General features: G+C 37.8%; 59 protein-coding genes (2 of these 59 running past the window's edge). 44 read left to right on the forward strand and 15 right to left on the reverse strand.

All coding sequences use genetic code 11. The features are described from left to right. Together J7Q84_RS05800 and J7Q84_RS05805 are read left to right on the forward strand one after the other, a co-directional pair. On the forward strand, positions 1-2,634 hold the 3' portion of the coding sequence (locus J7Q84_RS05800) for a S8 family serine peptidase (protein ID WP_209093534.1). Its footprint begins 1,503 nt before the window's first position; 2,634 of the gene's 4,137 nt are visible here — the last part of the coding sequence; the start codon falls outside the window, past its left edge; it ends in the stop codon at positions 2,632-2,634. Between the two features lie 300 nt (positions 2,635-2,934). Further along, positions 2,935-3,783 carry a dockerin type I domain-containing protein gene (locus J7Q84_RS05805; RefSeq protein ID WP_209093536.1) on the forward strand — a complete coding sequence of 283 codons (849 nt, stop codon included), beginning with the start codon at positions 2,935-2,937 and terminating at the stop codon, positions 3,781-3,783. A 188-nt stretch (positions 3,784-3,971) separates the two neighbouring features. Here J7Q84_RS05805 and J7Q84_RS05810 read toward each other — a convergent pair whose 3' ends face one another. Next, a complete protein-coding gene (locus J7Q84_RS05810; protein ID WP_209093537.1) occupies positions 3,972-4,217 on the reverse strand; it encodes a DNA alkylation repair protein in 246 nt (81 codons plus the stop codon). Between the two features lie 133 nt (positions 4,218-4,350). Between J7Q84_RS05810 and J7Q84_RS05815 the strand changes: the two genes are divergently transcribed. After that, positions 4,351-4,560 carry a hypothetical protein gene (locus J7Q84_RS05815; protein ID WP_209093539.1) on the forward strand — a complete coding sequence of 70 codons (210 nt, stop codon included), beginning with the start codon at positions 4,351-4,353 and terminating at the stop codon, positions 4,558-4,560. A gap of 416 nt (positions 4,561-4,976) precedes the next feature. Next, on the forward strand, positions 4,977-6,911 hold the full coding sequence (locus tag J7Q84_RS05820) for an endonuclease MutS2 (protein WP_209093541.1): 1,935 nt from the start codon (positions 4,977-4,979) through the stop codon (positions 6,909-6,911). A 45-nt stretch (positions 6,912-6,956) separates the two neighbouring features. Here J7Q84_RS05820 and J7Q84_RS05825 read toward each other — a convergent pair whose 3' ends face one another. Then, a complete protein-coding gene (locus J7Q84_RS05825) occupies positions 6,957-7,277 on the reverse strand; it encodes a hypothetical protein (protein WP_209093543.1) in 321 nt (106 codons plus the stop codon). A 178-nt stretch (positions 7,278-7,455) separates the two neighbouring features. Between J7Q84_RS05825 and J7Q84_RS05830 the strand changes: the two genes are divergently transcribed. The 3 genes from J7Q84_RS05830 to J7Q84_RS05840 all read left to right on the forward strand — a co-directional run bounded on the left by J7Q84_RS05830 (position 7,456) and on the right by J7Q84_RS05840 (position 9,646). Continuing rightward, positions 7,456-8,088, forward strand: a complete 633-nt coding sequence (locus tag J7Q84_RS05830; RefSeq protein WP_209093544.1) for a peptidoglycan recognition protein family protein — start codon at positions 7,456-7,458, stop codon at positions 8,086-8,088. Between the two features lie 32 nt (positions 8,089-8,120). Further along, positions 8,121-8,684, forward strand: a complete 564-nt coding sequence (locus J7Q84_RS05835) for a mismatch-specific DNA-glycosylase (RefSeq protein WP_209093546.1) — start codon at positions 8,121-8,123, stop codon at positions 8,682-8,684. Positions 8,685-8,776: 92 nt separating this feature from the next. Further along, on the forward strand, positions 8,777-9,646 hold the full coding sequence (locus J7Q84_RS05840; protein WP_209093548.1) for a DegV family protein: 870 nt from the start codon (positions 8,777-8,779) through the stop codon (positions 9,644-9,646). Positions 9,647-9,687: 41 nt separating this feature from the next. Here J7Q84_RS05840 and J7Q84_RS05845 read toward each other — a convergent pair whose 3' ends face one another. Then, positions 9,688-9,888, reverse strand: coding sequence for a hypothetical protein (locus tag J7Q84_RS05845; RefSeq protein ID WP_209093550.1), 201 nt, complete (start codon positions 9,886-9,888; stop codon positions 9,688-9,690). Positions 9,889-10,001: 113 nt separating this feature from the next. Then, positions 10,002-10,142: a hypothetical protein gene (locus J7Q84_RS05850; protein ID WP_209093551.1), complete on the reverse strand. Its 141-nt coding sequence runs from the start codon at positions 10,140-10,142 to the stop codon at positions 10,002-10,004. Between the two features lie 101 nt (positions 10,143-10,243). Here J7Q84_RS05850 and J7Q84_RS05855 point away from each other — a divergent pair, with 101 nt between their 5' ends. Both J7Q84_RS05855 and J7Q84_RS05860 read left to right on the forward strand, forming a co-directional pair. Beyond that, on the forward strand, positions 10,244-10,606 hold the full coding sequence (locus J7Q84_RS05855) for a carboxymuconolactone decarboxylase family protein (RefSeq protein ID WP_209093553.1): 363 nt from the start codon (positions 10,244-10,246) through the stop codon (positions 10,604-10,606). A gap of 199 nt (positions 10,607-10,805) precedes the next feature. Continuing rightward, entirely contained in the window at positions 10,806-13,589 is a 2,784-nt protein-coding gene (locus J7Q84_RS05860; RefSeq protein WP_209093555.1) for a GTPase domain-containing protein, read from the forward strand. Positions 13,590-13,623: 34 nt separating this feature from the next. Here the strand turns inward: J7Q84_RS05860 and J7Q84_RS05865 are convergent, their stop codons facing one another. Continuing rightward, complete coding sequence (locus tag J7Q84_RS05865) at positions 13,624-14,463, reverse strand: oxidoreductase (RefSeq protein ID WP_209093557.1); 840 nt, start codon at positions 14,461-14,463, stop codon at positions 13,624-13,626. Between the two features lie 150 nt (positions 14,464-14,613). Between J7Q84_RS05865 and J7Q84_RS05870 the strand changes: the two genes are divergently transcribed. Both J7Q84_RS05870 and clpP read left to right on the forward strand, forming a co-directional pair. Beyond that, complete coding sequence (locus tag J7Q84_RS05870) at positions 14,614-15,276, forward strand: sigma factor (protein WP_209093559.1); 663 nt, start codon at positions 14,614-14,616, stop codon at positions 15,274-15,276. Between the two features lie 18 nt (positions 15,277-15,294). After that, positions 15,295-15,873, forward strand: a complete 579-nt coding sequence (gene clpP, locus J7Q84_RS05875) for an ATP-dependent Clp endopeptidase proteolytic subunit ClpP (protein ID WP_209093561.1) — start codon at positions 15,295-15,297, stop codon at positions 15,871-15,873. 42 nt (positions 15,874-15,915) lie between these two features. Here the strand turns inward: clpP and J7Q84_RS05880 are convergent, their stop codons facing one another. Continuing rightward, positions 15,916-16,632 (reverse strand): hypothetical protein, encoded by a 717-nt coding sequence (locus J7Q84_RS05880; RefSeq protein ID WP_247739110.1) that lies wholly within the window; start codon positions 16,630-16,632, stop codon positions 15,916-15,918. A 470-nt stretch (positions 16,633-17,102) separates the two neighbouring features. On the opposite strand from J7Q84_RS05880, the gene J7Q84_RS05885 reads away from it, so the two are divergent. The 13 genes from J7Q84_RS05885 to J7Q84_RS05945 all read left to right on the forward strand — a co-directional run bounded on the left by J7Q84_RS05885 (position 17,103) and on the right by J7Q84_RS05945 (position 27,367). After that, the gene (locus tag J7Q84_RS05885) at positions 17,103-18,221 is read left to right on the forward strand and encodes a CapA family protein (protein WP_209093569.1); all 1,119 of its coding nucleotides are present in this window, start codon (positions 17,103-17,105) and stop codon (positions 18,219-18,221) included. Positions 18,222-18,421: 200 nt separating this feature from the next. Beyond that, positions 18,422-19,357: a serine hydrolase domain-containing protein gene (locus tag J7Q84_RS05890; protein ID WP_209093571.1), complete on the forward strand. Its 936-nt coding sequence runs from the start codon at positions 18,422-18,424 to the stop codon at positions 19,355-19,357. Positions 19,358-19,488: 131 nt separating this feature from the next. Then, positions 19,489-19,827, forward strand: a complete 339-nt coding sequence (locus J7Q84_RS05895) for a DUF3889 domain-containing protein (protein WP_209093573.1) — start codon at positions 19,489-19,491, stop codon at positions 19,825-19,827. Between the two features lie 122 nt (positions 19,828-19,949). Beyond that, positions 19,950-20,711, forward strand: coding sequence for a spore cortex-lytic enzyme (gene sleB, locus J7Q84_RS05900; RefSeq protein ID WP_209093575.1), 762 nt, complete (start codon positions 19,950-19,952; stop codon positions 20,709-20,711). A gap of 17 nt (positions 20,712-20,728) precedes the next feature. Then, positions 20,729-22,033 (forward strand): germination protein YpeB, encoded by a 1,305-nt coding sequence (ypeB, locus tag J7Q84_RS05905; protein ID WP_209093576.1) that lies wholly within the window; start codon positions 20,729-20,731, stop codon positions 22,031-22,033. Positions 22,034-22,058: 25 nt separating this feature from the next. Beyond that, complete coding sequence (locus J7Q84_RS05910) at positions 22,059-22,652, forward strand: YhcN/YlaJ family sporulation lipoprotein (RefSeq protein WP_209093578.1); 594 nt, start codon at positions 22,059-22,061, stop codon at positions 22,650-22,652. A gap of 190 nt (positions 22,653-22,842) precedes the next feature. Further along, a complete protein-coding gene (locus J7Q84_RS05915) occupies positions 22,843-23,649 on the forward strand; it encodes a cobalamin-binding protein (protein WP_209093902.1) in 807 nt (268 codons plus the stop codon). Between the two features lie 154 nt (positions 23,650-23,803). Next, on the forward strand, positions 23,804-24,076 hold the full coding sequence (locus J7Q84_RS05920) for a hypothetical protein (protein WP_209093579.1): 273 nt from the start codon (positions 23,804-23,806) through the stop codon (positions 24,074-24,076). A gap of 635 nt (positions 24,077-24,711) precedes the next feature. Next, positions 24,712-25,152, forward strand: coding sequence for a hypothetical protein (locus J7Q84_RS05925; protein ID WP_209093581.1), 441 nt, complete (start codon positions 24,712-24,714; stop codon positions 25,150-25,152). 121 nt (positions 25,153-25,273) lie between these two features. Then, on the forward strand, positions 25,274-25,894 hold the full coding sequence (locus J7Q84_RS05930; RefSeq protein ID WP_209093583.1) for an NUDIX hydrolase: 621 nt from the start codon (positions 25,274-25,276) through the stop codon (positions 25,892-25,894). Between the two features lie 193 nt (positions 25,895-26,087). Continuing rightward, entirely contained in the window at positions 26,088-26,228 is a 141-nt protein-coding gene (locus tag J7Q84_RS05935; protein WP_209093585.1) for a hypothetical protein, read from the forward strand. 128 nt (positions 26,229-26,356) lie between these two features. After that, complete coding sequence (locus J7Q84_RS05940; RefSeq protein WP_209093587.1) at positions 26,357-26,560, forward strand: IDEAL domain-containing protein; 204 nt, start codon at positions 26,357-26,359, stop codon at positions 26,558-26,560. A 105-nt stretch (positions 26,561-26,665) separates the two neighbouring features. Continuing rightward, positions 26,666-27,367, forward strand: coding sequence for a YwaF family protein (locus tag J7Q84_RS05945; RefSeq protein ID WP_209093588.1), 702 nt, complete (start codon positions 26,666-26,668; stop codon positions 27,365-27,367). Here the strand turns inward: J7Q84_RS05945 and J7Q84_RS05950 are convergent. Next, positions 27,359-28,201, reverse strand: a complete 843-nt coding sequence (locus J7Q84_RS05950; RefSeq protein WP_209093590.1) for an exonuclease — start codon at positions 28,199-28,201, stop codon at positions 27,359-27,361. The two genes, J7Q84_RS05945 and J7Q84_RS05950, sit on opposite strands and share 9 nt — an antisense overlap. Before the next feature lie 257 nt (positions 28,202-28,458). Here J7Q84_RS05950 and J7Q84_RS05955 point away from each other — a divergent pair, with 257 nt between their 5' ends. The 3 genes from J7Q84_RS05955 to J7Q84_RS05965 all read left to right on the forward strand — a co-directional run bounded on the left by J7Q84_RS05955 (position 28,459) and on the right by J7Q84_RS05965 (position 31,458). After that, complete coding sequence (locus tag J7Q84_RS05955; RefSeq protein WP_209093592.1) at positions 28,459-29,133, forward strand: hypothetical protein; 675 nt, start codon at positions 28,459-28,461, stop codon at positions 29,131-29,133. A gap of 190 nt (positions 29,134-29,323) precedes the next feature. After that, positions 29,324-31,114, forward strand: coding sequence for an oligoendopeptidase F (gene pepF, locus J7Q84_RS05960; protein ID WP_209093600.1), 1,791 nt, complete (start codon positions 29,324-29,326; stop codon positions 31,112-31,114). A gap of 26 nt (positions 31,115-31,140) precedes the next feature. After that, on the forward strand, positions 31,141-31,458 hold the full coding sequence (locus J7Q84_RS05965; protein ID WP_209093601.1) for an MGMT family protein: 318 nt from the start codon (positions 31,141-31,143) through the stop codon (positions 31,456-31,458). Positions 31,459-31,485: 27 nt separating this feature from the next. Here the strand turns inward: J7Q84_RS05965 and J7Q84_RS05970 are convergent, their stop codons facing one another. Then, complete coding sequence (locus J7Q84_RS05970; RefSeq protein WP_209093603.1) at positions 31,486-31,629, reverse strand: hypothetical protein; 144 nt, start codon at positions 31,627-31,629, stop codon at positions 31,486-31,488. A 154-nt stretch (positions 31,630-31,783) separates the two neighbouring features. Between J7Q84_RS05970 and J7Q84_RS05975 the strand changes: the two genes are divergently transcribed. Further along, positions 31,784-32,425 carry a peptidylprolyl isomerase gene (locus J7Q84_RS05975; protein WP_209093605.1) on the forward strand — a complete coding sequence of 214 codons (642 nt, stop codon included), beginning with the start codon at positions 31,784-31,786 and terminating at the stop codon, positions 32,423-32,425. A gap of 80 nt (positions 32,426-32,505) precedes the next feature. On the opposite strand, the gene J7Q84_RS05980 is transcribed toward J7Q84_RS05975, so the two are convergent. Together J7Q84_RS05980 and J7Q84_RS05985 are read right to left on the reverse strand one after the other, a co-directional pair. After that, entirely contained in the window at positions 32,506-33,171 is a 666-nt protein-coding gene (locus J7Q84_RS05980) for a TerC family protein (protein WP_209093606.1), read from the reverse strand. Positions 33,172-33,305: 134 nt separating this feature from the next. Beyond that, positions 33,306-33,758 (reverse strand): OsmC family protein, encoded by a 453-nt coding sequence (locus tag J7Q84_RS05985; protein WP_209093608.1) that lies wholly within the window; start codon positions 33,756-33,758, stop codon positions 33,306-33,308. A gap of 217 nt (positions 33,759-33,975) precedes the next feature. Here J7Q84_RS05985 and J7Q84_RS05990 point away from each other — a divergent pair, with 217 nt between their 5' ends. Beyond that, the gene (locus J7Q84_RS05990) at positions 33,976-35,043 is read left to right on the forward strand and encodes a DmpA family aminopeptidase (protein ID WP_209093609.1); all 1,068 of its coding nucleotides are present in this window, start codon (positions 33,976-33,978) and stop codon (positions 35,041-35,043) included. Between the two features lie 44 nt (positions 35,044-35,087). Here the strand turns inward: J7Q84_RS05990 and J7Q84_RS05995 are convergent, their stop codons facing one another. Further along, positions 35,088-35,237 carry a hypothetical protein gene (locus tag J7Q84_RS05995; RefSeq protein WP_209093612.1) on the reverse strand — a complete coding sequence of 50 codons (150 nt, stop codon included), beginning with the start codon at positions 35,235-35,237 and terminating at the stop codon, positions 35,088-35,090. Positions 35,238-35,586: 349 nt separating this feature from the next. On the opposite strand from J7Q84_RS05995, the gene speD reads away from it, so the two are divergent. Beyond that, positions 35,587-36,423: an adenosylmethionine decarboxylase gene (gene speD / locus J7Q84_RS06000; RefSeq protein WP_209093614.1), complete on the forward strand. Its 837-nt coding sequence runs from the start codon at positions 35,587-35,589 to the stop codon at positions 36,421-36,423. 65 nt (positions 36,424-36,488) lie between these two features. Here the strand turns inward: speD and J7Q84_RS06005 are convergent, their stop codons facing one another. Both J7Q84_RS06005 and pepT read right to left on the reverse strand, forming a co-directional pair. Further along, positions 36,489-37,490 carry a hypothetical protein gene (locus J7Q84_RS06005; protein ID WP_209093615.1) on the reverse strand — a complete coding sequence of 334 codons (1,002 nt, stop codon included), beginning with the start codon at positions 37,488-37,490 and terminating at the stop codon, positions 36,489-36,491. Between the two features lie 166 nt (positions 37,491-37,656). Next, complete coding sequence (gene pepT / locus J7Q84_RS06010) at positions 37,657-38,889, reverse strand: peptidase T (RefSeq protein WP_209093617.1); 1,233 nt, start codon at positions 38,887-38,889, stop codon at positions 37,657-37,659. A 405-nt stretch (positions 38,890-39,294) separates the two neighbouring features. Between pepT and J7Q84_RS06015 the strand changes: the two genes are divergently transcribed. The 13 genes from J7Q84_RS06015 to J7Q84_RS06070 all read left to right on the forward strand — a co-directional run bounded on the left by J7Q84_RS06015 (position 39,295) and on the right by J7Q84_RS06070 (position 55,559). Beyond that, on the forward strand, positions 39,295-40,059 hold the full coding sequence (locus tag J7Q84_RS06015; RefSeq protein ID WP_209093619.1) for an exodeoxyribonuclease III: 765 nt from the start codon (positions 39,295-39,297) through the stop codon (positions 40,057-40,059). Between the two features lie 18 nt (positions 40,060-40,077). Beyond that, a complete protein-coding gene (locus J7Q84_RS06020) occupies positions 40,078-40,611 on the forward strand; it encodes a GNAT family N-acetyltransferase (protein WP_209093621.1) in 534 nt (177 codons plus the stop codon). A gap of 39 nt (positions 40,612-40,650) precedes the next feature. After that, positions 40,651-42,114: an aminoacyl-histidine dipeptidase gene (locus J7Q84_RS06025; protein ID WP_209093623.1), complete on the forward strand. Its 1,464-nt coding sequence runs from the start codon at positions 40,651-40,653 to the stop codon at positions 42,112-42,114. A 133-nt stretch (positions 42,115-42,247) separates the two neighbouring features. Then, positions 42,248-42,376, forward strand: a complete 129-nt coding sequence (locus J7Q84_RS18545; protein ID WP_280635564.1) for a hypothetical protein — start codon at positions 42,248-42,250, stop codon at positions 42,374-42,376. 270 nt (positions 42,377-42,646) lie between these two features. Beyond that, positions 42,647-43,393, forward strand: a complete 747-nt coding sequence (locus J7Q84_RS06030) for a DUF3959 family protein (protein WP_209093625.1) — start codon at positions 42,647-42,649, stop codon at positions 43,391-43,393. Between the two features lie 181 nt (positions 43,394-43,574). Further along, on the forward strand, positions 43,575-46,106 hold the full coding sequence (locus J7Q84_RS06035) for a helicase-related protein (protein WP_209093627.1): 2,532 nt from the start codon (positions 43,575-43,577) through the stop codon (positions 46,104-46,106). Positions 46,107-46,184: 78 nt separating this feature from the next. After that, positions 46,185-46,907: a DsbA family oxidoreductase gene (locus J7Q84_RS06040; RefSeq protein ID WP_209093628.1), complete on the forward strand. Its 723-nt coding sequence runs from the start codon at positions 46,185-46,187 to the stop codon at positions 46,905-46,907. 437 nt (positions 46,908-47,344) lie between these two features. After that, positions 47,345-48,769, forward strand: a complete 1,425-nt coding sequence (gene pucL, locus J7Q84_RS06045) for a factor-independent urate hydroxylase (RefSeq protein WP_209093630.1) — start codon at positions 47,345-47,347, stop codon at positions 48,767-48,769. Then, a complete protein-coding gene (gene uraH, locus J7Q84_RS06050) occupies positions 48,769-49,125 on the forward strand; it encodes a hydroxyisourate hydrolase (protein WP_209093632.1) in 357 nt (118 codons plus the stop codon). The genes pucL and uraH overlap by 1 nt, the downstream gene beginning before the upstream one ends. Before the next feature lie 32 nt (positions 49,126-49,157). Further along, positions 49,158-50,396 (forward strand): allantoate amidohydrolase, encoded by a 1,239-nt coding sequence (locus tag J7Q84_RS06055; RefSeq protein WP_209093633.1) that lies wholly within the window; start codon positions 49,158-49,160, stop codon positions 50,394-50,396. 24 nt (positions 50,397-50,420) lie between these two features. Next, positions 50,421-51,662 (forward strand): ArgE/DapE family deacylase, encoded by a 1,242-nt coding sequence (locus J7Q84_RS06060; RefSeq protein ID WP_209093634.1) that lies wholly within the window; start codon positions 50,421-50,423, stop codon positions 51,660-51,662. Positions 51,663-51,685: 23 nt separating this feature from the next. Further along, positions 51,686-53,053: an allantoinase gene (locus tag J7Q84_RS06065; protein ID WP_209093635.1), complete on the forward strand. Its 1,368-nt coding sequence runs from the start codon at positions 51,686-51,688 to the stop codon at positions 53,051-53,053. 199 nt (positions 53,054-53,252) lie between these two features. Then, positions 53,253-55,559 (forward strand): glycoside hydrolase family 31 protein, encoded by a 2,307-nt coding sequence (locus J7Q84_RS06070; protein ID WP_209093636.1) that lies wholly within the window; start codon positions 53,253-53,255, stop codon positions 55,557-55,559. A 128-nt stretch (positions 55,560-55,687) separates the two neighbouring features. Here the strand turns inward: J7Q84_RS06070 and J7Q84_RS06075 are convergent, their stop codons facing one another. Both J7Q84_RS06075 and J7Q84_RS06080 read right to left on the reverse strand, forming a co-directional pair. Then, on the reverse strand, positions 55,688-56,092 hold the full coding sequence (locus J7Q84_RS06075) for a VOC family protein (RefSeq protein WP_209093637.1): 405 nt from the start codon (positions 56,090-56,092) through the stop codon (positions 55,688-55,690). Positions 56,093-56,214: 122 nt separating this feature from the next. Next, positions 56,215-56,832 carry a TetR/AcrR family transcriptional regulator gene (locus tag J7Q84_RS06080; protein ID WP_209093638.1) on the reverse strand — a complete coding sequence of 206 codons (618 nt, stop codon included), beginning with the start codon at positions 56,830-56,832 and terminating at the stop codon, positions 56,215-56,217. 189 nt (positions 56,833-57,021) lie between these two features. Between J7Q84_RS06080 and J7Q84_RS06085 the strand changes: the two genes are divergently transcribed. Continuing rightward, positions 57,022-57,671, forward strand: partial view of a Glu/Leu/Phe/Val dehydrogenase dimerization domain-containing protein gene (locus J7Q84_RS06085; protein ID WP_209093639.1) — the 5' portion only. The gene runs 487 nt beyond the window's last position; only the first 650 of its 1,137 coding nucleotides appear in the window; the start codon lies at positions 57,022-57,024; its stop codon lies off the right edge, out of view.

Consider the following 57,671-nt stretch of genomic DNA (forward strand, 5'->3'; position numbering starts at 1 on the left):
GAAGAAGGGTTTATTCCATATTATCTTGGAGAAGGTACAACCTTTATCCCGACCTTTTCATTATCTAATGCAGAAGGAGTAGCCTTGTTAGAAAAAGTACAAGCAGGAAATGTCACCTTCACCTTTACAGAAATGGACAAAGCGAGCACAGAAGGAGACGCATTAGCAGACTTCAGCTCCCGCGGCCCTTCCCGTGTTAATTATGATATTAAGCCTGAGATTGTGGCACCTGGTGTGTCCATTATGTCAACGGTACCGTCTTATATAAACAATAAAGTGGATCAAAGCAACTATCAATATGCTTATCAAAGACTGTCTGGTACATCTATGGCATCTCCATACGCAGCGGGCGTTGCGGCATTACTCTTGGAAGCAAATCCAGACTTGCAGCCAGAAGATGTAAAGTCCATCCTCATGAATACAGCTGATCCATTGAAGCAGCCGTACAGTGTATTTGAAGTGGGTGCAGGTCGGATTGATCCGTATGAAGCAATTCACTCTGAGATGAAAATTCAAGTTATTGATGAAACGCCAATAATAACCAACGGTGAAGAAACAACAATAAAAGAAAAAACGGGCGCTATCAGCTTCGGTTCTTTTGGAGTTACAGGAAAAGATATTTTAGAGAGCCGTAAGGTTGTTCTTTCTAATATCGGACAAGAAGATAAAACATTCGATGTAGCCGTAGAATTTCAAACGGGGATGAGAGGCTCAAAGGATGCGAAGCAAAACGGCGTTCGCGTGATGACGGATTCCCAGATTAAGATCAAAGGAAACAAGCAAAAGCAAACGCAAGTATCTATCTTTGTTCCAAGCAAGGCTGAAAAAGGAACATATGAAGGCTATGTTGTGTATACAAATAAATCCAACCCGAATGAAACCTATCAGGTTCCTTTTGCGATACGAGTAGTAGAAGAGGGAATGGGAGATTTGTTTTTTGCCAATCCTTCCATGTCGACCAACCCAAATGACGGAAATCCAATATTTTCACCATACTTGTATTTTGGTTTCAGCGTAAAGTCTCATATGAAAACTATTGATGCGGTGTTGGTGGATGGAAAAACGGGGGAGGAACTTGGGTATATTGGCTGGATTGATGGTATGGCAGTCAATGAAAATGTTGCCTATGGCTGGCTAAACTATTCTGGATCGTACTTACCATTTACAGGGAATAAAAATCAGCCAATCTCAGATAAAGTTGTGTTTGCGCAGCAAGGGCATTACAAATTAAAATTAATCGGCACAAATGACAGCGGAAAAACATTCACCATTGAACAGGATTTCTTTGTGGATAACACAAAACCGGAGTTCGAAACTAATGTGGATGGAAAAACAGTAATCGAATACCCTGCGGATCAAACATCCTATCCAATTACAGCTACGGTTATCGATAACGAAGTGGCAGAAATGCAAGCTCTTGGTGCCGATGTGGATCAATCCATAAATACAGTTGCGTTCACTTATTCAGGATTTAGTGGTTACCCTGACACTATCAAGCAAGTAGATAAGAATGGTCATTTGGAGTGGAATCTTCCGCTCGACAATCGTAAAGAGGTAATTACTGCACATATTGATGGTCTTGATGGAGCGACAAACAGGAAGAAACGTACAACTGTATACTTCCTGAAAGAGGGTACATCTTATATAACGGGAGAAATGGACAAAGAAGCAGTGAGACCAGGGGAAACGATGAAGTATTCCTTAACTGCCCAAAACCTGAAGGATCTGAAGGAAGCAAAATTTACAATGAAAATTGACCCTAAACAAGTGGAGATTGTAGATGTGAAGGTGCGTTCTGAAATCTCTGCGTACGGCTCAGTAAATATGCAACATGTTTCAAAGCCGGTAGGCTCTTATTTCGATGAAACGTATACATTAACTATGGATGGAACGAAAGAAGTAACGGGTGACATTCCGATGATTGATGTATATGTAAAAGTAAAAGGTGAAACATGGATGGAGCAAGCAGGCTTCCTGACATTTAATACACTCCTCACAGATACAGCAGGGAAGTGGAAATTTGCACAGCCTTTCTTCAATAAAATTAAGGTTTATCCAACTACATCTAACGTAGATGGGTACGTTGTTTCCCAAGGTCTGCTTACTGAAACAAATGCATGGAATTCCGCATTGGACTATTCCACAGTTGGAGCGAAAGTGAAGCTGACAAATGCACAAGGAACGATACTTGAACAAAATTTAGATCGCTACAGCAAGTACAGGTTTACAAATGTACCGCTAACAGAAAAACAATACACAGTATCCATTGATGTGCCAGGACACTTCACTTACTATGATACAGTCGATGCAGCAACAAAAGTAGGCGATATGTTAAGCGGTAAATATGCATTATTGAGAGACGCTTATCTTATTGCTGGAGATGTAAACAAAGATAATGTCATTGATGTGATGGACGCACTGGCTATTCAAGAGAAGTGGGGAACGAGTGACCGTGCGGCAGATATCAATTTCGATGGTATCGTAAATGGGAAGGATATTAGATTTGTACAAACAAACTACTTGAAGGAAAATTCAACGTTAGAGTTTTTACAACCAGGTGTTTCTCCAGAGGCAAAGAAAAAGTATAAAGGACATACCTTGGAATCCATTTTACGTGAGTTAGGCGTGGAATAAGGGATATAGGTATATTTAGACTAGCTGAACGGGTGCTAAAAAGCACTTGTTCAGCTAGTCTTTTTTACACACCGTATGCGTCTTGGTGAATTGGATAATTTGCGAATAGAGATACAGGTAGATACTATCGTCTGTTATATAAGTTGTACTTATATTTGTATAAATAATGTCTATTTTTCGTTTTGTAAATTTAATTATATAATTAATTTATTTTATTCTAAATATATATATAATTTTTAAAAAATATCAAATGGAACAAGATAGCTTTCCTTACGGTAGGTTAATTTCTCTGAACATGGAATGCTTTCTTATAACCTAAAAGAAGCTGCGATTACTGAAGGAGCGACTAAGAACACAGTAAAAGTAGGAGCATCTCTTGAGGGAAGTAACTTTGCAGGAATGGACGGAGATATGCCGTTCTTGGATGTATCCTTTAAGTTAATAGGAGATGAATTTTACGACGGTGCTGCAGCCATAACAGGTGTTACGTTCTCTTATATGCAGGCAGGACAAGAAAAGCCAGTCAGCATTCCATATTTCTTTGTTGGTAAAACATTTAAGTTGATTTCCACTCACTCAAAGATAACAGGAAACATTAAACCACAAGGCTTTTTGAAAGAAAACGGAGCTATAAATACGAAGATTGATTTTTCTGCTATTGGTGCCAAAATATATGCAAAGGCGGCAGATGGCAAGGTTCACAAAGGTACAATTAGCGCAAACGGCTCGTACAACATTATGGGAGTTCCTGCTTCCGGCGAAGCGTATACATTGTATGTGAAAGTGCCAGGTCATTTAACAAGCGCAATCACAGCTAACCTCGGTAAACAAATAGGTGGCGAATGGTATGGACAATCTTACAATTTTAGCTTCAGTACTGTTTATGCAGGTGATGTGAACAAGGATAAAGTAATCGATATCCGAGATGTGCAATTGATCGCAGAGGCATACGGAACAAGCTCTGAAACTATAGTACAAGAAGACATCAACCGAGACGGCACGGTATATGAAGCGGACATCCGTTTTGTAGAGAAGAACTTCTTGCGCGTTGGCCCTGATGCGAAGAGCACAAAACAGCCTAAAGAAACAATCAATAACAAAGGTTTAGCTGCCTTCTTACATGAGTTAGGACTAGAACCTAAAAATTAAGTTTTTTAAAAGTGAGTCCTTAGAATGAAATATTCTAAGGACTCACTTTCTGTTTAAGATTGTTGGGGGGCATGCAGTTTCTATAATGTATTATAGATTGGAAACACATGAGAAAAACAGCGATAATTACCTTATCCTATACTTGCAAGCAGGAAAGCAGGAGGTCTCCACCTTCTGCTTTCCTAATTTTATAGAGAGTGATGCTGTGCATGCTTCACAAATGTTTCTTGATTTTCGATTAATCCGCATGCGGCACACTGCACTCTATAAGCAGGGCCTTGATATGCCATATGAAACGGTCCAGCATTTTCCTCTGCAAACTCCTCGACAACACTGCCAGTTTGTGGATTTAATTTTACTGCTTTTACTTTTTGTTCAATCATATTAAATCGCGTGCGGTTTGTTTTGCAGCTCGGACAAAGCATTGGCTCCATCTTTAACACCTCCAGTATTTAGCATGAATATTTTTCGCCGCAGTTATGCATATAGATATGTAAAATCTAGGTGTCTTCTTGTATTTACATGTGTATAATATAGAGAATACCATTGATAATAGGAGGAATTTCTATGGCGAGCAAAGCAAAGCGACACCGGAAAAAACTTGAACGGGAAGGCAAACTGAATCCAAAGTGTAACAGAGGGGATTGGAACGGGATTAAGCCTGTAACTAGAACAACTCCAACAAAAGCCGAAGCAACACGAAAACAAGTACGCAAACATAAGCCGAATTTCTCAAAGTATAACGGAGGAGATTCGGCTTATTTTATTGCTGGATAGTTTTAAACTTCAGTTGACAAAATGAGGAAAAAAGTTTAGTTTAAAAATGTAACCTTTTTCATAGTAAGAAATATTACTGTTAGTAATGTATTGTAAAGGAGAAAATGTCTATGTTAGGTGTCGTTCTTAACTAATCCGTAATTGCATACGGTCGATTCGAAGGCTGCTGTTCTCAAAAAAGGAATAGTGAGAAAGCTTATTTAAGTATGCCTTATGCAATCGAATGTTAAGAACCATATGATCATAGCATACAGAAGATTTGTACCTACCTAAGCTATGCTCTGTTGCACGGCTTTTTTGCGTTTCTGTGATACATGGAGCCGCAGCTGGGCACAAGTATAGATATTTTCTCATCTTCGACCGCAATGAACTTATGTTCATTGCGGTTTTTTATTTATTAAAAGGAGGCATTACCATTGAATTCTCAAACCTTTACCGTACTTGATTTTACACGTATTAAAGAGGAGTTAGCTCAATATGCATTGACAGATGCTGGGAAAGAACAGGTCAAAGCAATAGCGCCATTGACTTATAAAAAACAAATTCAGTCCTTGCTCGATGAAGTAACAGAAGCTAAACACATTTTAGTAAAAAGCTCGAGCGTTCCAATCCATGGCTTGCACGGCATGACGCAGCTGTTAGGTCATCTGAATAAAGCAGTCATTTTGCAGCCGGATCAGCTTGCCGGACTGTATGATTTTTTAGAGTGTTGCCGTAAATTAAAACGATATATGGCTGACAAAGAGTTTTTGGCTCCACGTGTCTCGTCGTATGTGCATGTCATTGAAGATCTCCCTCAGCTAGGAGAGGAAATTTACCGCTGTATTCGAAACGGTGTAGTGGATGATTACGCCAGCAAAGCTTTAGCAAAGGTGCGAAAGCAAATCACGATACAGGAAGAACGGTTGAAAGAAAAAATTACGCAAATGATTAAAGCAAATAAATATAAATCATTTTTACAAGAAGCAATTGTCAGTCAACGTGATGGCCGATATGTGATTCCAATAAAGAAGGAGCATAAAGGAAAAATAAAAGGAGCAATCTTAGACATATCCTCTTCCGGGTCAACTCTGTACCTAGAACCGGAAGAGATTGCGCGGGCACAGGAACAGGTAATTATGCTTCGCGTAGAAGAAGAGATGGAAGTGCAGCGTGTGTTAACCTATCTTACAGGATTAGTAGAGGCTCATGAAGCACAAATTCGAATGGCAGTAGAAACCATGGTGCATTACGATGTGCTGTTTGCAAAAGCAAAATACAGCCTTGCTATCGGCGGACGCAGTGTAGAAGTAAATGAAAATCACTTTATTTCATTAATAGAAGCTCGCCACCCTTTATTAGGAGCGAAAGCCGTTCCGCTTACCGTTGAGCTTGGTGATGGCTATCATGCTTTAGTTATTACTGGTCCGAATACAGGGGGAAAGACAGTGACAATTAAGACAGTGGGACTTCTTACTCTTATGGCGCAGTCCGGCTTGCATGTCCCTGTTGCGGAAAACAGCCATATCAGCATTTTTCAGCATATTTTAGTCGATATCGGGGATGGGCAAAGTATCGAACAAAATCTAAGCACGTTTAGCTCCAGGATTACTAATGTTATTGAAATTTTAAAAGAAACAAATGACCGCTCTCTTGTGTTGCTGGATGAACTGGGCTCTGGCACAGATCCGGGAGAGGGGATGGGATTAGCCACAGCAATTTTACAAGAGCTGTATAACAAAGGAGCTACGCTCTTGGCTACAACTCACTACAGTGAAATTAAAGATTTTTCAGATCGGCAGGAAGGTTTTATAAATGGGTCTATGGAGTTCGATGTCACAACATTAAAACCAACATACCGGTTGTTAATTGGAAAAGGAGGAGAAAGTCAAGCATTCGCTATTGCACTTCGTCTCGGCATGCACCCAGCCATTATCCAAAGGGCACATGCAATCACATATAAAGAACAAAAAGCCTATCCGCTAGAAGCGTGTGATGGATTTTCAAAACGGGAATTGGAAAAACAACTTGCCACTAATAAATATGTCAACCGAAACCGCAAAGCAGAAAAAGAACGGATAGAAAAAACAGCTCATTTTTCTCAAGGAGATAATGTACAAATTATAAATACCGGTGAATTTGGCATTGTTTACAAAGGACCGGATTCGCTCGGAACCTATATAGTTCAAGTCAAAGATGAAAAAGTTTCATATAATCATAAACGTTTAAAATTGTATATCTCTGCCGCAGAATTGTATCCAGAAGACTATGATTTTAATATTATTTTTGATTCGAAAGAAAATCGGAAGAAAAGCCGAGTGATGGAAAAAAAGCATGTGGATGGAGTAATGATAGAGAGAGAAGAGGAATAGGGAGAAAACAGGGTTAGGGCATATATGCCCTAACCCTGTTTAATGCTAGTCTTCAATAATCTCATACTCATCATCAGCTAATAACAAGATTTGCTTTCTTTTTCCTTTATTAATCACTTCAATGATATCGTAAGGACCTAAGTTTCTAATCTTGTTACTAGATGCATTAACCATACCTTCTACAGAATCGATTAAAATATCTTCTTCTGTAAATGCGTCAGGAATTTCCATATCCTCTGTAGCTAACACTGAGATATATAAGGTTTGGATTTGTTCAGTTGACGGATTTTGCTCTTCTGCGTCAATAATCTGCTTCACTTCTTCTACATGCTCTTCTTTTGGTTGATATACACGAATTTTCGCCATTTTTACTGCTCCTTTATGTATGCTATCTTTATTATAACGATTCTGCTGATGAACACAAACAGTCAGTCTTGGATTTGGTAAAAAAGGGGATTTTTTTTCGGTTTTTATTCCCTTATACACCAACATGATAGTGGGAAAAATAGCAAACGATAAGAAAAAATGTGAAAGTGAGGATAACATGAAGAAAATCATGATTTTTTCGGTCATATTGGCTCTTCTGTTTCCAAACGTGTCGCATGCCATGTTTTCGTTTGACATGAAATATCCGGTTATAAAACGGCACTTTACATCACCGAGTGAAAGGAGACCCGGTATCCCAATGAAAAAGGTTATATTTATCGTAGCGCATGATACCGGTAATGATCTTGGAGCGAGACACAATGCTTGGTATCAACAACGAACTGTCAACCGAGTCAAAGCCTCGGCTCATATTTTTGTAGATGATACAGACATTGTAGAATGCATACCATCGATAGTAGAAAACCCGGAGATTGCCTGGCAGGTCAGAGAAAATCAGCCGTACGATAATAACATATATGGCGAAGATGCCAATTATTCTGCGATTGGAGTGGAATTAAGCATTAAACCAAACGGAAATGATGAAGAAGCATACAAACGTTATGTATGGACACTGGCTTATTTATGTTATCGGTATCATTTAGATCCTCATGTTTCTATTGTGGGACACCATATATTAGATTCAGGACGAAAAATTGATCCGAAAAACGGTTTGCGAAAGATAGGGAAAAGCTACAATCAGCTGCTTCATGATGTGGTCCAAGAATACGATAACTGCCTTCGTCTATTTTAGATAATTACTTATTACAGAAGGGAGGAGGAAGCATGGAGGACTTTGAAAGAAAGTGGTTACCTACTTATATTAAGCATGGGCTTGTCATTTTGTTTTGCGGCATTAATCCCGGAAGAATATCTGCTTCAAAAGGATATCACTACGCCAATCCAGCTAATTTATTTTGGCGCGGATTGCATGAAGGAGGTCTTACACCCTATCAGTTAAAGCCGGAGGAAACAGACTTGCTTTTGAAATTTGGATATGGCATTACAGATTTAGTAGCACGTCCAACACGTTCGTCTAGTGATTTATCAAAAGCAGATTTTATAAACGGAGCGAAGGACTTTGAACGGCTAGTGCAAACCTATCGGCCGAAGCTCGTCTGTTTTAATGGAGTTACGGCGTTTCGGTATGCTGTTAATCAATTAAAAGAAACGGTAACACCTGGATTACAGCCTGGCTATTATTTTGGAACTGAATCTTGGGAAGGCTGCTTTGTCTTTGTTATTCCTTCTACAAGCGGGGCCAATGCACATTTTACAAGAGAAGAACGTATTGGCTTGTTCAACACGCTTGCTGAGTTTATAAAAGAAAAAGGATGGCTTTTACCATAAGCTCCTTATTTGCTTTCACAACATAGTTTTTTTATGATGTAAAATACAGCTATGATGAGCGTACAGGATTTTATAATAAGGAGTGAAAGGCAATGAAGGTAAAAATAATTACAGATAGTGCAGCAGATTTACCGAAAGATTTGCTGCAAAAATATGATATTGATGTGATTCCTCTCTGTGTATACGATACAGCAACAGAGGAAGAGTATTTGGATGGAGTCACCTTACAACCTGATGAACTGTTTCGTCATATGCAAGAGGGAACGGTATATAAAACCTCTCTACCTGCCTATGAATCGATACATACTACATTGGCTGCTTATGCACAAAAACAAATCCCTTGCATGTACTTAGCGTTTTCTTCCGAATTATCAGGAACGTATCAATCTGCGGTTTTAATTACCGACGAGATAAAAGAAGTGTATCCAGAAGCAGATATCGATGTAGTTAATACAAAGTGTGCGTCTATTGGCCAAGGTTTGGTGGTGCTGAAGGCAGCAGAAATGGCGGGAAAAGGCATTTCGAAAAAAGAAATTATGAACGATACAGTTTTGTATGCTAACCAAATGGAGCACATTTTTACAGTAGGTGATTTACAATATCTTGTTCGAGGAGGCAGAGTCAGCAAAGTAGCTGGGTTTATAGGTGGCTTATTGAACATAAAACCAATTTTACATGTAGAAGATGGGAAGCTAATACCGATTGAAAAACTTCGAGGCCGCAAAAAAGTGCTGCAGAGGATGGTGGCATTAATGGGGGAACGAAGCGAGGACTTAGAAAATCAAACAATCGGCATTTCGCATGGAAATGATCTAGAAAGTGCCTATGCATTAAAAGAAATGATTACAGAGACATTTGGTTGTCAAACATTTGTGATCAACTCCATTGGAGCCGCAGTGGGGGCACATGCAGGGCCGGGAACATTGGCAATGTTTTTTCAAAATGACACAAAAAATCTGTAATTATGAAATTGGGTAGATATTGTATCTGCCCAATTGTGCATTTACAACATCTCCCCGTCTGTTAGCATAAACCATTGTGCTAAATCATCTTCATCTTGTAGACCGCTACTTATGTTTTGTTCTGCTTTATTAGTGTCTTTGAGCCATCTTGGCATAATTTGGAGCATACTGTTCAATTCCTGTTTGCTTACGTTTTGTTTGAGCATATATTCATATAATGCCTCTAATTGCTGTTCTTCCATTGCTCCGTCTCCTTTACATTTATTTGTATTTAGTATTTCCTAAAAAATTTAATACATCCTCGTTTTCAAAGCAAAGAGCACATCAGTTGTTACAATGTACTCTTTGTTGCACGTTATTTCAGATCTGTTTGGGGGCTGTTTTCTTCTGGTCGTTTCAATTTGGAGTATGGATTGACCAAATTTTCCTCGTAAGATTCTGGTCCGCTTTTATAGGCATCTGTGATTGCATTTGAAACCCAATCTTCATTGTTCATGTAGTTCACCTCCATATATTTTTATTAATTTCAAAAGAATACAATTTTCATTCAAAAGCAAACTAAACAGTGAAAAAATTTAAAGGAATGGAGTGAATGATATGCAACAATCGCAAAACTCTACCGAACAATCCTTGTATTTATACAAAGAGGGATTAGGAAAATTTACTCAAAAAATGCCGCAAATTGCAGAGGCGTATAACACCTTTACACAAGTTTGTTTTCAAGCAGGTGCTTTAACACAAAGAGAAAAACAATTAATTGCACTAGGAATCAGTTTAGCTACACAAGATGAATATTGTACAATTTATCATACGAAAGGTTGTCTAGACCAAGGATGTTCAGAAACAGAAGTGCTAGAAGCCTGTGGAGTGGCAGCAGCGTTTGCAGGAGGAGCAGCGATGAGCCAAGCTGTGACTCTTGTGCAAGAATGTATGCATGAAATACAGCAGTATAAGCATTGACAGATGTTATCCATTTGCGCGGCAACAATATCCTTGTTGCCGCAGCAGTCAGTGATATAAAAATGTTGTTTTACCATTTTATTTCAATTCACTCATTAAATCATCAATCATATTAAAATATGATTACATAACTATTGCTTATAGCATTTACTTGATAGAATAGAGAGGTACAAAATTAGTGAAATAGTGAGTGATGATGATGAAAGAACAACAATTAGTAGATAAATCCTATTATCAAGTGTTTATTCAAGAGGATGAAGTGAGTCATCCATTTGAGGTGCTTAACGAAATTTTCTATATAGAAAAGGAAAATGGGACTGAAGACCTATCTTTTATACGATTTGCACAAGGGGAAATTTACTATCATTATAAGGATTATGAAACTGCCATTTTTAAATGGGAAAAAGTAAAAACTGACTTGTTGCCTTGGGCTCAGAAGAATATTGCAGATTGTTATTATGAATTAGGAATGCTTTCGGCTGCGGAAGATATATATAAATCAATCGCAACAGAATCAGACACTTTAGCAACGGAGATTTCTCTAAAGTTATTTTCTCTATACGCTATTCAAAACAAAGAAGATTTAGCTTTTCAAACAATTGGCGAGACGGTGTCTTTGAATCCTGATTATCCGAATGTCACAGCTCTGGCGCGAGCGTTTTATGAAGAACAAAGCAAGTGGGATCCTGCTGTTGAATTAGCAATTAATGAAATTATACGAACAGAGTCTGTCCCTTGGATTGAGACTCTTAAACGTTACATAGAAGAAGGATATACCGCACATATTTCTCCTTCTTCATTCTTTCAAGTCCTGCTGACTGTATATAAAGTAGATATGATTCACTTTCGGGAGCTTACGGCTTCATTATGGAACTGTTATAAACAGACGGAATATTATTTACCTTGGGTCCAGTTAATTAATGATATCTTCTTAAATGTGCCGCTGGATTCGTATACACCGTGGAATGAAATTGCTGAACTATATGAAAAAACCTATATGGAATTAATTCAAAATGGATATTTCCTAAAAGAACTGCACCCTATTGTTCCGAACCATATTACAAACTGGTTAAAAGTAACTGCTGCATCTCATTCCTTATATGCAGCTACAGCAGCTGTAGCGTGGAACGAAATTTTCCCTGCGAGTGTGGATTCAGCTGTTGTAAGTGAAGCGAAACAACTGATTCACAGACATAACCGATTTGATTTAGTGTATGAGGACAGTGTAAAACTATATGAGGCTATTGTGGAATGGAGCAAGCAATCTAATTTCGAACCAAGCGATCATTTACAATGGTGGGGAGAATATTTTGCGGATTTCAAAAAGCAAAGGGTGATACTAGCAGGTTTACAAGACAGTGGTAAGTCCTCATTTGTCAATTCATTACTCGGTGAAGATGTGGTAGATGTGAACGCTATGCATGTACCATCACCTGTAATTATACTGAATAATGGTACTACCACAGAGTTGAATATTGTTACAGAGACAAAAATCAATACAAATCCGAATGCAGAGGAGATTGATCAACTTACGCATACGAATCCACATGCTGCTTATATCGAATGTAAGATTCCATGCCGATTTTTAAACAAAAATGCGATAACATTAATTGATACACCAGGGTTTCCTGGTGAAATGGACGAGCAGCATGTTTTATTCGAAGCAATGAACTTAGCTGACGGCGTTCTATTTATGTTAGATGCAACAGCGCCGTTTACAGAATACGAACGCGAAACAGTACAAGCCATACAAGAGCATACTCCAAATATGCCAATTCATTTCTTGTTGACTAAAATTGATTCTATTCATTCTGAAGAAAAAGTAGAAAGAATCCTGCGAGATACAATAAGTAAAGTAAGACAATATTTTCCGGCAGCAAAGGTATTTCCATATTCTTCTAAAATGTCAAATGTACAGCAGCTGAGTGAATTAGCTGAGTTTATAAAGCAGCATTATCAAACAGTAGCAATATTTGAAAATCGAACTGTAAAGCTGTTGCCTTGGATTCGAAAAGTATTGCGAGCTGTAGCAGAAAAGCCAATTGAACAAGAGACTTATTTAAGTGAAACCATTCAATGGAATGAAGATATGCAAATGAAGTTGAATGGATTAATCAATAGCATGACTGCTCTAGAAAAAGAGAAAATACAGCAAGTAAAGTCTCATTACCTTACTATAAAAGAGGAGCTTTCAAAGGATATACTAGAGGAAGTACCTATCTTACTACGAGGCTGCTCCACTCTGCTTGATGAAGAGGTAGATTACCGCAATATTCATGAGCAAATCAATAAAGAAATGAACCGTGTGATTCAAAACTATATTGAAACAGCAGTTTCTAAGTTTTCTGTTTCTGTTCACAATTGGATAACTGAAACAAAACAAGACTTTACAGTAATTGATTCCGATTCTAAAGAGACAAGCAGCACATTCAACAGTCTCTATAAAGAAGATAAAATGAAATTAGAGTATGATTTTAAAATCTTTGATGATTGGCGTCGCGACATGGATCGCTTAATTGGAAGAGCGCGGATAGAAAATGTAAACGTATTTCGTCGGATGAGCCCTAGTCAATTATTATTAAAAGGAATCGGAAAACTGTTCGGCAAATTACAGCAAAGCAATGCTATGCTTCATAGTCAATATAAGAAATATTTTGATAATGAGGAATTCCAGGAAGAAGCTTCCCTTGTAGTAGATATGTTTTTCTCTCAATTTGAACCGTTTGAGCATTCATTAGAGCAGGATATTATATTATTTTTCCGAAATCCATTTAGTGTACTGCGAAAACTAGAGGAGCAAACACATTTAGAAATACAAAAGAATCGTGTACAGCTAAACGAATTAAAATCTAAGCCTGAACGCTATAAAGATCCGATTACTCTCTTTGAAGTGAGATTACATCAAGCAGAATGGCTCACATATATTGAGCAGGAACACGAAGAGAATTCTTCGAAACAAGCATCACATAGTGTTAGGGAATAAAAACAATCACCTCTTTGTGAACAAAGAGGTGATTTTATTGTAATCGTGAAAGAAAAAGACGCTCCCATCTTTTCCAGGGAATAAGATGCTTAAGAAAGAGAGTTGTACGAATTCCTTTTCCTATAGGATATCGTAGAGTTGGACGTTTTTGTTTTGCTATATCGGCAACCTTTCTTGCAACTTCTATCGGGTCTCCAAATGAAGATTGACCGCTTTCTAGATAAGATTCTATCCTTTTCATAGAGTGAAAATAGGGTGAGTCCTGCCGCAAAGACTTTTCTGCAATGTGTTTACCGGTTGACCAAATATTGGTGTGAAAAGAACCTGGTTCAACCAGAACAACATCAATGCCAAATGGTTTCACCTCTAATCTGAGGCATTCACTCCAGCCTTCAAGAGCATGTTTGGAAGCTACATAAGGAGCAAGTCCTGGAAATCCGATTTGTCCACTAATACTGCTAATGTTAATGATTTTTCCTTTTCTTTGTGTTCTCATAAAAGGGAGAACGGATTGGGTAACAGCAATCACACCAAATACATTGGTATCGAATTGTCGTCGATATTCTTCTATTGGGATTTCTTCTGCAAAGCCGCCGCTTGCATAACCCGCATTATTTACCAGCACATCTATCCGGTTTAATTCTAATAGATTCTGCTGTAAAGCTTGAATTGACTTTGAACATGTTACATCGAGTTGCTGAATCAATATATTGTCTTTAATCCCTATTTGCTCTGCTTCATATAATAATTGTGACTGATTTTCTGTATTTCTCATTGTCGCTATAACACAAAACCCGTGTTTTGCTAATTGCAATGATGTTAGCAATCCAAATCCGCTTGACGCACCCGTTACGATTGCAACCTCTTTTTTCATATATATCTACTCTCCTTTGTTTACTTAGTAGACTATACTTATATATACGCATGCTAGTCCGTCAATCCTGTATAAAAAATAAAATTGACCCGTAACTTTTCAGTTTGTATTTTCGTTATTTATTATAGAAGCACATAAGGAGTGATTGCTTTGAAAGGTGAGTACGGTAGGGATATTTTGTTCAGTAGTCATTCGTCAGAACAAGTTACAGCATGTATGCTGGAAAATTACAGACATTTAGTAAGATTCTGTACGTATTTAACGAAAAATCGTTGGGATGGCGAGGATTTAGCGCAAGAAACTATGTGTAAAGCAGTAAAGAGCTACGGAAAAGAGGAAATACGTTCTATCCAACTGCCATTGCTGTTTACAATTGCCCGCAACCAATGGATTGATACGTTACGAGCAAAAAACCGAGAGCAGGAGCTAAAGCAGGAGCCATGGTATGAACCGATAGAAAATCTTCACAATTTATACTCAATATTTGAAACAATGGTACTGCAGTTTACTCTCAATCAAATTGTTACGTTTCTATTCAAAGAAGTTTTTCAGTTTAGTATAGCTGATATTGCAACTATGCTTTGCAGCTCAGAAGGGGCAATTAAATCCTCTTTATTTCGCATGCGAAACAGATTGCATGCGATACAAAAGGAGCCTTTACGAGACAGACATGAAGAAGATGAAGGTACTGTGCATATGCTTGTGCAGTCCATACAAGAACAAAAGCCAATGCTTTTACTCCAACTGATTCCTGAACTTTCTCGTAACAAAATAACGAATAAATCTTCAACCAACATGATACTCGCAGCTTAAAATATGGAGGGATGATAAATGAATGTAATTCCATATGTGGTGGAACAAAGTAAGTTAGGAGAACGATCTTACGACATATATTCTCGGTTGTTAAAGGATCGGATTATTATGATTGGTCAAGAAATTGATGGTTCGTTAGCAAATAGTGTGGTAGCACAATTGTTGTTTTTGGCGGCTGAAGATCCAGATAAAGATATTTCCATCTATATTAATAGTCCAGGGGGCTCTACATCAGCAGGTTTTGCTATTTTAGATACTATGAATTTTATTAAACCGGATATCCGAACTACCTGCATTGGATTAGCTGCTTCATTTGGCGCATTGCTTCTTATGGGAGGTACAAAGGGGAAACGGTTTGCTTTGCCAAACAGTGAGGTAATGATTCATCAACCGCTCGGCGGAGCGAGAGGGCAAGCAACTGAGATAGAAATTTCTGCGAAGCGTATTTTAAAGCTAAAAGAAAATATAAACCAATTGATAGCTGAGCGAACGGGACAGCCGATTGAAAAGGTAGCCTATGATACAGAACGCGATTATTTTATGACTGCTGAAGAAGCGAAAGCATACGGAGTCATCGACGCGATAATTACAAAATAAGAACTAAAAAGGCTGGGCAGCCTAGCGCAGCCTTTTTTATGATTATAAAGATTGAACTGTTTTTCGTATTACAATTCGGTCAGTATCATCTTCTGATTCTGCCTCATAAAATCCGCGCTCTTTTAAATATTCAGTAAAATACAGAACTGCTTCTGCCTGTTCATCATAGGGCTTACGTGATAATACAAATCCTAGTTTATTTTGATCTTCAAGTTCAACACCAGAAATGTAGGCAGGCACTCCATGACGCAAAAACAATTCTTTTACAGGAATGATCATATTTTTTATAAGCTTTGAAAGAATTTTTAACTCCGATCCAAATGTAAAGCGCTCCATCCCAGAAAGGTCGGCAAAAGCAGCTCCAATAAACCCTGTGCTGAAAATTTCCTGGTATTCTTTTTCTTCACCGGTATAAAAATTTTTCTCTATTAAGTAATTCGTAAAGTAGGAGATGCCTTCTGCTTTTTCAAATGGTTTAACAGAAAGAACATATCCGATTTTTTTCTGAGTATGTAAATATACGCAGGATAGATAAGCTGAGATAGCATGTTCAGTAAAGAGAGCATTCATAGCTTGTGCCAGTCCGTCAAGTACATGATGAGTCAGCTGTAATTTTTTACGAGAAAAGTAATAGTGTCTTTTTTGCAATTCCAATGTATCAATAAATACAGAGCCAATAAACCCTGTATTAGAAATAATATGGGGTTGTTTAGTACTGCCTTTTCTCTTTGTCCGTTTCACAATAATCCATCCTTCCATACATCAATCGATAGATGATAGAACAAGTGTTCTTATTTATATAATACTATAAATAAAACGGAAAAGAAAGCCATTCCAATAAAAAAGATGCCGTTTGAAAGGCATCTTTTTTATTCAATCAATATTATGATACAGCATTCTCGTTATCGTCTAATTCTATATAGCAATCCATTGTCCGAACCTCTTGATCTTCGTGACTTCCGAAATAAATGGTAATATTCATGTCTATCGCTCCTTTATTTTAGGAATACCTAAAACAATCATCTAGCTTCATTATATATCACCCAGTAGACAAGAACAATATAGAGATCAAAAGGATGCAGGAAAATAAAGAATAATATTTTAATTCTGAATAAATTGGAAAATAGAGAATTTTTATATTAAATTGTAGTAATTAATAATTCGTTAGGTTAAAATACAATTGATTCTATTACAGGGGTACATACAATATAAAGGGGAATTATAGGGATATGAATTGGAAAGCAATTACTCTGTGTGTCATAATGATGATTTTAACAGCGTGTAACACCATGAAAGATACAAAACCTAATGAGGAAGAATCAAAGAACGAGGCAAGTGCTCAATCTAAAACTAATCCAAAAGCACAACTGCCTAAACCGGCTCCAAAGCCTGTAGAAAAAACAACTATTCAAATCAGCGCGGCAGGTGACTTTACAATTGGAACAGATGAAAGCTTTGGATATACTGGTACATTCAATTATGAAGCAGAGAAAAATGGATTAGAGTATTTCACAAAAAATATTCAAAATCTTTTTAAGAACGATGATTTTACTACAGTAAATTTAGAAACAACGTTAACGACCGCAACTAAAAAAGCCTCGAAAACGTTTCGCTTTAAAGGAGATCCATCATATGCAGAAATCTTTCCTCTTAGCGGAATTGAGGCTGTTAATTTAGCAAATAATCATAGCCATGATTATTTGCAGCAAGGATTTACTGATACAATCAGCAACCTTGAGAAATATAAAGTAGGATATTTCGGATACGAACATAAATATATTACAACTGTAAAAGGCATAAAGGTGGGAGCTCTTGGCTACGAAGGATGGCAGGATACGACCGAATTGCGTAACCAAGTTTCTCAAGATATCGCCTCGTTACGGGACCAAGGCGCGAAAATTATTCTTGTCCATTACCATTGGGGACAGGAAAGAATGTATGTTCCTAATGAAAGTCAAAAATCGTTGGCTCATTTCACAATCGACAGTGGTGCAGATTTAGTCCTTGGTCATCATCCACACGTTATACAAGGAATTGAGGAGTATAATGGGAAATTTATTGTTTACAGTCTGGGGAATTTTATGTTTGGGGGAAACAAAAACCCAAGTGATAAAGATACCCTTGTGTTCCAACAAACGTTTTACTTAGAAAACGGAGAATTAACAGCTCAAAAAGAAATTCAAGTGATACCATTTCGAATCTCGTCTGTTACCAATCAAAATAATTACCAGCCTACACCATTGGAGGGAGCAGAAGCAGAACGAGTCAAAAATAAAATTTTAAACCTATCTGCTAAAATTAGGGAAGCAAACTGGACAGTATATCAACCGAAAGTACAAAATAACTAGGCATAAAGAACGGCAGTTTGAGAACTGTCGTTTTTTGTGTTCGTATTATTGCTTATGTTGAAAAATAATTCATTCTTTGTCATAATCTGCGCTTACCGGGGAAATAAACTATGCTTTATCTCTATTTCCTTTGAACGAGAAGGGATAGAACAAGTAAGAGAAGTAAAGGATAAGACGCATCAAGCCCTCTAGGAGGCATCATGTTCAATTTTGAAGCAATAATAAAAGAATTCAAAACAAAAAACGTCTATACTTTTTTCGTGTATCAGCGTGCTGCTTTTCTTATACATTATTGTAAATCCGGTGAATATATAAAGTATCCTCGCAAAATTAACTCTATTACAAAAAGTATTTTGGCTACGCTCATAGGAATTGCTTTAGATAGAGGCTATATTGAACATATTCATGTTCCTATCAAGAAATATTTCCCCCGGCTACCTTCTGCGAAAGAGAGCTTGACTCTCTATCATCTTTTAACTATGAGTACGGGAGAAGAATGGGATGAATTTGGAAATGGGGTTCGTTTTCCTTCGAATTTCGTTAGGTCTAAACATTGGGTCAACTATGTGCTGAAGCGTCCTATAGTGGAAGCACCAGGAACAGCTATGAACTACAATACAGGCTCTTCACACCTATTAAGTGCAATCTTACAACAAGTGACGGGAGTGTCTGCTTCCCAATTTGCAAAACAGGTGCTATTCGAACCGCTTTCCATTACAGAATATGAATGGGAGCAAGATCCGCAAGGTATTACCGTCGGTGGATTCGGCATGAAAATGAAACCGCTGGATTTGCTGAAAATTGGTCTTTTATACTTGCATAATGGAGTATGGCAAGGGAACCAAATTATTTCTCATGATTGGATTCAACAATCTACACGGCCGATGTTTACAACATATAAGCATATTGGATCTTACGGATTCCACTGGTGGGTGCTTGATAAAAAAGTATTTCTAATACCGTTCGATGTATATTTTGCAATGGGATATGCCGGACAATATATTATCGTTATTCCAGAAGCAGAGCTTGTAGCAGTCATAACAGCAAACATGCCGAAACAAGGATTGGTCCCGCTGCATATATTTATAGACCACCTTTCTTCGAATAACTGGAGGCCTAATGTGCACACTAAATAAAGTTAGGCTATTACCGCTCGCAGATAGAATGTACATCATGCAGAATGGCAGTTACGTTTCTCGCTTTTTTCCTACCCTTGAAGAAAAGAACCATGTTAAAGCAAGATAATTAAACATAGAAAGGGGCACCTATGAAACATTTATTTATAGGAATAGTCGTATGTGTATTATCCTTCGCTGCTGTTCCATCTACACACACTTATGCGTATTACGTGCAAGGAGAAGAAGCTCCTGCATACGCTAAATGGGGCCGATTGGCTGTTTTGCAAACAAAATCAAGATATCCGCAAGCAGATATTATCGATTATTTACATATAGGGAGAGAAAGAAAAAACCCTATCATTACTGTAGAAAAGTTTAAGCTATGGTTACGAGAAAACGGGCGGGAATTTGGTGTGTTTATTAATATTGAATTTGAAACAAGAACTGAGAAACTCGTATCAATTACATTCATCGAGACTGAAAGATAGGAAAGCGCAGGCGAACCTGCGTTTTTTTTATGCTATTTAAAATATTTAGATGCCAAATACATAAAACTGCCTTCTTTACAAAATATAGACATAACACCATGAAATCACTGGGAGGGTTAGTTATGTTTGGAAAAGCTTTTTTTAAAGTACCTCTGATTGTACTAGGATGCTGTGTTCTCCTGTTAGGAAGCAGCGGTGGTTACATACAAGAGGTCAAGGCTTTCTCTAATCAAGTTATCCAAAGAGGAGCTACAGGTGAAGATGTAATTGAATTACAATCTCGTTTACAGTATATCGGTTATTATAAAAGCAAAATAGACGGGATATTTGGATGGAATACCTATTGGGCTCTTCGTAATTTTCAAGAGCAGTTCGGTATGAAAGTAGATGGAATTGCTGGTTCACAGACAAAAGAAAAGCTAGTAAAAGTAACAAAATATAATAAACCAAGTGGAAACCAGGACAATTCATCAGGAAATAATTCATCAGGAGGTAATTCAAAACCGGCAACTAATGTTCCGAACGGGTATTCACAAAACGATATACAATTGATGGCAAATGCTGTTTATGGAGAATCACGCGGGGAGCCTTATATCGGTCAGGTAGCTGTTGCAGCCGTTATTTTAAATCGAGTTACAAGTCCTTCTTTCCCTAAAACTGTTTCAGGGGTTATTTTTGAACCACGTGCGTTTACGGCAGTGGCGGATGGTCAAATTTATTTGACTCCGAATGAAACAGCAAAAAAAGCTGTATTGGACGCAATCAATGGATGGGATCCGACTGACGGCTGTATTTATTATTTTAATCCCGATACTGCAACAAGTGCATGGATTTGGAGCAGACCGCAAGTGAAAAAAATCGGACGTCATATTTTCTGTAAGTAAGAAAGGATGAGTACAGTATGCTACGAGCGATTTTAATCGGTATTTTGTCTATTGGTGTCGTAAGTGTAGGGTTTTGGGGCTATAAAGAGCATCAAGAAAAAAACGCAATATTAATAAATGCGGAAAACAGTTATCAGCGTGCATTTCATGACTTAGCGTATGAAATGGATTTGCTGCATGACAAAATTGGAACTACCTTGGCAATGAATTCAAGGTCCTCTCTTTCACCTGCACTGGCAGAGGTATGGCGTATCACTTCACAAGCTCGTTCAGATGTGGGGCAATTGCCATTAACGTTACTACCGTTTAATAAAACTGAGGATTTTTTAGCAAAAATAGGGGAATTCAGTTATCGGACTGCGATTCGTGATTTAGAAAAAACACCTTTAAACGACAAAGAATACAATACGCTTAAACAGCTATATTCAAATGCTGCAGACATCCAAGATGAGCTTCGAAAAGTACAAGGTCTCGTGCTAAAAAACAACTTACGTTGGATGGATGTGGAACTGGCACTGGCTACAGATGAGAAACCAAATGACAATACGATAATCGACGGCTTCAAAACTGTTGAAAAAAATGTTGAGAATGATTTCGGCCCGACTTTTGCAAGCTTAGAAACAAAAGAAAAAGGAACAGTGAAAGTACTAGGGAAGAATATTTCAAAGAAAAAGGCTGAGGAAATTGCAAGAGACTTTCTTGGGTTGAAAGAGTCTGCCAGCATTAAAACAGAAGAAACTGGAAAAAAATCTGATGTTCATATATACAGTTTAACTATTAAACAACCCCAATCGAAAAGTGACATAAACATGGACATAACAAAAAAGGGCGGCTATCCGCTGTGGGTAATGAACAATCGTGAAATTAACAAGCAAAAAATTAGCTTGAACGAAGCATCTACTAAAGGGCTAAAGTTTTTGAAAGACCATAAGTTTGCCAATATGGAACTGTATGAGAGCACACAATATGACAATATTGGTGTATTCACTTACGTAACAAACATCGACAATGTGCGCATTTATCCAGAGTCCATTAAGATGAAAATTGCTCTGGATGACGGATCAATTGTTGGATTTTCAGCAAAAGACTATCTAGCAACTAATAAGGAACGGAGTATTCCGAGCCCAGCTTTATCCGTTGCAGACGCCCGTAAAAAAATTAATCCTGGTGTGAAAATACAGGAAGAACGTCAAGCTATGATAGTGAATGATTTGCATAAAGAAGTACTTTGCTATGAGTTCATTGGAACAATGGGTAAGGATACGTACCAAATTTTCATTAATGCCGATAGTGGCATCGAAGAAATGGTGAAAAAGTTATAAGCACCTTGAAATAGGAGTGAAGGCCTTGAGAATAATCATTTCTTTACTTGTCAGTCTTGTTGTATTAACAAGTTGTGGAGTAACTAAAGATAAGAACACTGCAGAGAGTAATACAAATCGCATGGTAAAAGTGAAAAATACAGCTCAGACACAAAAAAAATACAAATCAAATCAAAAAGTGGCTGATCATTTAAAAGATTTGGCTAAAAGTGTACCCAACGTCAAAAATGCAGCAGCTGTGGTGATTGGACCATATGCAGTTGTCGGTATTGATGTAAACGCCAAACTTGAGCGTTCAAGAGTTGAGACAATCAAGTATACTGTTGCGGAAAGCTTAAAGCATGATCCTAATGGAGCAAGTGCAATCGTAGTTGCAGATCCTGATTTATACCAACGGCTGCAGGATATGAGAACACAACTCCGCAAAGGGAACTCGAACGGCATTATGGAGGAGTTAGCAGCTATTGTAGGACGTGTTATGCCACAAATTCCAAATGATTTGATAGAGAACAAAAATGTTGAGCCAACCAAAGAAAATGATAAGGAATTACAAGGAAATGAACAAGAAGAATTAAAGAAAAAGCAGGAAGAACAGTCAAATCAACATATGAAACGATAGGAAAACCGAGTGTTAGAGATAATAATCTAACGCTCGGTTTTTTGCTTATACAGTAAAACTAAATCTATTTACTAAAAATATAATGAAAGAAACAGGAGTATTGCATGTTGTGATAGAAGGAGAGAAAGAAGCAGCATTTTAAAATCATAATTGATAATCTGTAATAACATGTAAACTGAAGGTGAGTATGATGAGAATTGTATCGATTTGTCCAAGCAACACCGAACTCATAGCATATTTAGGCTGTATCGATCAACTAGTCGGGGTAGATGACTATTCAGACTGGCCAGAAGAAATAAACCGTCTGCCTCGTCTGGGTCCCGATTTATCGATTAATATGGATCTTGTCGAGCAACTCCATCCAGACTTGGTTGTTGCCTCTTTAAGCGTACCTGGAATGGAAAAAAATATTGCTGAGCTAGAAAAACGTAGGCTTCCCTACATTGTGCTCAACCCGAATTCTTTGCAAGACATTGCTGATGATTTAGTGACATTAAGCAAAGCCTTGAAAAGGGAGAAGAAAGGAAAAGAGGTGGCAAAGCAATATTCTGCATTTATTGAGCAGTATAAAACGATTGCTAGGAGCATTTCAACGAAACCTACCTTGTACTGGGAATGGTGGCCTAAGCCCGTGTTTGCACCTGGAAAGTTGAATTGGCTTACTGAAATAAGCAGATTGGCAGGCGGGAGAAATATATTTTCCGATATAGAAACGGCGAATGTACAAAGTAATTGGGAGGAAGTAAAACAACGAAATCCTGAACATATTTGCTTAGCATGGGTAGGGGTTCAAACAAAAAAAGTCAATCCAGCTACGCTAGTAAAACGACCAGACTGGCCGGATATGCATGCTATAAAGACCAACCAAATATATGTATTAGAAGAATGGCTCTATTGTCGTCCTTCACCTAGATTGCTGGTCGGATTGAAAAAGGTGGCTGCGCTTATCCACCCTGACCATTACCCTGCATATGATGGAAAAGATCCGTTGTTATAAAAAAAGAGAGCTGCAATCGTAGCCCTCTTTTTTTATATTCAAAGAAAATTAGCTATTATGATTGACTATTATTAAGTTTTTGTTAAGATAATGTAAATATAGTTAGAATTTTCTGTTAAAATTTTATTACAATGATATAACAGGAGGGATATAAATGAACGTTGGAATGTATTGTGGAGAATTTGAGTTTGCAAAATTACAATTTACTTTTAGTCTACTTGATGAAATTCGACTGAAAATTCAGCAGGGGATTTTATTTTACGAAACTCAACTATTTGAGTATGCTCAAAAACGGTTAAATCATTTTTTTCATAGGCTTTCTATGTCACCAGCACTGCACCATGTTTGTAAAAATGAAATGTGGCACACTATTACAGTGAAGCTAAAAGGTATTATTGAAGAAAAACGGCTGCTTCGATGTGTGTGAAGGGTGATAGTTCATGAAAACCTCCCCTTTGATTTATTGCACCTCTTCAATCATTCTAAACAGCGCCCGCAACATTGAAACAATATATAAAACTAGAAACAACGTATTGTAATAATGGTTTGTTTCTAGTTTTTGCATGTTGATTTAGTATATACTTTGCGAGAAACTCTACTATATTTATTGCATAAATGTTGAGGTCTCTTTCGTATAGTAATAATAAAAACGAGAGAGGTTGTTATATATGTTTATCCGTCGATTTTTTATGATGTATTTTACTATATCAGTGCTTTATATACTATTTCGGGTGTGGGTTGTTTCTCTGCATATTATCTCTCCTGAATTTTCTTATCCGTATGAATGGGTAGTATCTCCTTTACTCTATTTCTTGTATGTTCTATTTTCATTTGCTTTAGGGTATGCATGCTTTCAAAAATGGAGAGCAGCGATTGCAGCCGCTAGTGTTTCCTATATTTGTGTATCTCCTGTTCTTTGGATGTATATCTATCTTCATATGTTCGTATGAAAGCTAAAAACAAATGACAGGAATACAGGCAATTTTAGAAGGATTTCTAACCTGAACTTGTATGAAACAATGGAAAGATGGATAAAACTTTCAATGAAAAGGAGGTTTTATCATGAAAAGAAAGTATGTTTGGATACCCGCTATGGTGATGGGGGCTCTTTTTATTACAAATGGCTGCAGCTTATTAGAAAAGCCTGAATTGGGGCAAGTCCAGTCACAGGAAGAGGCAAAGCCAGTAAATATAACTACACAAACAGAACTGCAAAAGGAAATTACTGAAGTGATCCAGCAAATTAAGAAACTGAATGAACAGCTGAAAGCGTCTCCAAACCAAAGTGCAATCAATCAAGCTGGAAAGGACTTGGCTGAAAAGTGGGATTCTTTTGAAGACAGAGTGGAGGATAAGTATCCAGAGCAATATGAAAAAATCGAAGAGAACTTATATCCTCTAATTGGAGAAACAGGAAAGCAAAAGCTGGATATACAAAAAATGCAAATGCTAATACGCAATGTACTAAAGGACTTGGCTGCCTTTTTACAACAATTAAAGTAGCTTTGAAACAAGACATAGTCTTACACTATGTCTTCCTTAGTTTAATGTCCTTTAGTGGTTGTTAATTGTCAAACAATGCAATACACTAGTAATAATATTATGATAGATTTGGGATGAGAAGATGAATATTGAAAACATAACGAAAAAATTCCATAATCGAGTTCCTGCTGTATTAGGCAGTGAGAAATTCTCTACATACGCGGTATTGCTGCCAATTGTAAAAGTAGGGGAGGACCTGCACATATTGTTTGAAGTAAGGGCACATCACTTGCGAAGACAGCCGGGTGAGATCTGTTTTCCAGGTGGCCGCATAGATGCTAAGGATACTGGCCCGAAGCATGCCGCTATTCGAGAAACAACAGAAGAACTAAATATTAACACAAATGAAATTAGTAATGTGCTTCCATTAGATTATATGGTTTCTCCCTTTGGTACAATCATTTATCCCTTTGTTGGAATAATCACAACCTCGGAACCCTTTACCCCTAACCCATCTGAAGTAGCTGAAGTGTTTACTGTACCTCTTTCTACTTTACAGCAAGCAAAGCCGGACGTATATACGATACGATTTAATATGGAGCCAGAACAAAATTTCCCATTCCATTTGATTGCTGGTGGGGAGAACTATAACTGGCAAGCTAGAGGGATGGAAGAATACTTTTATTATTATGAGGGGAGAGTCATATGGGGATTAACAGCACGGATATTGCATCATTTTTTATCTGTTTTAGACCAAGGATGAAGCAGTAATCTATAAGTTAAGTAGTTTTATTCAAAATCGGGAAGAAAGCAAGGTTGTATTAATCATAGGCAATAATTTCTATATTTTCATGCCCCAGCAATAGGAGAATGAGCTTCCAAGTTAGATGTATATATATATCCTTATTTTCATATAGTAACTACGATGAGTAGTTAAAAAAAAAGAGGGTGTATTTGTGAAAAAAGATAACAAACAGGCGAATAAAAAAACAACTGGTAAGGCAAACGATGAACTAGACGTAATCTACAATCAGTTCTCAAATAATACTGAGCAGCCAACATTACAACCAAAAGACTATGATGAAATTGAATATTAAAAGAAAATCCCTTATTACTTGTAATGAGGGATTTTCTTTATAAAAAAATTTTACATATCACTTCAAAAAAGATTGAATTATCTGAAAATTTTAGTATAATAAAAAAAAGGACAAGGAGTTGATTTCTCATGAAAAAACATTTACTGAATGCACCTAAACAATCCGAAATGGTAGATTCACTATTAGCAGAAATGGTATTAGATCAAGCTCTTCGAAATTTTCGGAAAGGGCAACTTCAAAAAGAAATCGACCTTGCATTACAAGACGGCAATAAAGAGCAATTTCTGCGTTTATCAAAGGAATTGAATCTAATTTTACAAGAGGCGATATGAATATAATGAAGGAAGCGGTAAAATGCCGCTTCCTTTTTTGTGAATTAAGAATGGATAGTCTCCTTTTCGGACATACTTTTCGACAAGAGAAAGGGGAGGGATAGTATGTTTTCACCACATCTTTATCATCATTTTAAAGCATATTCCGTTGCGCATTTTACGATGATTGGCATTTTTTTAGCTGGAGTTTTCGTGATGATAAGAGGACGTGCTTTTTTTGCTCGACATGCATCGTTTACAGCACAGACGCTATTTTTTTTGCTGATTTTTCTAGAAGGAGGATATCAAATTTGGCTTTTGCGGACTGACTTGTGGAATTGGAAAACCTCTCTTCCCTTGGACTTATGCAGTATTAATACTTATTTGTGTATAATTCTTCTGTACTCGAAGCGATATTCGTTATTTGAAATATTGTACTTTATTGGAATAAGTGGTGAATTGCAAGCTATCTTCACTCCTGCACTTTCGTATTCCTTTCCTCATTTTCGCTTTTTTCATTTCTTTATAGTACATGCAGTTGTAATATGGTCCATTCTATTTTTTGTTTTTGTGAAATGCTACAAAGTATCCTTCACATCACTTGGGAAGTCGCTTCTTTTTTTACATGCAGCCGCTGCAGTTGCCTTTTTAGTCAATACTGTAACCGGAGGCAATTATATGTTTTTAGCTCACAAGCCAAAAACTGCGTCCTTATTAGATGTACTAGGTCCTTATCCGTGGTACATACTGTCTATAGAAGGCGTAACGTTATGTTTTTTTGTATTGTTGTGGCTTCCGTTTTGGATGCCCAAAAAACGACTAGAGTAGTTTGCTATCGTTCTTTGCTTCTAAAATTTTGATTTGCTGTTTTACTTTTCGTAAAGCTGTCCCGAAATATCTATGCAAGAGGAGCAAGGTAAGTTCGTCCACATGATATTGTTCCGTTACATTCTCCCATGTACGGCTTTTGATAAATGTCTCCCAAGTCATATCGGATTGTCCGCTCTTTTTTAACTCTTTAAATATCCATCTCTTTAGCTTCTTTCTTCCTTTATGAGTCAGAGCACCATTTTGAACGAGAAACAGCTCCACACTTGCTTTATAGGATTGTTGTATATCTTTTTGCTTTGCGACGGTCAGAAACAGATTTGCTGTATTGATGGCGTCATCTAAGGCACGATGGGCTTCACCTTCCCATTCAAGCTCCAATTGTTCGACTGCAAATTTTAAATTTGGCTGATGAGGAAACAGCTCTGTATACGCATGAAAGACAAATTGCTGCAAATTAAACCGTTTTTCTTTTGGAATGACCGCACATGAAAGATTATGCTGCTTACAATCTGCTTGTAAAAAGCTATAGTCTTCTTTCCCCCACGTTACTAACATAGATTCTTCTCCAATGAAGCTTTCAAACTGTTTGATGACCTGTGGAAATCGTTTTGCATGTGCTACATCTTTTCTTGTAATACCAGTGAGTTTCGTGGTATGGCGCGATATCGGGGCAGTTGGGTTTACAAAAGAAGAAAACACATCTAAGATTTTCATCGTACTGGCTTCGATTTTAATAACTGCAATATCAATAATCTCCGTGGGCTCTTTCGATTGATAAGGACGGAAATTTCGTTCAATATCCATTACACAATAATGTTTTGGCTCGTACATACACATACCTCTTTTTATTTATCTTTATTATTATGCCCTAAATAAACGATTATTGTTTTACAAAATATACCAAAAACCATCTGTTTTTGATAATAGAATTTCTCATATTTTTTCGATAAACAGAATTATAACGCAGCTTTAATAAAAAACTGACGATGAAAAGGTTGCTAAAAAAGTAGGGAAGAGGAAGAGTGGTGTGGAATTTGTTGTTCATAGGTAAAAGATACCTGTAAGTTTCCGGAAAGGTAGGGGATAGCATGTCGCTTGCGCAGTTGCAACCTAAGAAAGATGGATTACACATCTTTGTCAGCTTTCCAGGTATAAAAATGAAAACACCGTTTATTGCAGAGCAGAGGAAGAAAGGAAGAAAAGGGGTAACCCTTTGCATCCAGCTTGATGAGCAACACGAACTTTCTGATTTTTATTTTGTACGTGAAGGATTTATTCCTCTCGTCAACGAGAACAATCAAACGGTTGTCAAACTGCCCCAATCACGAGAAGGAAACACACCAACGGAATACAAGCTTACGAATACGCTTTCTATTATACAAAAGGAAACAGACGCTGGTTATGAATACGTGCTAGTGCATAAAACCAAACAAGAATCAGGAAGACGTAAAGTGAAACGAAACAAACCGGTGCAAATGAAAATAACAGAACATGTCCTGTTTAGTGTACAACGTACTAAAAAGAAAGAACGCGGACCTGGTAGTATGAAGCAAAGAATTTGCAATACTATGAGACACAGTATACGGGAGATGAAGAAGGTTACTCCGATATTTAATAAAAAAGATCAGCTTGTTGAGGATATCATGAGGATATCAAAGATGAGGTCATTCGAAAGAGATGCATGTTGTACTCCGGCTGTGTTACGGTTTTTAGGTCCAGGTGATCAGGTTCTTCCTCTTCCGAGAGCGGAGCCGAGTATTTGAGGGCAACTCGATTACATAATAGAGAGGGGGCAGTGAATTTTTCGGCAGGTTACTTTATATAAAAAGAAAAAATATGAACGGAAAATAGGAGCTGCGACGTCTGTTGCAGCTTTTTCTATGGAAACCAATCGAATATGAGTGTGATAAAGAACAAGAGAGGGAATACGATGAAGAATAGGGGGGATGTAGTATGAAAATTTACACTTCTAGACAAGAAGTACCTGTAAGCGAAACCTGGAATTTAACAGATATTTATAAAAATGAGGAAGCATGGACTGCTGACTATAGGTTGATAGCAGAAAAGATTGAACAGCTTAAAGTCTTTGCTGGAACAATTGACGATGGTCATTCGTTGTTTCGTTATTTAAAGTTGCGGGAGGATGTAAGCTATTTGTACAGCAAAGTATATGCCTATGCGCAGCTGCAGCTAGACATAGATACACGAGTAGCTACTTCCCAAGCATTCGTAGATCAAACCCGTCAGCTTGGACAAAAAATTAGCAGTGCTACCTCCTTTTTCATGCCGTTTTTGCTTAGTTTATCCGAGAAAATCTTACAAAAGTACATACATGAAGTGAAAGAGCTGACCTATTTCGAAGATGATTTATTAGAGGCCTACCGCTATAAGGAACATGTATTGAGCAAAGAAAAAGAGGAGGTTCTTTCGGAAATGGGAGAAGCGTTGTCGTCTCCAGCTGCAACATTTGGTATGATTAACAACGCGGATATTCAATTTGGAGAAGTAACAGATGAAAATGGACAGAAGATCTCTTTAACAAGGGGGCTGTATGCTAAGTTAATTGAGCATGAAGACCGCGAGAAGCGAAAGGAAGCTTATAAAGCATACTATAAACCCTATATTCAACTGCAAAATACTATTGCTTCAACCTTATCTTCATCCATCAAAAATAATGTACGTCTGTCCAGTATACGCAACTATCCCTCAGCTTTAGAAAAATCACTTTTCACAGATATGGTACCAAAAGAAGTATATGAGAATTTAATTCAATCAACGAAAAAGCATATTGAACCGCTGCACCGCTATACGAATATTCGTAAGAAGCGAATGGGGTTAACTGAACTTTGTGCGTTTGATTTGAATGTTCCGTTAGTACAAGGAATGAAGCAAGTGATTTCTTATGAAGAAGCGTATAACATAATGTTAGATAGCTTGTTGCCCCTTGGTGAAGAGTATGTTCAAACTCTTCAATCTTTTAAAGAAAAACGATATATTGATGTGAGGGAAACACCGGGAAAACGTTCAGGAGCCTATAATTTCGGACTATATGGAGTACATCCATTTGTTTTATTAAACCATCGCGATGATCTGGATAGTCTGTTTACTCTCACGCATGAAATGGGGCATGCAATGCATAGCTATTATTCCAGCACATATCAGCCTCGAATTAAAGCAGGATATTCTATTTTTGTAGCAGAAGTAGCTTCCACTGTGAATGAAGTACTGCTCATTCGATATTTATTAAATCAAACGAATGAAGAACGAATGAAAACACACTTATTGAACCACTTTATTGATCAATTTAAGGGAACATTTTTTACGCAAGTGATGTTTGCGGAGTTTGAAAAAATCACGCATGAAAAAGCGGAAAGTGGAGAAGCATTAAATGCTTCCGTATTCAATACTATTTATGAATCTCTCTATAGAGAGTACAATGGTGACAGCATACACTTTGATGAAGAGGTACAATACGGATGGGCCAGAATTCCACATTTTTATCGTCCATTTTATGTCTACAAGTATGCGACTGGCTTTGCATCTGCTATTCATATTGCAGATAAATTACTTGAGGGAGATGAAGAGATGCTGCGTTCGTATCTGACGTTTTTAAAAAGCGGGAGCAGTGATTATCCATTGGTACTTTTACAGCAAGCAGGCGTAGACTTATCAAAACCAGAGCCTATTCAAACTACATTGACTATGTTTGGAGACTTAGTTGACACATTTGCTAAAATGCAGTAAAAAGCTGAAAGGGAAGGGTTATAGTAATGGAACGTTTCACTGAAAAAGCAATGCATATTATTAAAGAAATACCTCAGGGAAAAGTAATGACATACGGGCAAATTGCAGCATTAGCAGGAAGTCCAAGAGGAGCAAGGCAAGTTGTGAGAATTTTACATTCTATGAGCAAAAAACATCAACTTCCGTGGCATCGTGTGATTAATATAAAAGGACAGCTTAGTGCTACAGACGATGAAATGTTTCAAGTACAAAAGCTGTCTCTTGAAAGGGAAGGAGTTATAATTGAAGGAAATCGTGTTAATTTGGAGCAGTATCAATATAATCCTCATAAACAAACCCGGTAAAGGGCAAACACTCTTTACCGGGTTTGTTTATTCACCTTTTGCCGCATCCTCTGCCATAGCTCGAAGTTCCTTGTAAAATAGCTCATCGTTACAAACTAAATTGTGTGTAGTAATACTGGATTCGTTTATATGGGGTGATTCAAGAGAATCATTACTATTCGATTCATGCATGATACGACCTCCTTTATTTGTATTTTGTCCTAAACAACGTTGTCCTATCAAAAGAAAAAATAAAAAATTTCACGCACCGTAATTATAATAGATTATATCAATTCCATCCATTATAATAAAAGAAAGATACATAACAATAAAGGAGTTAACTGACATGAAACGAAAACATACGCTGTATTCTCTCTGTTTCGTTTTTCTTATCTTTGTTCTCATAACAGCAGGATGCGGAAAGAAAGAAAAAGAAGAAGCACAGCCTACCAAAAAAATGAAGGTAGAAAAAAATCCAATCGTAACGATTGTGATGGAAAATGATGAACAAATAAAAGTGGAGCTCTATCCGAATATTGCTCCAAATACTGTTACAAACTTCATTTCTTTAGTGCAAGAAGGATTTTATGATGGTCTTACATTTCATAGAATTATACCAGGCTTTATGATTCAAGGAGGAGATCCGGAAGGAACAGGCATGGGGGGTCCGGGCTATACAATTAAAGGAGAATTCAGTTCAAATGATTTCAAGAATGAGTTAAAACATACAGAAGGCGTCATTTCTATGGCACGTACAAACGACCCAGATTCTGCGGGCTCTCAATTTTTTATCATGGTAGGGAATACGCCGCAGCTTGATGGAGAATATGCCGCTTTTGGTAAAGTGATCGAGGGAATGAATGCAGTCAATCAGATTGCAGCCGTAGAAACAGGCAGTGCGGATAAACCGCTTGCTGAACAGAAAATGAAAAAAGTTACAGTTGAAACATTCGGACATGATTACGGCAAACCCGAAATTATAAAATAAGCTAGTGGTTGCAGCTAGTTAGCTAAGATATAATCACGAAAACAAAAAACAAGAGCAAAAAGATGCTCTTGTTTTTTGTTTTAACGGGCTTCTTTCGCAAAATAGCCGCTGAATTTACCAATTAATATTACAACAATCATTAATGTAACAGGAATAACAAAATCCAGATTAGGAATCATACCTGTTAAAAACCTTCCAACTAATTCGTCCTTTACAATCATTTCACCTGCTGTATATCCTAATAACCCACCGCCGATTATTACAACAATTGGGAACTTTTCCATAATAGTCATTAACAATTGACTGCCCCAAATAATTAACGGAATGCTGATAAGCAGACCAAGTACGATGAGCAACATATTTCCGTTGGCGGAACCCGCAACAGCAACAACATTATCTAGACTCATAATTACGTCTGCGCTTATAATGGTTTGAATGGCTCCCATAAGATTCGAATTCGCTCTAATATCTTCTTCTTCTTCACCTCGTAAAAGCCGTATCGCAATCCATATCAGTAATAACCCGCCTATAAAATTCACAAACGGAATGGATAATAAATATACCGCTATAAATGTTAAAGCTACTCGTAATACAATCGCTCCAAAAGTACCAAAAAATATTGCTTTTTTCCGGTGATGTGCCGGTAGCTTTCTACAAGCTAATGCAATGACAACAGCATTATCTCCGCTCAACACGATATTAATGAGAAGAATTTCTAATAAATTAAGTATAAATGTACTATCCAATCCGATATCACCCTGATTCATATTTTATTTTCATGGGATTCTTCATAGCATAAACGGCTAAGTCCCCACGCATTATCCCTAGCACTTGTCCAAAAAATGCATATTGTTCATTCAGTTATAAATAGAATAATATGCTAATAACTTGCACATTCAATGACAGGTTCTAACTCCATTTCTACATTACCTTGAATAGCTCTAGAAATCATACAAGATGCTTCCGCTTTTTCTGCAAGTTTTAATGCTAATTTGCAATCTCGTTCTGAAGCATCTTGTTGTAACACAATATGAGGCCGATGAATGATTTTTTTGTATGTAATAATTCCTTTTGTAACGTCGACAATTCCTTCTGATTCCATTGTCAACTGTACTTTTTTTAGTTTACTGCGCTCCATCATTGCCGCGAGAGTGATAATATAACAGGTAGCGGCTGCTCCTAATAGCATTTCATCCGGATTCGTTCCAACACCCGGTCCTTCCATTTCTGGAGGAATAGAAACTTTAGTATGTAGATCCCCTAATGTAATTTCCCCTACATCATTTCTTCCACCTGGCCAGCTCGCTTTGAGATGAAAATGATGCTCTGCCATGCTAATCGCCTCCTTATAGTATATTCCTATTGTAAACTATTCTTTATAGAAAAGTCCCTTATTAAATTAAGAAGCTTTTTACATTATGAACGTATAAAAAAACTCAACAAATTATAACTCCATCTTTCTATTTTTTGAAAATTTCTTATATTTTTACTTGATTTGAAAGAAACTGTTTGAAAAAATGGAAGTGACAGGAAATGAAAGGTGGCTGTTGATGTTGAAGCAAAAAAGAATACGAGATTATGGTGTAACAATAGGACGTTTAGAGCCGGGAAAAGCGAACTCTATTACAGATGTAGATGGAGTGACTGTTGGACATGTAACCTTAAGTGAAAAGGAAAAGCAAACGGGTGTCACAGCGATTCTTCCGCACCAAGGGAATATATTTAAGGAAAAACTCATTGCCTCCAGCTACATCATTAATGGCTTTGGCAAAACGATGGGCACAATACAAATCAATGAATTAGGTACATTAGAAACCCCTATCATTTTAACGAATACGCTTAGCATAGGAACAGCGGCGGATGCATTAATCGAATATATGTTAGCGCATAATCCAGACATTGGACGCACAACTGGCAGCGTAAATCCGGTCGTATGCGAATGTAATGATATGTTTTTAAATGACATTCGAGCAAAATACATAGAAAAGAACCATATTGTGGCAGCCTTGCAAAATGCATCAACCGAAGTTCAAGAAGGTACTGTGGGAGCAGGGACTGGCATGCTTTGTTATTCATTAAAAGGCGGGATTGGTACCGCTTCCAGGCTGATGCAGCTGGAACACGGGACCTATACAATGGGAGTGTTAGTGTTATCTAATTTTGGAATTTTAAGTGACCTAAAAGTCAACGGACAAGCGATTGGAGAAAAACTGAGGGATAGGATTCTCCAATCGCAAGATGAAAAAGATAAAGGCTCAATTATCATTATTGTCGGAACAGACCTTCCTGTATCGCAAAGACAGCTACATCGAATTTTAAAACGAACCGTTACAGGTGTGTCGCGGACAGGTTCCATTATTACAACTGGAAGCGGGGAAGTGGTTATCGGATTTTCAACGGCAACTAAGATACCCCATGAGAAAACCAGCCATTGTATTTCAACTCCATCTATTCATGAAGAAGATATAGATATAGCATTTAGAGCCGTTGGTGAAGCAACTGAAGAAGCAGTTTTAAACTCTTTAGTGACGGCGACACATGTTATTGGACGGGATGGTAATGAACGGCCCGCTTTTAAAGATTTATTAGCTACGTACAGTATTTCGCTAGCCGAATAGAAAGGATGCAAAAAAGCATCAAATATAAGTCGAGTACTTTTCATTTACTTGCTGTTTTTGACTTGCAGTTCATTGTTTGCTACGGTCACTTCAATTTGATTTACTTCTCCCTCTAGGAGTAGATTAGCAACTACAGCTTCCGTTATGTTTAATAAAACGGAAGATTGATTCTTATCGCATGTTTGATATTTCATATAACAGTCCATCCATTTAAAAGATTATACAGCTAATCTTTTGACTTTGACTATATTTGGTTTTTGTGAACAGTATTTTACGCTGTTTAGAATTATTATCAAATGGTATTTTTTGTTTTTTTATTATCGTACTGCATGGGGGGAGAAGGCTTATATTATGCCGAAAGCACCAATATAAGCGAAGAATACATGTTTGCCAGGTATTAGTATAAGGGATGAAGCTGTCAGCTTGTAATAAATCTACACGATTTTTATAAATATCTAATTTCTAAATGCATATAGATGGCTTGTTAAAGCAAACATTAACACTATTGAAGAAACGTTTTGTGCATAAGGAGGAGATACAATCATGAATCTAACGCCGAAACAACGCATTGAGCTTCATGGTTTTAATAATTTAACAAAATCGTTAAGCTTTAATATGTATGATATTTGCTATACGAAAACAGCACAAGAACGCGAGGCATATATTAATTACATTGATGAGCAGTATAATGCCGACAGGTTAACGAAAATTTTGTCAACAGTAACTGAGATTATTGGCGCTCATATTTTAAATATTGCCCAGCAAGATTATGAGCCGCAAGGAGCAAGTGTGACCATTTTGGTTTCTGAGGGACCGGTGGATCAAGCTTCTATGGGGGAAGCCTTAGAGGAATCTCCGGGTCCTATCCCAACAGCCGTTGTGGCTCAGCTAGACAAAAGTCATATCACAGTACATACGTATCCGGAATATCACCCGGATGATGGCATTAGTACTTTTCGAGCGGATATCGATGTGTCCACATGCGGAGAAATTTCGCCTCTCAAAGCGTTGAATTATTTGATTCATTCCTTTGACACAGATATCATGACTATTGATTATCGGGTGCGCGGCTTTACACGTGATATCACGGGACATAAGCTGTTCATTGATCATGAAATTAGCTCTATCCAAAACTATATTCCAGATGAGATCCAGGATATGTACGATATGATTGATGTAAATGTATATCAAGAAAATATCTTTCATACAAAGTGTAAGCTGCGGCAATTTGACCTAGACAATTATTTGTTTGGCTATACGAAAGAACGCCTAGATCAAGAGGAGCGTAATTCAATCACCAAAAAATTAAAAATTGAAATGGATGAAATATTTTATGGAAAAAATGTTACAAATGGATTTTTATATAGGGAGGACGACTAGTTACCTGTAATACAGGAAAAGAGGAGAACAGAAAGCATTCTCCTCTTTTCTACATGTTGTTTTATTCACTTACTTGCGCTATATTCTATAGTGCTAACCAATGTTTTCATGCCAAGATTCGTATCTACATCTACAGCTTCTACTGAAATTTGAACAGATTTGTTTACTAGGTCAGTTTGTTCCTCCAGCATAGTGGCTGTAAGAGGAATAGAGATAGTGTCATGATTATCAGATAAAAGTGTATAATATCCTCTGTGCACCCAATTGTCAGGCACAGGTTCTCCTTCATAATAATCAAAGGCAAATCTATATAGTATATCGTTACGTTGCATAACTTTAAAGGTAACGATATCATCATTCCAATCCAACAGTTGAGGTGTTTGCATAATCCGGTTGGAGTCTACTTTCAGCCCAGTGACTTCTTCGAGGTATTGTTGAAGCGCCTTATTTTCTAGCACGTTAGAAATATCCTTATTTTCATGCTTTGTCATATGCTGAAAGACAGTCTCGTTTTCAATGGCTTCTTTTTCAACCTTTGCAGTTGCGCCATACAGCATAACATAGTCATCGGCAAAAATTTCTTGCGTAAACCACTTATATTTTCCTTTTGTACTGTAATTCCAGAATGATAACGAAAGTGCATCTTCCGCATGGCGTAATGTTTTCCATTTTGTTTGGATAGGCAGGATATGCTGAGGAATATAATAAAAAGCAAAATGATGTCCGTATTCATGAGAGAGCACACTGCGCATTGATTCGACTGTGCTGCGTTCATCTCCGTTATACAAAGTAATGACGTGACTCAACGGATTATATTCTCCGTTTATCCCATTATTTGCTGCACCTTTAATTCGTACTTCTCGGAGTGTTTGTAATTCTTTCCCATGCTCATTTCGCAGCAGTTCTTGATATAATTCCTCTAATGCTTCTTCAGTCCACGTTTGAGAATCGCTTACAAAACGAATCCCTTCCGGTGATTGGTACTCTGCTAGGTAGTTTTTAGGAGTAAAGCTGAGTAGAAATGGAAGGAACGATAGAAGGCAAGCGAACGAAACAACTTTGCGCATAGTATCCCTCCTTTTTTCTACCATTATAGCATTCTATTAATTACGGGTTGAATGAACAGTTTTAGGTAAATTCCGTTCCCTTTCTAAATAAATGAAGAATCAAAGAAAGAAACAAGAAAAGAGAATCTAAACAAGCTAGCAGGATGCTAGCTTGTTTAGATTCTACCTAAGCTCTTTGTTCAAATAACTTAACAATTTCAATGATAACATGTGTTGCTTTTACCATATTGTCTACAGAAATATATTCATACTTACCATGATAATTTTCTCCGCCTGTAAAAATGTTTGGTGTCGGCAATCCCATATAAGACAATTGGGAACCATCCGTGCCTCCTCGAATCGGTGCTATTTTAGGTTCAATATGTAATGTTTTCATCGCTTCATACGCAATATCCACAATCTCTTTTACCGGCTCGATTTTTTCTCTCATATTATAATATTGATCATTCATTTCTAACAAAATGCGGTTTTTTCCGTATATTTCTTGCAGCTCATTCACGACTTTTTCTAAATAGGCTTTTTTTGCTTGAAATTGTGTCTTATCAAAATCCCTAATGATGTAGTACAGCTTTGTTTCTTCCACATCACCGTGTATAGAAATCAAATGATAGAAGCCTTCGTATTCTTCTGTCATTTCAGGCGCTTGCTCTACTGGAAGCATACTGTTACATTCCATTGCGATTTTCGCTGAGTTTACCATTTTCCCTTTAGCTGTTCCAGGATGAACATTTGTCCCTTTGCATGTAATGGTTGCTCCAGCCGCATTAAAGCTTTCATATTGTAATTCACCCAGCGGGCCGCCGTCCATCGTATACGCGTATACAGCATCGAATGCGGCTACATTAAATTTATGAGGTCCTCTGCCAATCTCTTCATCTGGTGTAAACGCAACTCGTATTTTCCCATGCTTAATTTCTGGATGTTGAATTAAATATTCCATCGCAGTCATTATTTCTGCAATGCCAGCTTTATTATCTGCTCCTAACAGTGTGGTACCGTCTGTTGTAATTAATGTGTGACCTTCATAGTTCAATAAATCAGGAAAATCTTGCGGGGATAACACAATATGTAACTCTTCATTCAACATAATGTCTCGCCCGTTATAATGCTCCACAATTTGCGGCTTAACATTGGCGCCAGTAAAGTCAGTGGCGGTATCCAGATGCGCTAAAAAGCCAATCGTCGGCACGGCCTTTTCTGTGTTGGATGGAAGAGTCGCCATCACGTATCCATTTGCGTCTATTGTCACTTCTTCCATACCAATAGCTTGTAACTCTTCTACTAGCATGTTGCCAAGTGTTAGCTGTCCCGGGGTAGATGGACAAGTTTCATTATTATCATCAGACTGTGTATCTACTTTTGCATAGGAGGTAAATCGTGTTATGATATCCGTTTTCATTGCTTCTTCTCCTTTAACTCGTTATACGTTTATACTATCATGATACGCCTTTGCTAACAAAGACGATCCTAGCTAAAAATAGAAATATTGAGAAGGTTGCTATATAATCAAAAATAGTAAATTAGTATGAAGATATGAAGAAATGAAACCGTCTACATTTGGAATTGTCATTTTTTAGGACAAATCTGAAACAGAGGAACGACAATTAGTGGAAGGTGATCCAGCAGTGAACGAACATATTATGACGGCAGAGCTATTTCCCTACCGAGTAGCCATTACTCAATACAAATTTATAACCGCTTTGCAACGTGCTCTCTGTAATGCTATAAACCTAAGAAAATACATGGTACAATGTATGGTGATTTTGGCGACGAACAACAAGGTAAGGGGAAGATTCTATTTATTATGAAACTCATTTCTTGGAATGTTAACGGTATTAGAGCTTGTGTAAAAAAAGGGTTTTTACAATATTTTCAAGAGGTTGATGCAGACATATTCTGTATTCAAGAAACGAAGTTGCAGGAGGGACAAATCGATCTGCAGCTTGAAAACTACTTTCAATACTGGAATTATGCAGTAAAAAAAGGCTATTCAGGTACAGCTGTTTTTACAAAAAAGAAACCGCTGAGTGTAACCTATAATATAGGAACAGATGGATATGAAGAAGAAGGAAGAATACTAACACTGGAATTTGCTGATTTCTATTTGGTAAACATGTATACACCTAATTCTCAGCGAGATTTGGCAAGGCTGGATTTCCGCCTCTCTTGGGAAGATGCGATCCGTGTCTATATTAAGGAATTGGATGAAAAAAAGCCTGTGATTTTATGCGGGGATTTGAATGTGGCACATCAAGAAATCGATTTGAAAAATCCAAAACCGAACAAAGGAAATTCTGGATTTACAGAAGAAGAACGAGGTAAAATGACGGACCTGCTCGAATTTGGATTTGTTGATTCTTTTCGATATCTCTATCCAAATAGAAAGGACTCCTATACATGGTGGTCCTACATGAATAAAGTAAGAGAGAGAAACATCGGATGGAGAATCGATTATTTTATCGTATCTGAACAAATCAAACACGCTATCCAAGAAGCGGACATTCATGCGCATATAATGGGAAGCGACCACTGTCCAATTGTTTTAGATATTTCGATGGGGTCTGCATGATAAAGGAGAATAAAGAAGATGAAAACATTGCAATTAAAATCGGGCATTCCGGTGATGATACGAGAAGCTACAAAAGAAAACGCCCAACGTATGATTGAGTTTTATAACATAGTAGGCGGCGAAACAGACTTTCTTTCATTTGGAGAAAATGAGTTTACAATGCCTTTGATAGAATATGAAAACTTTATTGAAACTACGAAACAGGAACAAAACTCCATTATACTTGTGGCTACAATTGAAGAGGAAATAGTAAGTATTGCCTCTATTACATCCAATCAAAAAGCAAAAAGTAAGCATGTGGGAACGTTAGGGATTGTAGTAGCACAGAAGTATTGCGGATTAGGTTTAGGCAGAATTCTGATGGATACTCTTATAGAATGGGCGATCTCAAACGGTATTACGAAAAAAATAAGTCTCGTAACTACTGAGCATAACCATAGAGCAATAGAGCTATATAAAAAGGTTGGATTTGAAGAAGAAGGTTTATTGAAAAAAGACAATTATGTGAATGGTACATATTACAATACATTGGTTATGGGTTTGATATTGTAACCAAGCGGATCAGACAAGTTATCGAAAGGAATGATATATATGTTTCAAACTATAGAAGAAGTAACGAAGCACCCTGTATTTACATTTTTTCAGGAAATCTCGAATATTCCTAGAGGCTCTGGAAACGAAAGGGAAATTAGCGATTATTTAGTAAGGTTTGCGAAGGAGCGGAATCTTGAAGTCGTCCAAGATACCGCTTTGAATGTCATCATTAAAAAACCGGCATCTACAGGCTATGAAAATGCTCCTGCTGTTATTTTGCAAGGACATATGGATATGGTATGTGAACTGAATAAAGGGACAGTCCATGATTTTGAAAACGACCCGATTGAGTTTCGGATGGATGGGGATATGTTGTATGCCAATGGAACAACACTAGGTGCAGATAACGGTATTGCAGTGGCATATGCACTTGCACTGCTTCATGCTAATGATATTGAGCATCCTGCTCTTGAAGTAGTCATTACTACAGAAGAAGAGACAACAATGGGTGGGGCAATTGCAGTAGATCCGAATCATTTTACAGGGAAAATCTTTATTAATCTCGATACAGAGGAGGAAGGGAAGCTTCTTGTTAGCAGTTCTGGCGGAATTAAAGGAAAACTTATCCTTCCAATCGAATGGGATTCGCCTTCACGCAATGCAGTAACATACTCTCTCAGTATCGGCGGTTTACGAGGCGGACACTCTGGAATGGAAATCGATAAGGAACGAGGAAACGCTAATAAGCTGCTCGGCCGTATATTGCTAGATCTGTCCCATAAGTTTTCTTATACATTAAGCGAAATCAACGGCGGCTTAAAATCTAATGCGATTCCTCGGGAAGCAGAGGCAGTTATAGTAGTAGAACCTCAATTTACTGAGACTGTAGAAGAAATGGTAGCTGAGTGGACACAAGTATTGAAAAATGAGCTGCGTGCTGCTGATCCAGAAGTATATATTAAGCTTGAAAAATTGAACGATGCAAAGCAAGTATTTGCAAAAGAAACAACAAAATCTATTATACAAGCGCTTATGTTAACGCCAAATGGTGTTCAACGTATGAGCAAGGATATTGAAGGGTTAGTGGAAGCCTCCACGAATCTAGGTGTTATCACGACAACAGATACAGAGGTGATTTTCCAAAACGAAATTCGAAGCTCTATCAAAACATTAAAAGAGCAAACCTTACAGCAAATCCACGTGATTGCAGCGATTTTAGACGGTAAGGTGGAAACAATGGGAGATTATCCTGAATGGTCATACAATCCTGATTCCGCTATCCGCGAGTTATGCCAAAAGGTATACAAAGACACATACGGAAAAGAGGCTGAAATTATTGCCATTCATGCTGGACTGGAATGTGGTGTGTTCACCGAGAAAATATCCGGACTAGATGTTATATCAATGGGACCTGATATGTATGATGTACATACACCGAATGAACATCTGAGTATTCCCTCTACCATCCGTACATGGGAATATCTACTTGCTATTCTGAAAGAAATGCATACTATAAGCTGAATTGACCTTCTTTAAGCAGATGCTACTCACTAGCATCTGCTTTTTAAATTTTAATGCATCGAACTCCTGATCCATAGAATCAAGCTGCATGAAATTGCTCTAATAACACAAACTTAAAAAAGGAGGGATACATATGACGAATCGCAATAATAATCGAAAACGTGCTAACAAGTATCCAAATAGCGCAAAAAGTGATACTGAATTTTCAAAAGATGTGAATATCAGAAGTGAAATAACAAAACAAGATTTAAAAAAGTCATGATTTTAGATCATGCGTATTAAGGGGATTGAGTAAACAAGCTCAGCTGATTGCTGAGCTTGTTTATATTATGAGCTTTTTAAAACTGCAGCTTGCTTTTGTAGGAAATACCTTGTATCCTTTTGAAATGTTTATCTACTTGTTATTTAATATTTGCTTTGTCTAGCCTTCGGTATTACAATATTCTTTTAAAAAGCTGCTATTTTCTTATTTGCTGAATCACTATGAATTTATAAAAATCGTAAAGTACGTAAAAGAAAGGAACGGCATATTGTGAAGAAACTTGATGTGTTATTGATGCTACTTAGCTTCCTATTCCTAGCTGGGGGTATTCTGAAGCAAATTCCTATGGAGTTGTCAGTATGGATAGGAGGCTTGTTATTTCTAACTAGTGTAGGAAGCTATTTAGCAAAACAAACAGGGTTACGCATTTTCAGCTGGATTTCATATACATTGTTTAGCGCGTTTTTACTGTCCATTTGGGATCAATATGTGACACTTGATTCCTTAACAGCAAATATAAAAATTGCAGCATGCATCTCTATCATTCCATTTTTGCTCCGATTTCGCACGTATGCTATTACTCTATCATTGCTTAGCTTATGGGGAGCTTTAATATGGGATATCAAGGAAACTCAGTCCTTTACTGTGCTTTCTGGTATCATGAACATGTATACAACAGAACAAATATATGCCGTTGTGTTATTAGGCGGATTTTTAATTGGGGGATGGATCGGTCGAGCAGCTGCTTCTAAGACTGAGAAGAAACAAAAGAAAAAAGAAAAAAAGCAAAAACGAAACAGACAAAAACTTACAATCTCAGTCCCAAAGCTCACAATACCAAAGGTAACGTTTCGCCCAAAACCTTCTGTATCTAAGAATACTCATGAAAATCTACAAAACCATGAAGAACATACCATTGTCTTTAATCCGAAGCATATTGAGAAGCAAGACATGGTAGGACAAGGAACAAAAGGTGAAACGAGAATGGAACGAAGAAAAAAACGTAATCACACATAAAAATCTTGCTAGTATAGATTGAAACAGAAACGCAGGCTTTTCGGTTAGCTACCACAAGTCTGCGTTTTTATTGCTCATGGATAGCTATTATCAATGGATATAAGGAAATACTATATAGACAAATTATTTTTATCGGAACAACATATCTTATAGATAGTTACATGTATAAAGGAGATTTTTAATGAATGAATTAATGACCCTTTACCCTTATGCTGTAGAACAAGTAAAAAACTACATATACGAAGATATGGACCATTATCTTGGAAATAAAGAAATTAAACCTTCATACGAACAATTTCGAATGGACAGAAAACATTATCTTGAACAAATCTGGCTAAATGTCTGGCTGAACCTAACTGTTAATCGCATACCAAAAACCGAGAAAAAATCTTATTTAATTTCAGTTGGGTATGATATGGAAGATGTTGGACGGAAGTTGCTGAATCATTTATTTCGCAATGAAATGAGAACGTTTCAGCCTTTTGATGCGATGAGCTGGGCAGATGCTGCTTTTGCAAACCATCCGAAAAAATGGGAAGAACACTATCAACAAGCGAGAATTTCTTTTTTGGAACAAGAAAAAAAGAAACAGCTTATCGAGCAGCGAGAACATGCAAAGAACAGTGTTCTTCAGGCTGCTTTACATATTTTAAAACAAGATTATGCCGTAATATATGTGCATGTCCGTTATTACATAGCTTGTCAATTGACTAATGATGTGAAGATAATTGAAAAACGAATGAAAAAACGAAAAACAAACCAAGAAACGGATTCATTTCAAACCAAAACTATATCCGCTCTCTTTCATGAACAAAGGGATGCAAACTACAATAGAACTATATATCCTATACATGATTATGAATATGAAAGACTCATAACGTATTACCTTAGCGAGCACATACCGGCATTGCTCATGAAACAATTCACTCGGGAGATACTCAGCAGCTATCATGAAATATATGGTTCTCTCTTAACAGAGTCAAAATTGAAAGATATAATAATTGAGCCCTTTTTTGAATTAATTCATGAATATTTTGAAGCTATACAAAAAGAATATCTTTCTGATCTCTTGTTACTTGCACATATCCCATTTGAAGAGGAACGACATATTGCTATCTACGAAGAAGATATGGCAAAGCATCAGCGGCGAAAAGAAGAAGTGTTAGCAGAAATTGAACGAAAAAAACAAGAAGAAGCACAAATGCTTGAGGATTTATTTGGACAAGAGTATAGCCCTTCAGTAGAACAAAATATCCAATATGTGCTTCATATTGGGGAGACAAATACCGGTAAAACACATCAGGCATTGCAGAGAATGAAAGAAGCAAAAAATGGATTATATCTCGCTCCTCTTCGATTATTAGCTCTAGAAGTATACGATAAGCTCAATGGAGATGGTATTCCATGTTCATTAAAAACAGGTGAAGAGGAAAAGGTGACGGAAGGTGCCAATCATATATCATGTACGGTTGAAATGTTTAAAGAAACCGATGTTTATGAAATAGTCGTCATTGATGAAGCACAAATGATTGCTGATAAGGACCGTGGGTTTGCGTGGTATAAAGCGATTACGAAGGCCAATGCCAAAGAAGTTCATATTATAGGCAGCCGAAGCATGAAGAACATGATGCTCCAATTATTAGCACACTGTAAAATTAAAATTTACGAGTACAGTCGGGATATTCCTCTTGAAGTGGAAGCAGAGACATTCCGTCTCGCTCACACACAAAAAGGAGATGCGCTTGTTTGTTTTTCACGAAGACGTGTTCTTGAAGTAGCAGCTACTTTAAATCATGCTACGAGCATGATTTATGGCAGTATGCCCCCTGAAACGAGAAAAAAACAGATGCAACGATTTATTGAAGGAGAAACCTCTGTCATTGTTTCCACAGATGCGATTGGCATGGGATTAAATCTGCCGATTCGCCGCATTGTCTTTCTGGAAAATGAAAAATTTGATGGAGAAAAAAGACGAAAGTTAACTTCACAAGAAATCAAACAAATTGCAGGTCGAGCGGGCCGGAAAACAATCTATAATGTAGGGAAAGTCGCCTTTACAACAGAGTTAGATAGTATGGCCCATCTTTTACAGCAAAAAGATGAATCTATATCCACATTCACAATCGCGCCAACGAATGAAGTATTAGGACGTTTTCAAAAGTATTCTCGTCCGCTTGCTGTATTTTTTGAACTATGGGATAAATTCGAAAGCCCAAAAGGAACAAAAAAAGCAACCCTTTCAGCAGAACGAGAACTATATGATACCATTCGTTATAGCGGTATAGAAGATCGCCTTTCCATTGAAAGGCTGTATGGATTTTTACACCTCCCCTTTTCAACTAATGAGCCTTCCCTTGTAAAGCAGTGGCGGGATACACTATTTGCTATCGTATACAAAAAAGAGCTGCCAGAGCCGCCAATTAAAAAAGAAACACTGGAAGAATTAGAGCTTGCCTATAAAGCGGCCGGTTTACATCTGTTGTTTTTATATCGAATAGGACAACGAAACAAAGTATCCTACTGGGAGAAAATGCGTGAAGAAATTAGCGATGCAATTCATGAAATGCTTAAAACAGGAATGACAGGTATTGAAAATACTTGTAAAGTGTGTGAAACAAAACTGCCGTGGGCGTTTCCCTATCCCCTATGCAACGATTGCTATTCTGCCCGACAGACAAAAAAACGTCAGGTATACGAATCCCGTAACAATTGAGAGTTGAAGCAAATTAGGGGACTTTCTACTATCAGTTTGATATGATACAAACATCATAATGTAAAATGAGGTGCAGTAATGAAAATAGAAGTATGGTCTGATTTTGTTTGTCCATTTTGTTATATTGGAAAACGTCGTTTAGAGGAAGTCTTAGACACTTTTCCTCATAAGGATGAGGTAGAAATAGTATACAAAAGCTTTGAACTAGATCCAAATGCAAGTCGTGATACCAACCTTTCTATCCAAGAAATTTTAGCTCATAAGTATAGAACGTCCGTCAACGAAGCGAAACGGATGACTGAGGGAGTAGCTCAGCAAGCAGCAGCTGCTGGTTTACAATTCAATTTCGATACAATGATACCGACGAATACGTTAGATGCGCATCGCATAGCCAAGTTTGCAGAAACAAAAGGGAAAGATGCAAAAGTAACAGAAAGTCTACTCAAAGCACATTTTACAGATTCCAAGCATATTGGCGATCATGAAACATTGACAGAGCTTGCTGTAGAAGCAGGTTTGGACCGACAAGAAGTGCAATCTATTTTACAGGGTAACGATTATACAGAAGATGTCCGTGCTGATGAAAGCAAAGCGAGAGAAATTGGTGTGCAAGGCGTGCCGTTCTTCGTGCTCAATAATAAATATGCAATCTCCGGCGCCCAGTCCAAGGATGTATTCATGGGAGCTTTACAAAAGGTGTGGGAAGAAGAACATGCAGAAGTATCGCTGCAGTCCCTTTCTAGTGCAGAAGGATCCGTCTGTACAGATGACGGATGCGAAATACCGAATCAAAATAAATAATACTTTCCTAAAAAAGACCGTATTGTAATAAATTGCGGTCTTTTTTATATAATCTAACTCTTTCAGCCAAAACGCCACCTTGATAAACTGCTCCATTCGTGAATTCTTTCTCAAACAGTCTATTCCAAAATACTTCTCTTGCTTTCTCATTTTTATGTAAACAAACCTCTAAATCTCCAAGGCTACATCATTTTCCATAGCGCTAAAACATCTTTTACATGTCTTGCAAAACTGCTGCAATATATAAGAAGCGCAATGTCTAAAACACTGTTAGACAACATATATTGGATTATCCCAATGTTAGAGCATGCCTATAAATATTGTGAAGTATGGGTATTTACCCAACTGAGGCATCTATAGAAATAGAAGCAATCGGCTCTAACAAAATGAAAGGATGAATTACTATTCAACAATCGATACTGGATCGTTTGAACAAAATGGATCAAGCTTCCTTTACAAAAGCAGTAGGATGGGTGTTCGAGCGTTCTTCTTGGATTGCTGAGCAAGCATGGGAAAAACGACCATTCTCTTCTCTTACTGACCTCCATTATAAAATGAAGAACATCGTTCAAGTATCTTCTTTGAAAGAAAAGCTTGCTTTATTGCGAGCACATCCAGATTTGGCAGCTCGAGTTCCAATGGCAAATGCGTCTATTAAGGAGCAGAATGAAGCAGGGCTAAATCAACTATCTTATGAGGAGTATAAAGAGTTTATAAAGCTCAACAAGATGTATACACAAAAGTTTGGATTTCCTTTTATTATGGCTGTTCGCGGTCAAACGAAAGAAACTATATTGATCACTATGCGAAAAAGAATAGGTAGTACCTATGAAGTAGAAGTAGAGGAAGCATTGCATCAAGTCTATCAGATTGCAGGTTTCCGATTAGATACTCTTAAGGAGGTAGTTGCTATGAGAGAAAATCGGACCATGTACTATGGCAAAGGAGATGTATATGTATACCGTACTTATGCTAAGCCGCTTACTGGTATCCCTCCTATTCCAGAATCCCATTTTAGAGGGCGTGACAATATTATTTTTGGCATGAATGTGAAAGTTGCTTTAAAAGGAGAAGCGTTTTTCTCTTCTTTTACCGAAGGCGATAATCGTCTTGTCGTCGCTACCGATTCTATGAAAAATTTTATTCAGCGGCATTTAGCTCAATATGAAGGTGCTAATATGGAAGGGTTTCTTCATTTTGTTTGTAAATGTTTTTTAGATAAATATTCTCATATTAGTGCTGTCGAGGTCACAAGTGATGAAATTCCATTCGATTCCACACTTGCTCCTGCTCAAAATGGGTTAAAGGAAAGCAAGCTAGTCTTTCGCCATTCTCGTAATGAATATGCAACAGCTACAATGGAAGTCGCTCGCACTGATAAAGGTCATACGATTGTTAAGCATAGCAGCGGTGTGAAGGAATTACAATTAATTAAGGTAAGCGGAAACTCCTTTTACGGATTTATCCGTGATGAGTATACAACACTGCCTGAAGCACATGATCGTCCTCTTTTTATTTATCTCAACCTTAGCTGGAAATATAATGATGCAGGAGATGCAATCGGTACTCGTTATGTAGCAGCCGAGCAAGTAAGAGACATTGCACAAGCCGTATTCCATGAATTGGACAGCCGCTCGATTCAACATTTGATATGGAATATCGGTCTCCGTGTGTTAGAACGTTTCCCTCAATTGGATGAAATTCAGTTCGAATCTAATAATCGCACATGGGAGACTGTAGTAGAATCTATTCCAAACTCAACAGGCAGTGTGTTCACGGAACCGCGTCCGCCATTTGGATTCCAAGTATTTGTTGTAACGCGTAATGATTTAGCACATGCGAAATACTCGAGTGACAAATAATGGGCGGGCTGACGACGCATGTGCTGGATGTAAGCCAAGGGCGGCCGGCAAGCGGAGTGAAGTTTGAGCTATGGTACTTAGAATCAGGAGATACGCGTACCCTGATGAGAACGATGTACACGAATTGCGACGGTCGAGTAGATTCTCCCATTCTTTCTGGTGAGCAGATGCAAATGGGCATATACGAATTGGTTTTTTTTGTTGCTGATTATTTTCGTACACAAAAAGTCGTGCTACCAGATCCGCCATTTTTGGATGTGGTACCTTTACGGTTTGGCATCGCAGACTGTGATGCGCACTATCATGTACCTCTGTTAATTGCTCCAGGCGGATACAATACGTACCGCGGAAGTTAAAATCCAAATGCTGGCTAAAGGAGAAAGTGTACATGCAGGCTCTTCATCAAAAGGTCAATATGAATCGAATTATAGAGCATATCGAACAGTTAGCCTTATGCAGTAGAACAACTCGCGGTGTAACACGTTTTTCGTTTACAAAAGAAATGGAAGCAGCATACGATTTGATTTATAAGTGGATGCTAGATGCTGGAATGACCGTTCGCCGAGATGAAATAAATAACATTATCGGAAGATATGAAGGAACGCAGTCTGATGCACCAGTATTACTCATTGGTTCCCATCTTGACTCTGTGCTTGAAGGCGGAAAATACGATGGTGCTCTTGGAGTCCTTGCCGGGATTGAGGTAGTCCAAACATTATTTGAGAACAATATTCGACCGAAGCATCCGATTGAAGTGATTGGTTTTTGTGATGAAGAAGGGGCTCGATTTCATACAACGTTCTTAGGAAGCAAAGCATTAGCAGGAACTTTACAGGAGCAAGATTTGCAAGCGAAAGACGAAGCTGGCATTACCATTGCAGAGGCCATGACAGAAATAGGACTGAATCCTGCTCATTATACATTAACTGCACGAGATCCGAACACTGTATACGGATATATCGAACTGCATATTGAACAAGGACCTGTCTTGGAACAGCAGGATCAAGCATGCGGGGTGGTATTAGGCATTGTCGGTACGGCGCGATATGAATTTCGCATAGAAGGGTTGACCAATCATGCTGGAACAGTACCTATGAATATACGTAAAGATGCACTCACTGGAGCAGCTGAAATGATACAGGCTATTGAAACTATAGTATTGCAGTATGAGTCTGTTGTGGCTACGGTTGGAAAATTATCCATATTTCCAGGGGTTAGCAATGTAATCCCAGGAATAGTGGAAGGGACGCTAGATATTCGTTCGATTAATGATGAAAAAAAAGTGGCGGCATTACATCAGATTATTCAAACATGTCATAGTATTTGTCACCGCCGCGGATTACGTTGCGAATTCACTACCATAATGGAATCGGGTGCAACGGTCTGTTCTAAGCGGTTTATCCCTATGATTGAATCTGCATTAATGTCTCACGGCATGAAACCTATTCATATGATAAGCGGTGCTGGACATGATGCAATGACAATCGCTGACTTAACGAAAATGGGAATGATTTTTGTCAGATGCAAAGAGGGACTCAGTCACCATCCTGATGAATATGTAGCGCCTGAAGATATAAAAGCAGGTGTTTTCGTTTTATTGGATGTAACGTTACAGTTGGCATTATAAACTATCTCAAAGGAGTAATAAAACATGGATTCAACTAAACAGGCAATTGTTGACTGGATTGATTCTGAGCAACAACAGCTCGTTACGTTCTTACAAGAACTTATAGCCATTCCTTCTGATAATCCCCCCGGTGATTGTGAGAAGATTGCTATGTTTATTGAACAACGTTTGACTGACTATCAATTTCCAAATGTAACTGCGCTGAATGTAGAGCAAAAGGATGTGCTCGCAAACGGGATGATCAAGGTAACAAACATAGTCTCTACAACTGCCTTTGAAGGTGGAACAGGACTGGATATCGTACTTAATTCTCATGGTGATGTAGTTGCACCAGGGTTAGGGTGGACGTATAATCCGTATGGCGGTGAAATTGTTGACGGAAAAATATACGGCCGTGGTGCTGCTGTGTCCAAATCAGATATTGCTGCCTATACTTTTGCAGTGATGGCTCTTCGTCCATTCAGCCAGCAATTATCTGGAAAAGCGACACTTGCATTTACCTTTGATGAAGAATCAGGCGGAATGATAGGACCAAAATGGCTGCTTGACCATGGTTATATCAAGCCGAATTTGGCCATCGCTGCAGGGTTTACGTACTCCATAGTAAATGCACATAACGGCTGTCTTCATCTCGAAATTAAAGTCAAAGGAAAATCAGCTCATGCCGCGGCTCCGCATACCGGCCATGACGCGATAGAAGCCATGACCGGTATACTTCAGACGCTGTACGACTACCGAATCACCTTACAGCAAATTCACTCTGACGTTTTGGGGATTGAATCCCCCACATTGGTAGTAGGATTGATTTCCGGCGGGATTAATACTAATGTTGTACCTGATTTGTGTACAATCCGTATAGATCGCCGCCTTATCCCGGAAGAGGATGGTGAAAATGTAGAAAGGCAGCTATGTGAATTAATCCAACAAGCGGCAAGTCAGTATAAAGGTATAGTCGTAGAGGTGAAGCGTATCTTGCTTGCAAAAAGCTTCGGACCAACACCAGAAGATTCAGAGCTTATCAGAACCCTCAGCAGCAATTGGAAAGAAATGATGCAGGGAAACCTCGTTATACATGGAGTTCCTCTTTATGCGGATGCCCGTCTGTTCGCGGAAGCAGGTATCCCAACTGTAATGTTTGGAGCAGGCCCGCGAACATTGCTAGAAGCAAATGGGCACCGTGCAGATGAGCATGTTAGAGTAGATGATTTGGTAAACGCAACAAAAATCGTCGCCCTCACCTTATACGATTTATTGAAGAAAGAATAATCGACTAGTTCTGAGGTGGTTGCATGACAAAAACATATGACCTTATCATTAAAGGAGGGCATATAGTCTTAGCCCAAGAGATTCGAATATTGGATATTGCTGTGAAAAATGGTGTCATTGTTGCGATGGGAGAAGACCTTTTCCATAATGCTGTAGATGTACTGGATGTAACAGGTCAATATGTATTACCGGGCATAATTGATGCTCATGTACATTTCAATGATCCAGGTCGGACGGAATGGGAAGGATTTTCCCATGGCTCTTGTGCTATGGCTGCCGGGGGGTGTACTACTTATTTCGATATGCCCCTAAATAATATTCCAGCAACGACTGATAGTCGTACTCTCTTAGCAAAAGCACAAAACGGGAGCAAGGAGTCATTTGTTGATTTTGCATTATGGGGCGGACTAGTACCAGGGAACGAGCATCATTTAGAGGAACTGGCATCACTCGGAATAATTGGATTTAAAGCATTTCTTTCCCATACAGGGACAAAAGAGTTTGATTCCATTGATGATCTTACCTTGTATCAAGGCATGAAGAAAATTGCCAAGCTAAATAAAGTACTGGCTTTACACTCTGAAAGTAACCCGCTAATTGAGCGTTTAGCGGAAGAGAAAAAGAGAAAAGGCTTATGCTCAGCTACTGATTATATAGAATCGAGACCTATAATTGCAGAAATGGAAGCAGTAAATCGAGCACTGCTATTTGCTAAAGAGACCGGTTGTTCCCTTCACTTTGTACATATAAGCAGCAAGAAATCTGTCGACTTAATTCAAGAAGCAAAGAAAAAAGGATTGGATGTTACGGTAGAAACATGCCCTCATTATTTACTCTTTAATAGGGATGATTTTGCAAAACTTGGCGCTGTAGCAAAATGTGCCCCGCCTCTTCGCTCAGAGGAAGAAAGACTTGGGTTATGGGAAGCGTTGACTTATGGACACATTGATTTTATTGCTTCAGACCATTCGCCTTGTCCTACTGCTATGAAGTCAGAGTTTGAACACAATATGTTTAAGGCATGGGGCGGGATTACCGGAGGACAATTTACATTAGAAGCAATGATAGATCAGGCCTGGATAGAACGGGGAATTCCCCTTACCATCATTGCAAGGTGGCTCGCTACCAATCCTGCCATTCGTTTCGGCTTATATCCTCAGAAAGGAAACATTTCGCTTGGAGCGGATGCAGATTTTGCAGTAGTAGACTTGAATCATGAGCACTTGGTTACAAAAGAAGACTTATTTTCCCGCCATCAGCATAGCCCTTATATAGGTAAAACCTTTCGTTGTCAAGTCACCCATACGATTAACCGCGGGAATCTCGTATACACCTTACATGAAGGAATCAAAGAAAAACCAGCAGGGCAATGGATACAGGTTGTTAAATAGATAAATAGGACTCCATAGTATAAAAAGCCTTATCTGTTTACATACAGCTAAGGCTTTTAAACTTTGCTTTGCAAAAAGAATTTCGGCAGGTAGAACATTGAAAGAATTTCAATTGGAATGAGCAGGATAAAAATGATACGATTCAAACAAGAAACACATAACAATATGTCTCTAGATAATGAGATAAAGGAGGGACAATATGCTTGAAACAACAAGTTATGCTATTTTACCGTCAAACGTAAATAAAAAAACAGAAATACGTCATGAAATTCAATCGATTCAAACGTTCCATTGGGACGGACAAACCTTATCTGGAACACTGTCAAAGGGGACATTTGTTCTTTATTTCATCGATCATCAAACGATGCGTCTGATTGTGAATCCTTTTGGAAACGCTGATTGTACTCCTTCTATAGCGGCAATTGGTGATAGAAATCGTATATCAGGAACAGTAACGGAAACAAAAGACAGTATTCATCTCCATACTGAAAAACATGAGGTAATTGTTCAAAAAAGGCCTTTTTCTATTGCAATCCATCAAGAGAATCAACTGGTTTTTAAAACGGCAGAACCTGCCGTTGCCTATACGCGAGACAAGCACCTTTATTTTAGCGTAATGAAAAATCCGCCTGCCGCCATTTATGGTTTAGGTGAAAAGACAGGCTTTCTCAATAAAAATGGAGCGAAAATCAGCAACTGGAATACGGATGTGTATGCCCCTCACAACAAGGATACGGTTGAACTGTACCAGACCATTCCCTTTGTTCTTGTACATGATATGGACAGGACAACAGGAATCTTTTTCGATAATACATATCGTACAGAATTTGATATGCAAACCTATCATGATAAGCTTCAAATCATGGCTGAAGGCGGTCAGGTTAATGCCTATATTATGTTAGGAAGTGATTTGAAGGAGGTTGTTGCGTCCTATACGAATCTTACTGGAAAAACACCTTTACCCCCAAAATGGGCATTAGGGTATCACCAGTCCCGATACAGCTATGGATCTCAAGATGAAGTAAGGCAAGTTATGCAACGTTTTAAAGATTATCACATTCCATTAGACTGTATTTTCTTAGATATACATTATATGAATGGATATCGTGTTTTTACATTTGATGAAGATCAATTTCCTGCATATGAAGCACTGATTTGTGAATTGAACGAGAACAATGTTGATGTGGTTCCTATTGTCGATCCTGGCGTGAAAAAAGATATAGACTATCATGTTTATCGTGAAGGCATAGAGAAGGGATATTTCAGCAAATATGCTGAAGGACATGTGTATTTTGGGGAAGTATGGCCTGGTATGAGTGCTTTCCCTGATTTTTTAAATAGTGAAGTACAAACATGGTGGGGCGAATTACATCGTTTCTATACAAATTTAGGCATTCGCGGTATATGGAATGATATGAATGAACCATCTGTATTCAATGAATCCAAAACTATGGATTTGAATGTAATGCATAATGTAGATGGAAAACAGATTACTCATAGGGAAGCGCATAATGTATACGGCCTTTATATGAGTAAAGCAACCTTTGAAGGATTGCAAAAACAATTAGGAAATGGAAGGCCATTTTCTCTCACTCGGGCAGGGTATGCAGGGGTGCAACGATATTCAGCAGTATGGACAGGGGATAATCGCAGCCACTGGGAACATTTAGAAATGTCTATGCCAATGATTATGAATCTTGGCTTGTCCGGTGTTGCCTTTACTGGAGCCGATGTTGGCGGATTCTCATCGGATGCAACACCAGAGCTCCTGATTCGTTGGACACAAGCGGGTGTGTTCTTGCCATATTTTCGTAATCATAGTGTGCAAGATTCTATTTATCAAGAACCTTGGGCATTTGGAGAAGAAACACTAGCATCTGTAAAAAAATACATTGAATTGCGCTATCGGTTTATGCCCTGCCTCTATACATTATTTTATGAAGCAGAACAAACTGGGCTGCCCGTGGTTCGGCCGTTAGTAATGGAATATCCGAAGGATCCTGAAACGTTGCAATGCAGCGATCAATTCTTGTTAGGCAGTCAAATATTAATTGCCCCCATGGTACGCCCAGGTCAACGTTATAGGTCCGTTTATTTACCGAAAGGAACATGGTTTGATTTTTGGACGAATGAGGAATATGAAGGTGGGAAGTATCATTTAATTGAAGCTGATTTAAATACATTACCGATCTTTGTGAAGTCAGGAACCATTCTTCCGTTAGGTACCCCTGTTAAAAATACAAAAGAAACGCAAGACATTGAATTATATGTATATCTTTCAGGAGAAGACGTGGTTAGCGGACATTTATATGAAGATGACGGATATACTTACGATTATCAACGTGATCAATATAGCTTTACAACGTTTACTCTTAAAAATGAAACTGAGGGTTATTACCTTATGAAACAACAAAAAGGGTCTTTTACTCAACGTCAGGCCATCAAGGACGTAAAACTGATTGGAAGGGATGCACCGATAACAATAGAAACCAAACCGAGCAGCTGATAGGTTGCTCGGTTTGGTTTCTATTACACCATTCATTATACTGAGATATTTATATTAGGCTGATATGAAAAAAAAATACGGGTTTTTATCTTGAATTCATTTTATTTATATAATATTTCATGTGCGTTTTATCCTGCAAAATAGCAATCTGCCGGTGCGATTAATTCTACCTTAATTCTGTCTGGATCTTCAAAATAGACAGCATAATAATTCTCTCCGCCTGCATAAGGGTGTTTATCCACATATAAGATATGGATTCCTCGTTCTTGTAGTTTAGCTGTAATGCTATCCACTTGCTCCTTGGATATTGCATGAAAGGCTAAATGATTTAAACCGACTCTGCATCGATGATAGGAAATATCCATAAAACGTTCTTCTGCTTGTACAAATACGAGGTATGTACTGCCATGTTTCCAACTGATTCCAGATTCCCATTTTTGATATTGGACGTAACCGAGTTCCGTTAAGAACCAATTCCAAAATTGGATTGTTCTCGGCAGGTTTGATACATAAATTTCAATATGATGGAGCATAGTCCAACCTCCAGATGTTATTGATAGAAGCTCTCCTTTTTATAGGGCCAGACCTATTCATCATTACCTTTTGCAGTGGCATTTGTAGTAACAATCGAACATAACAAAAATTATTCAGTTTCTCACTTCGTATTATAGGAGCCAAACATATAAACCTTTACAATTGTTTCAGCAATGTCTTGAATTGAGTATTCTGTTTCCTCTAGTGCGATTTTCCATAAATATTTTTCTCCTGTGAAAAGAAGAACACTCGCTACAATTTCAGAAGGAAGAGATTGAGCCATTCCTTTTGATTGAGCATATTGGATATCTCGTTCAATTCGTTGGAACAGTTGAATATGAAAGGAGTCCCACTGATTACGAATTTTAGAGGAGATTCCGATTGCTTCCCAGCAAACCTTCAATACAGGCCGATTTTTTTCTGCCAAATGTAAAAATTCACATACTTGTGTATTTATAATTTGATAAGCTTCATCAATTGTTTTTGGAGCAAATGTAATTTGGGTTACAGAAAAAAATTGATTCAACACTTCTTTCATAATATAAGAAAAAATCTCTTCTTTTCCCTCTTTAAATTGGCCATACACTGTGCCGTATCCTATTTTCGCCTTCGCTATTATCATATTTACGGTTGTCTTTTGATATCCATTTGTTATAAAAATCTCTTCTGCTGCATCGAAAATTTTCTTGCGAGTAATTTGTGAACGAAGATAACGGCCATCTGTTTTTATTTCTACCAAAATCAATACCCACCTTACATTATGATTGATATATATGATCTAAATTTTATCATATTTTTTGAAAAATTGATGGGAATTTTACATTGACAAAATATTCAGATAAATTATATCATACAATTAACAAAACTTTTAGATATAAAGTCGGATAATTTTACGACATGATGTAATCAAAAATAAGGGGGAAACATAATGACTTCATATTTAGTAACAGAATGGTTTGATCCTATTTCTAAAGCAAAAGGTTATGTAGCATTCGATACTCTAGTTAACGGCCTGGCGGGTGGTGGAATACGAATGAGAGAAGGTGTTACGAAAGAAGAGGTACAACGATTAGCAAAAATTATGACTATTAAGATGAATGGTCTTGGTATCCCGTTAGGTGGTGTAAAAGCGGGGATTGATTATCCTTCAAATGCGCCAGATAGCAAAGCTGTTTTACGAAGGTTTTTAGAAGCGCACAAACCTTTATTACTACATATGTGGGCAACAAGTGAAGATCTTGGAACAAGGGAAGAGGATATTATAGAAATAGTAAAAGAGATGGGATTACACTCTACCGTTGACGCATTCATCAATAAGCAAAGTGATAAAGAAGAAATATTATTCAATCTGAATACAGCATTAAATCTTAAGGTAGACGGAATCCAAATTACGGACCTTGTAACAGGCTATGGCGTTGCGACTACTGCCATTCAAGGATTCAAATGGATTGAAGAGAAGGAAACAGAAATGAGTGTAGCCATCCAAGGATTTGGCAGTGTAGGTGCAAGTGCTGCAAAATATTTAGCGGAATACGGCGCAAAAGTGGTAGCCGTTGCAGACATTAATGGAACCATTTA

Origin of the sequence: Bacillus sp. 165, from assembly GCF_017742235.1 — a bacterium.
Lineage (GTDB): Bacteria > Bacillota > Bacilli > Bacillales > Bacillaceae_G > JAGHKQ01.

Excerpts from the sequence above, each read along its gene's own strand:
- J7Q84_RS05805 (WP_209093536.1), top strand. The coding sequence starts at position 2,935 with ATGCTTTCTTATAACCTAAAAGAAGCTGCGATTACTGAAGGAGCGACT.
- J7Q84_RS05810 (WP_209093537.1), bottom strand. The coding sequence starts at position 4,217 with ATGGAGCCAATGCTTTGTCCGAGCTGCAAAACAAACCGCACGCGATTT.
- J7Q84_RS05815 (WP_209093539.1), top strand. The coding sequence starts at position 4,351 with ATGGCGAGCAAAGCAAAGCGACACCGGAAAAAACTTGAACGGGAAGGC.
- J7Q84_RS05825 (WP_209093543.1), bottom strand. The coding sequence starts at position 7,277 with ATGGCGAAAATTCGTGTATATCAACCAAAAGAAGAGCATGTAGAAGAA.
- J7Q84_RS05830 (WP_209093544.1), top strand. The coding sequence starts at position 7,456 with ATGAAGAAAATCATGATTTTTTCGGTCATATTGGCTCTTCTGTTTCCA.
- J7Q84_RS05835 (WP_209093546.1), top strand. The coding sequence starts at position 8,121 with ATGGAGGACTTTGAAAGAAAGTGGTTACCTACTTATATTAAGCATGGG.
- J7Q84_RS05840 (WP_209093548.1), top strand. The coding sequence starts at position 8,777 with ATGAAGGTAAAAATAATTACAGATAGTGCAGCAGATTTACCGAAAGAT.
- J7Q84_RS05845 (WP_209093550.1), bottom strand. The coding sequence starts at position 9,888 with ATGGAAGAACAGCAATTAGAGGCATTATATGAATATATGCTCAAACAA.
- J7Q84_RS05850 (WP_209093551.1), bottom strand. The coding sequence starts at position 10,142 with ATGAACAATGAAGATTGGGTTTCAAATGCAATCACAGATGCCTATAAA.
- J7Q84_RS05855 (WP_209093553.1), top strand. The coding sequence starts at position 10,244 with ATGCAACAATCGCAAAACTCTACCGAACAATCCTTGTATTTATACAAA.
- J7Q84_RS05860 (WP_209093555.1), top strand. The coding sequence starts at position 10,806 with ATGAAAGAACAACAATTAGTAGATAAATCCTATTATCAAGTGTTTATT.
- J7Q84_RS05865 (WP_209093557.1), bottom strand. The coding sequence starts at position 14,463 with ATGAAAAAAGAGGTTGCAATCGTAACGGGTGCGTCAAGCGGATTTGGA.
- clpP (WP_209093561.1), top strand. The coding sequence starts at position 15,295 with ATGAATGTAATTCCATATGTGGTGGAACAAAGTAAGTTAGGAGAACGA.
- J7Q84_RS05880 (WP_247739110.1), bottom strand. The coding sequence starts at position 16,632 with ATGGAAGGATGGATTATTGTGAAACGGACAAAGAGAAAAGGCAGTACT.
- J7Q84_RS05885 (WP_209093569.1), top strand. The coding sequence starts at position 17,103 with ATGAATTGGAAAGCAATTACTCTGTGTGTCATAATGATGATTTTAACA.
- J7Q84_RS05890 (WP_209093571.1), top strand. The coding sequence starts at position 18,422 with ATGTTCAATTTTGAAGCAATAATAAAAGAATTCAAAACAAAAAACGTC.
- J7Q84_RS05895 (WP_209093573.1), top strand. The coding sequence starts at position 19,489 with ATGAAACATTTATTTATAGGAATAGTCGTATGTGTATTATCCTTCGCT.
- sleB (WP_209093575.1), top strand. The coding sequence starts at position 19,950 with ATGTTTGGAAAAGCTTTTTTTAAAGTACCTCTGATTGTACTAGGATGC.
- ypeB (WP_209093576.1), top strand. The coding sequence starts at position 20,729 with ATGCTACGAGCGATTTTAATCGGTATTTTGTCTATTGGTGTCGTAAGT.
- J7Q84_RS05915 (WP_209093902.1), top strand. The coding sequence starts at position 22,843 with ATGAGAATTGTATCGATTTGTCCAAGCAACACCGAACTCATAGCATAT.
- J7Q84_RS05920 (WP_209093579.1), top strand. The coding sequence starts at position 23,804 with ATGAACGTTGGAATGTATTGTGGAGAATTTGAGTTTGCAAAATTACAA.
- J7Q84_RS05925 (WP_209093581.1), top strand. The coding sequence starts at position 24,712 with ATGAAAAGAAAGTATGTTTGGATACCCGCTATGGTGATGGGGGCTCTT.
- J7Q84_RS05930 (WP_209093583.1), top strand. The coding sequence starts at position 25,274 with ATGAATATTGAAAACATAACGAAAAAATTCCATAATCGAGTTCCTGCT.
- J7Q84_RS05940 (WP_209093587.1), top strand. The coding sequence starts at position 26,357 with ATGAAAAAACATTTACTGAATGCACCTAAACAATCCGAAATGGTAGAT.
- J7Q84_RS05945 (WP_209093588.1), top strand. The coding sequence starts at position 26,666 with ATGTTTTCACCACATCTTTATCATCATTTTAAAGCATATTCCGTTGCG.
- J7Q84_RS05950 (WP_209093590.1), bottom strand. The coding sequence starts at position 28,201 with ATGTACGAGCCAAAACATTATTGTGTAATGGATATTGAACGAAATTTC.
- J7Q84_RS05955 (WP_209093592.1), top strand. The coding sequence starts at position 28,459 with ATGTCGCTTGCGCAGTTGCAACCTAAGAAAGATGGATTACACATCTTT.
- pepF (WP_209093600.1), top strand. The coding sequence starts at position 29,324 with ATGAAAATTTACACTTCTAGACAAGAAGTACCTGTAAGCGAAACCTGG.
- J7Q84_RS05965 (WP_209093601.1), top strand. The coding sequence starts at position 31,141 with ATGGAACGTTTCACTGAAAAAGCAATGCATATTATTAAAGAAATACCT.
- J7Q84_RS05970 (WP_209093603.1), bottom strand. The coding sequence starts at position 31,629 with ATGCATGAATCGAATAGTAATGATTCTCTTGAATCACCCCATATAAAC.
- J7Q84_RS05975 (WP_209093605.1), top strand. The coding sequence starts at position 31,784 with ATGAAACGAAAACATACGCTGTATTCTCTCTGTTTCGTTTTTCTTATC.
- J7Q84_RS05985 (WP_209093608.1), bottom strand. The coding sequence starts at position 33,758 with ATGGCAGAGCATCATTTTCATCTCAAAGCGAGCTGGCCAGGTGGAAGA.
- J7Q84_RS05990 (WP_209093609.1), top strand. The coding sequence starts at position 33,976 with ATGTTGAAGCAAAAAAGAATACGAGATTATGGTGTAACAATAGGACGT.
- J7Q84_RS05995 (WP_209093612.1), bottom strand. The coding sequence starts at position 35,237 with ATGAAATATCAAACATGCGATAAGAATCAATCTTCCGTTTTATTAAAC.
- speD (WP_209093614.1), top strand. The coding sequence starts at position 35,587 with ATGAATCTAACGCCGAAACAACGCATTGAGCTTCATGGTTTTAATAAT.
- J7Q84_RS06005 (WP_209093615.1), bottom strand. The coding sequence starts at position 37,490 with ATGCGCAAAGTTGTTTCGTTCGCTTGCCTTCTATCGTTCCTTCCATTT.
- pepT (WP_209093617.1), bottom strand. The coding sequence starts at position 38,889 with ATGAAAACGGATATCATAACACGATTTACCTCCTATGCAAAAGTAGAT.
- J7Q84_RS06015 (WP_209093619.1), top strand. The coding sequence starts at position 39,295 with ATGAAACTCATTTCTTGGAATGTTAACGGTATTAGAGCTTGTGTAAAA.
- J7Q84_RS06020 (WP_209093621.1), top strand. The coding sequence starts at position 40,078 with ATGAAAACATTGCAATTAAAATCGGGCATTCCGGTGATGATACGAGAA.
- J7Q84_RS06025 (WP_209093623.1), top strand. The coding sequence starts at position 40,651 with ATGTTTCAAACTATAGAAGAAGTAACGAAGCACCCTGTATTTACATTT.
- J7Q84_RS18545 (WP_280635564.1), top strand. The coding sequence starts at position 42,248 with ATGACGAATCGCAATAATAATCGAAAACGTGCTAACAAGTATCCAAAT.
- J7Q84_RS06035 (WP_209093627.1), top strand. The coding sequence starts at position 43,575 with ATGAATGAATTAATGACCCTTTACCCTTATGCTGTAGAACAAGTAAAA.
- J7Q84_RS06040 (WP_209093628.1), top strand. The coding sequence starts at position 46,185 with ATGAAAATAGAAGTATGGTCTGATTTTGTTTGTCCATTTTGTTATATT.
- pucL (WP_209093630.1), top strand. The coding sequence starts at position 47,345 with ATGGATCAAGCTTCCTTTACAAAAGCAGTAGGATGGGTGTTCGAGCGT.
- uraH (WP_209093632.1), top strand. The coding sequence starts at position 48,769 with ATGGGCGGGCTGACGACGCATGTGCTGGATGTAAGCCAAGGGCGGCCG.
- J7Q84_RS06055 (WP_209093633.1), top strand. The coding sequence starts at position 49,158 with ATGCAGGCTCTTCATCAAAAGGTCAATATGAATCGAATTATAGAGCAT.
- J7Q84_RS06060 (WP_209093634.1), top strand. The coding sequence starts at position 50,421 with ATGGATTCAACTAAACAGGCAATTGTTGACTGGATTGATTCTGAGCAA.
- J7Q84_RS06065 (WP_209093635.1), top strand. The coding sequence starts at position 51,686 with ATGACAAAAACATATGACCTTATCATTAAAGGAGGGCATATAGTCTTA.
- J7Q84_RS06070 (WP_209093636.1), top strand. The coding sequence starts at position 53,253 with ATGCTTGAAACAACAAGTTATGCTATTTTACCGTCAAACGTAAATAAA.
- J7Q84_RS06075 (WP_209093637.1), bottom strand. The coding sequence starts at position 56,092 with ATGCTCCATCATATTGAAATTTATGTATCAAACCTGCCGAGAACAATC.